The sequence below is a fragment of the Rhizobium sp. YAF28 genome (assembly GCF_052113285.1).
In the GTDB taxonomy this organism is placed as follows: Bacteria; Pseudomonadota; Alphaproteobacteria; order Rhizobiales; family Rhizobiaceae; genus Rhizobium.
Window position 1 is genome coordinate 114,046 of the sequence record NZ_JBFRCX010000014.1, and the last position, 46,248, is coordinate 160,293.

Here is a 46,248-nt window from a genome sequence, read left to right on the forward strand (position 1 = left end):
GGATAATCATGACTGGCGGCTGGTCGTTGCCGCTGTGATCGTCTGCCTCGTTGGCAGCCTGACGACCATGCTCCTTCTTTTCCGTGCCCAGGAATGCGATGTCGGCCAGCGAAAGCTCTGGATCGGCACGTCAGCCTTTGCCTGCGGCGTGGGTGTATGGGCAACGCATTTCATCGCGATGCTCGCTTATGATGGCGGCATGCCGATCAGCTACGATCTGCGCCTTACCTTTCTCTCGGTATTCCTGTCGATTTTCGGCTCCTGGGTGGCCATACTGATCGCGTCGGAGGGCAGGACCGGCTATTCCCTTGCTTTTAGTGGCTTGCTGATGGCGCTTGGCATCACGGCCATGCATATGACTGGCATGCAGGCGATCGAGGCCCCGGCCGTCATCGTCTATGATGCCTTCACGTCGGTCGTTGCTTTCTGCTCCTGCGCGGTTCTGGCGACGGTAGCCTTCCTCGTCTTCTTCCAGTTGAAAGGCATGAAACGCTTCGCCGCCTCCTCCGGCGCCTTTGTGCTGGCGATCTGCACGCTGCATTTCATCTCGATGAGCAGCATTACGCTGGTGCCCGACCCAACGCGCGAGGTGCCGGCGATGGCGCTCCAGCCCGAGGTTCTTGCGGTGATCGTCATGGTTGTCGCAACCGGCCTCATCCTCATGGCCTTCGGCGCAGTCTTCCTCGAAAGCCATCTGACCGATCTTCGCGGCCTTGCCAACGTTTCGCAGGAGGGCCTCGTCATCCTGCGCGAAGGCAGGATCATCGACACCAATGAGCGCTTCCTGACCCTGTCTGGCTGGAAGCTTGCGGAACTCACTGGCAACATTCCCTCTGCCGTCCTGGCTCTCATCCATGTTGGGCAGGAGAGTGATCAGCGGGAAATGCTGCTGATTGCCAAGGACGAGAGGGAGATCCGTGTCGAGGTCGTCACGCGGCGGATCGTCTATCGCGGGCGCCATTGCGATGTTCTCGTCGTTCGTGACCTCACCCAGCACAGGCGCGCCGAAGAGATGAGCGAGCATCTCGCCCATCATGATGTTTCGCCAGGCTCTGCAGGTCGCTGAGCTAGAGTGGGCGCAGATTTTCGGCATGCCGAGGCCAAGGTAATAAAGCTCAAGCGCAACCGCGCCGCCCCAGAGCGATTCAGAGTGCCTTGGCGTTGTTGATGAGGCGCCGGATATATTCGAGCATCAGCTCCCGCTCGAAGACTCGAAAGCCCTTGAAGAGCGCAAGATCGGCCTCGCGTGCCGTATCGATGGCCTCAGCCTCCATCGCCTTGGCTTTCTCGGAGAGGAAGATCAGTTGGGCGCGTTTGTCGGTTGGGTGTGGGCGCCGCTCGATCAGCCCGTCGCGCACCATGCGGGAGAGCGTGTTGGCCATCGTCGCTTGTTCGATATCGACGCGCTCCAGAAGCTGCTTCTGGGTGAGCCCGTCTTCGGCCCAAAGTTCCAGAAGTATGGGGAACTGGCCGGGAGAAAAACCGAGTCCTGCCGCGCGCTGATGTAGCGAGCGGGCAAAACCCTTGGCCAGCTGGCTGGCAAGGTAGGCACCGGAATCCATTCGATTAAATCCCATGATTGTAAATTAGGCTCAAAATCGTGCAGTAGACAATGCAACAAATCGCATACGATCCATCAAAACATATGCGGCAAGCTCTTAAATTTTCGAGAGGTGAAGCGCCTGGCTGAAAAACAAAGCCGCCATGGCCTGGAGGATGGCCATGGCGGCTTGAAAATGGGGACAAAGGCCCGGAGAGGGGGATGAGGCCTTTGTCCAAGCCTGACGCGGCGGGGGACAAGCCGGCTATCAGACCCGCGGCGCGATCAAACGCCGGTAGGTGTGATTTGTGATTGAGAATGTGGTTTTTCAAGGGAAAGAGAAAAAACCGCCTATTACAAATTGGTAACAGTTTGGTGAGGCGGAATCTTTTTGCGCACCCAAGTTTATATGGACCTTGAAAGGCCGCCGCGCTATCCATGCTGCCATGAAAAAAGGCGATCACCTCTTCCTTATCGACGGTTCGGGTTTCATCTTCCGGGCCTTTCACGCTTTGCCCCCGCTGACACGCAAATCCGACGGCCTGCCGGTCGGCGCCGTCTCCGGTTTCTGCAACATGCTTTGGAAGCTGCTGAGAGATGCACGCGGTACCGATGTGGCTGCCACGCCCACCCATCTTGCCGTCATTTTCGACTACTCGTCGAAGACCTTCCGCAAGGATCTCTATGACGCCTATAAGGCGAACCGTTCGGCGCCGCCCGAAGAGCTGGTGCCGCAGTTCGGCCTGATCCGCGAAGCGACGCGCGCTTTCAATCTGCCTTGCATCGAGACGGAAGGTTTCGAGGCCGACGATATTATCGCGACCTATGCCCGCGAGGCCGAAGCTGTCGGCGCCGATGTGACGATCGTCTCCTCCGACAAGGATCTGATGCAGCTCGTCACCTCGAATGTCCACATGTACGACAGCATGAAGGACAAGCAGATCAGCATCCCCGATGTCATCGAGAAATGGGGTGTGCCGCCGGAAAAGATGATCGACCTGCAGGCGATGACCGGCGATTCCGTCGACAATGTTCCCGGCATCCCCGGCATAGGCCCGAAGACGGCCGCCCAGCTTCTCGCTGAATATGGCGATCTCGATACGCTTCTCGAGCGTGCCCATGAGATCAAGCAGGAAAAGCGCCGCCTGACCATTCTCGAAAACATCGACAAGGCAAAGCTCTCCCGCGAGCTGGTGCGGCTTCGCACCGACGTACCGCTGGAACTCGATCTCGACGCGCTCGTCCTGGAACCACAGAATGGCCCCAAGCTGATCGGTTTCCTGAAGACCATGGAGTTCACGACGCTGACGCGTCGTGTCGCGGAATTCTGCAATTGCGATGCCAGTGAGATCGAGCCAGCCTTCGTGAAGATCGAATGGGGTGCGGATGCGCATGGCCCGGATCTCGACGCCGAGGAGCCGAAGCCTGTCGCCGGCGCTGTGCCTGACATAGGTGGGGAAGCCGTCGCCGTTCCGCCGCGCGCGAAAGCGAAGACCGCGGTCGAAGGCACGTTTGCGCCTGCGGATCTTGCCAAGGCACGTGCGGAGGCCTTTGCGAGCCTGCCGTTCGACCATTCCTCCTATGTGACGATCCGCGACCTTGCGACCCTCGACCAATGGATCGCCGATGCCAGGGATACCGGCCTCGTCGCCTTCGATACGGAAACGACCTCGCTCGACGCCATGCAGGCCGAGCTCGTCGGTTTCTCGCTGGCGATTGCCGACAACACCGCCGATCCGACCGGCACGCGGATCCGTGCTGCCTATGTGCCCATCAACCACAAGACGGGTGTCGGTGATCTGCTCGGTGGCGGTCTCGCCGACAACCAGATCCCGATGGGCGATGCGCTGTCGCGGCTGAAGGCGCTGCTGGAGGATGAATCGATCCTCAAGGTGGCGCAGAACCTGAAGTATGACTACCTGCTGATGAAGCGTTACGGCATCGAGACGAAGAGTTTCGACGATACGATGCTGATATCCTACGTGCTCGATGCCGGCACCGGCGCGCATGGCATGGACCCGCTGTCGGAAAAGTTCCTCGGCCACACGCCGATCGCCTACAAGGATGTCGCCGGCTCCGGCAAGTCGAACGTTACCTTCGACCTCGTCGATATCGAGCGCGCGACACACTATGCCGCCGAAGACGCCGAAGTGACGCTGCGTCTCTGGATGGTGCTGAAGCCGCGCCTTGCCGCCACCCAGCTGACGCGCGTCTATGAGCGCCTCGAACGTCCGCTCCTGCCGGTTCTGGCTCGGATGGAAGCGCGCGGCATCACGGTCGACCGACAGATCCTTTCGCGCCTCTCGGGCGAACTGGCCCAGGGTGCAGCCAGATACGAGGATGAAATCTATCAGCTTGCCGGCGAGAGGTTCAATATCGGCTCTCCCAAGCAGCTTGGCGACATCCTGTTCGGCAAGATGGGTCTTGCCGGTGGCACCAAGACCAAGACCGGCCAGTGGTCGACCTCGGCAAGCGTGCTGGAAGACCTGGCGGCAGCCGGCTTCGAGCTGCCCCGCAAGATCGTCGACTGGCGCCAGCTCACCAAGCTGAAGTCTACCTACACGGATGCGCTTCCGGGTTACATCCATCCGGAAACGAAGCGGGTGCACACCTCCTATTCGCTGGCATCGACGACAACAGGCCGTCTTTCTTCCTCGGAGCCGAACCTTCAGAACATTCCGGTGCGCACCGCCGAAGGCCGCAAGATCCGCACCGCCTTCATTTCGTCGCCGGGTCACAAGCTGATCTCGGCCGACTATAGCCAGATCGAGCTGCGCGTGCTTGCCCATGTCGCCGAAATCCCGCAGCTCGTGCGCGCCTTCGAAGACGGCATCGACATCCATGCGATGACCGCTTCCGAAATGTTCGGCGTGCCGGTCGAGGGCATGCCGGGCGAAGTGCGCCGCCGCGCCAAGGCCATCAACTTCGGCATCATCTACGGCATTTCCGCCTTCGGCCTTGCCAACCAGCTTTCCATCGAGCGTTCGGAAGCCGGCGACTACATCAAGAAATATTTCGAACGCTTCCCCGGCATCCGCGATTACATGGAAAGCCGCAAGCAGATGGCCCGTGACAAGGGCTATGTCGAAACGATCTTCGGTCGCCGAATCAATTATCCGGAAATCCGCTCGTCGAATCCTTCCGTCCGCGCCTTCAACGAACGTGCTGCCATCAATGCGCCGATCCAGGGCTCGGCCGCCGATGTCATCCGCCGCGCCATGATCAAGATCGAGCCGGCGCTTGCCGAGGCCGGCCTTGCCGATCGGGCCCGCATGCTCTTGCAGGTGCACGATGAATTGATCTTCGAGGTCGAAGACGAGGATGTCCAACAGGCGATGCCGATCATCGTCTCGGTCATGGAAAACGCCACCTCGCCGGCGCTGGAAATGCGTGTGCCGCTTCGCGTCGACGCACGCGCCGCCACCAATTGGGACGAAGCTCACTAAAGCATGTCGCGCAAAAGTGTGTAACGGTTTTGCGGTAACGACATACGAAAACGAAAGCCTAAAGTGCGGCAAGCGAATCTGAAAGATCGCGACGCGCTTTAGGCGCTTCGTCAGATTACCCCAAAGATTTTTCCTGAAGAGTCAAATCTCTGAAACCAATGAGGTTTCGTCTTTTTGGTCGTCCCGGAACGAGACGGCTGGAAGGAACTTATTAACCTTCATTTCCTATCCGGAAGGATGTCAGAATTTACCAAGCGTGAGTGAGTAACTGTCGCATGCGTTTTCCTAGAACCAATTTGACGGATGCCGGAGATTTCTCTTCCGGACTTGAAGCTGAACATCCCGTGGAAAATGCACCCGTGGAATATGAGGGCGAAAAGCCGGTGCCGCCGCTCTGGCAGAGCAATTTCTCGCTCGCCCCGAACGTCCGCTTCACCCGCACGCCGGAAACGCTGATCAGCAAGCGCCGCGCGCCGGAAGAGCCAGGTCGTGAGGAAATCGTTGTGCCTCCCCCGCAGGCCGTAGCAGCGCCGCAACCCTTAGCAGCACCGCAGATGCGCGCGCCGATCACGGTGAACGTACCCTTCGATATCTATCTGCCCGAAGTGGCCGAACCGATCGCCGCGCCGCAGCCGGAACCTCAGCCGCAGCCCGTTGTCGCAGTTCCCGTCGAAACCACGCTACGCGCAGCAACAGAGCTTTCCTCCATTTCGGATTTCGCCTTCTGGGAAGTCATGGCCTTCGAGGAGGCAGATGTCAGTCCGTCGCGTACCCCGGTCATCGCATTGCAGCAGGCCGAACCCGAATCGATCACCTCGCGCTTCCGCATCATGGAATGGCGCCCGGGCCGGCATAATCCGGCGCCGGTGGCACCGCGCGCAACGCTGCCTGTCACACCCGCGCCAGCCCGCCCCGCACGTCCTCCGGCTGTACGTGCTGCCCAGGCTCCGGTCGCCCCAACTCCGGTCGCTCAGGCTCCGATAGTTCAGGCCTCAGCAGCTCAGGCTCCAGCAGCTCAGGCTCCAGTAGTCCAAGCACCAGTAATTCAGCCGCCTGTGGTTCAGTCGAATCAGGCACCGGCGGATGTCCGGCCCGCGTCGCGTGTCGAAATCGCCGCACCTGCACTGTCCCCGGTTCGTCCGGCCCGCATGATCGTCGAGAAGGTCGATGCATCGGGCTACGAATTCCCGCCGCGCGCCCTGTTGCAGGAGCCGCCGGAGCGGCTCGGCGAGATCATGTCGCAGGAAACGCTCGAGCAGAATGCCGGCCTCTTGGAAAGCGTGCTGGAAGATTTCGGCATCAAGGGCGAGATCATCCATGTCCGCCCCGGCCCGGTCGTCACACTCTATGAATTTGAGCCGGCGCCGGGTGTAAAATCATCCCGCGTCATCGGCCTTGCCGATGATATCGCCCGCTCCATGTCGGCGCTGTCTGCCCGTGTTGCTGTCGTTCCCGGCCGCAACGTCATCGGCATCGAACTACCAAATGCGACACGTGAAACCGTCTATTTCCGCGAGATGATCGAGAGCGACGATTTCGATAAGAGCGGCTACAAGCTGGCGCTCGGCCTCGGCAAGACGATCGGCGGCGAACCCGTGATCGCCGAGCTTGCCAAGATGCCGCATCTGCTCGTCGCAGGTACCACCGGCTCGGGCAAATCCGTTGCCATCAACACGATGATCCTGTCGCTGCTCTACCGCATGACGCCGGAGCAGTGCCGCCTCATCATGGTCGATCCCAAGATGCTGGAACTCTCCGTCTATGACGGCATTCCGCACCTGCTGACGCCCGTCGTTACCGATCCCAAGAAAGCCGTGATGGCGCTGAAATGGGCGGTGCGCGAGATGGAAGAGCGGTATCGCAAAATGTCGCGCCTCGGCGTGCGCAATATCGACGGCTATAATGGCCGCGTCTCCCAGGCCCGCGAAAAGGGCGAGACCATCCATATCATGGTCCAGGTTGGCTTCGACCGGCAGACGGGTGCGCCGATCGAGGAGCAGCAGGAGCTGGATCTCGCGCCGATGCCCTATATCGTCGTCATCGTCGACGAAATGGCCGACCTGATGATGGTCGCCGGCAAGGAGATCGAAGGGGCGATCCAGCGTCTGGCGCAGATGGCGCGTGCCGCCGGCATCCATCTCATCATGGCAACCCAGCGTCCATCGGTCGATGTCATTACCGGCACGATCAAGGCGAACTTCCCGACCCGCATTTCCTTCCAGGTGACCTCGAAGATCGACAGCCGCACGATCCTCGGCGAACAGGGCGCTGAACAGCTGCTCGGCCAGGGCGACATGCTGCATATGCAGGGCGGCGGCCGCATCTCCCGTGTCCACGGCCCCTTCGTTTCCGACGCGGAAGTCGAAAAGGTCGTGGCACACCTGAAGACGCAGGGCCGGCCGGAATATCTCGATACGGTCACGGCCGGCGAGGAAGAAGAAGCCGAGGATGAAGAGGACGGCGCCGTCTTCGACAAGAGCGCCATGGGCGCCGAGGATGGCGACGAGCTCTACCAGCAGGCCGTCAAGGTCGTCATGCGCGACAAGAAGTGCTCGACCTCCTATATCCAGCGCCGCCTCGGCATCGGCTATAACCGCGCTGCCTCGCTCGTCGAGCGCATGGAGAAGGAAGGGCTGGTCGGCCCGGCAAACCATGTCGGCAAGCGTGAAATTGTCTCGGGGCGCGGCGACGGCGAATAATCGGATCGCGGCTGGTTATCCTTCCTCGGAGGCCAGCCGCAGCGTCTCGAGCACGAAGTCACGCTTGCCGCCGGTATAATAATCCCAATCGTCATTTGCCTCGCCCATGAGCTTCATCTTAAGGGCGGCATAGGCCTCTGCTCTTCCCGGATGTGAGCGCAGATAGTCCCGAAAAGCGATCCGGTCTCCCAGCACGGCATTATCCGTCGTGCAGAGATAAAGCCGCGCGCCGTACGAGCCCTTGCCGCTGGTGAATGTCCAGGTCTGCTGCTGGTACTTGTCGCCATGGAAGGTGTAGGTGCCGAGCGATTGCACACGTTCGATCGCCTCGGGAAGCGCATCCGCATGCACAAAAGCGGCATGCAGATCGATCTTCGGCTTGGCCGCCAGTCCTGGGACGGATGTGCTGCCGACGTGATGAAAGACGGGAAAGAGATCGGCAAGAAACGGCTCAAGCTCGCCGACGATCTGACGGAAGAGAGACGGCCATTCCGGGTCATAGTCGACGACACGAATGGCCATTCTCGTTTCCTGTCTCGTTCAGACGATTTCCTTCAGGAAACCATCCAGGATGTCGATCATCTTGCGCTCGGCCTCTTCCAGCGAGTCACTGTTGTCGAGCTCCACGACATCGTAGTCGCCACGCACCGTCAGCGGGCCGCGGGCGAGGCGGGCCATGATGTCCTCATGCGTCTCGCGGCCGCGCGCTTCCAGGCGGCTGGCCAGCACTTCCGGGCGAGCCGTCACATTGATGACCTTCAGCCGCGGAAAGGCGGCTTGGAAACGGTGCAGCGCCGAACGTGAACCATTCGCAACGACAATGTGGCCCTTGGAAAGTGCTACGGAAACCTCCCCCGGGATGGCGTATTTGAGACCATGCGCCTCCCACCAGACGGCAAAGGCGCCGGCCTGCTCCATCGATGCGAATCCGGCATCCGAAACGGCGAGATGCTCTTCTCCGCCGGCAGCGCCGTCACGGGTGATGATGCGGCGGGCAAAATGCACGTCTTCCCGGCGATCGAAATGCCGGGCCGCAAGGTTCATCAGCGTGTCTTTGCCAGCCCCGCTCGGACCGACGACGACGACCATGATGCCGCGCTCGGCACCGGCGCCCGGATGGGGTTCGTGTGACATCATCATGCGACACGGCGTCCTTCACGCCAGACGGAACGGGTCACCGGCACGCCATGCGAGCGGTGGACGCGGACAAGATCGGCACGCAGGCCGGTTTCGATGCGGCCGCGATCGTTGAGGCTGACGGTGCGTGCTGGCGTTGCCGTCACCATTGCAATTGCCTTCGACAACGTAATGCCCTCAACTTCGTCGGCAAGGATGAAAGGCGCATGCAGCAGGCTGAGCGGCACATAGTCGGATGAAAGCACGTCGAGAACACCGAGCTGCGCCAGATCACGCGCGGCGATATTGCCGGAGTGCGATTTGCCGCGCACGATGTTCGGCGCGCCCATCAGAACGCTCATGCCGTTTTCATGCGACAGCCGGGCTGCGTCTATGCTGGTCGGGAATTCGGCCAGGCGAACGCCGTTTTCAATCGCCTCGTCGACATGGGAAGATGTGGCGTCGTCATGGCTCGCAACTGTGATGCCGCGTTCGGCGCAGACCTTGGAGATCGCGTCGCGATTTGGTGTCGAATTGCGATCGGACTCGGCGATGCGTCTGGCGCAGAAGCGGGCGAACTCCTCATCGGAAAGACCGCGCTTCTTCTGATAGTAAAAGATGTACTGGTCCATTGTCTGGAACTGGCGCTGGCCGGGCGCATGGTCCATCAGCGAGACGAGACGAACATAAGGGTCGTTTTCAAAATCGGCGAAGTGCTGCAGCACGTTGTCGGCTGAAACCTCGCAACGCAGATGGATGAGATGCTCGGCACGCAGGCGCCCTTCCTTTTCGGCGGACTGAATGGCATCGGCCATCTCGCGCATTTCGCCGTGCTCGAAGCCGCCGTCTTCGTCAGCACCCATGCGCAGGCAGTCGAAGACCGTGGTGATGCCCGAGGTGACGATCTGCGCATCATGGGCCTGGATGGCCGCCGTCTTGTTCCAGCGGATGCCCGGACGCGGCGAATAGTGGCCTTCCAGATGGTCCGTGTGCAGCTCGACGAGACCGGGAATGATGTAGTCGCCCTCAAAGTCTTCGCCGGCTACCGAATTGCCTTCCGAAATATCGGCGATCTTGCCGTCGCGGATCAGGATAGAGCCCGAAAGAATATCGTCCTCGAGAACGATACGGGCGTTTGAAAGAACGGTTTCTTTGCTCATGTCAGAAAATCTTTCAGCTTTTGGCGCCAGCAAGAGGCAGCCATGTGTGGACTTTGAAAGGCGCGCCGCGCGCCTCCTCGCTAAAGACGGCAAGGCCGGAAATGCGAAGCGGCCTGCCGGTAAAAGCTGCGAAACGCTCCGTCAGGATCGCCCTCATCACTTCCGCGCGCTCTTCCGGCACCTGGCCGGTTAACGTCATGTGGAAGCCGAAGTCATCCATGACATATGGATAGCCCCAGCGCATGAGATTATTGCGCTGGCTCTCAGAGAGCCTTTCCGGTTTGCGCCTGATAATATCGGCCTCGGAAAGTGCCGCCCGGAATGGTTCGAAAGACTTTACCACCTTTGCCGCGAAATCCTGAAGCGGTTGGTGCAGCGAACCTGGCACAAGAGCAAAGAAGCGACCGAGCTGGCCGAGCACCAGCTCCGGGATTTCAAAGGCCGGCGTGTTGGCGGCGAAATCTTCGACGACCGCCATCAGGTCCTTTTCGGTCACGGTGGAGGCAAGCTCGAAGGGCGCCTTGATCGTCGCATGGAAGCCATAGCGGCGCGGATCCGCTGTCAATTCGAATTGTTCGCCAGCCGGCAATGTCTCGTATTCGGGTGCAGGATAGGCCTCGCCGGTAAAGGCATCACGGCCGAGCCAGACGGAGGCCGCATCCGTCAGGGGATCATCCTTGGACGGCGAAAAATAGAGAGCGTAGCGCAAGGCTTTTATCCTGGAGATCGTCCGAACGGGGAGGGCAATGTGCAGTGATTTGGCGGCGAACCGCAAGCACGCTCCGGCTAAAAGATTTCCATGACAGAATGATGATGACGGCAGGGCCGTCATCATCTTTTACTTGGGCTCAATGACCGGCCTGGGTGCCCATCAGGCGATGGCGCAGCGCGTTCGATGCGGCGTCGAACAGGAAGACGACGATCAGGATCAGGATGACCATGTAGGCGACATTTTCCCAGTTGGAGTTGGTGCGCATGGCCTCCCAGAGCTTGAGACCGATACCGCCGGCGCCGACGGCGCCAATGATCGTTGCGCCGCGCACGTTCGATTCCCACTGGTAGAGTGTCTGGCTGACGATAACAGGAACGATCTGCGGCATGATGCCGTACCGATGAACGAGTACGGTCGAGGCGCCTGTCGACTTCACGCCTTCACGCGGCTTGTTGTCGATGTTCTCAAGGCCTTCCGAATAGAGCTTTCCAAGCGTGCCGGTCTCCGTGAGGAAGATGGCGCCGGAACCGGCAAGCGGACCCGGACCGAAGGCGCGCGTCAGGAAGAGCGCCCAGATCAGCATGTCGACCGAGCGCAGGAAATCAAAGGAGCGTTTCAGAGCCTGATTGAGGAACCTGTTCGGCGTGATGTTACGCGCCGCCATGAAGGCGAGCGGGAAGGCCGCGAGCGAGCCGAGCAGCGTGCCGAGGAAGGCCATCACGATGGTCTGGAAGAGCTTGGTCCAGACGTCGCCATGCTGCCATTCGCTGTTGTTCCAGATGCTATCGAAGGCGAGTGACAGGTTCGACTGGTCGGGATGGATGCGCGGGCCGGAAACGATAAGGCTGATGACTTCGCTTGCCGGCTTGTCGAAAAAGGGCGACTGCGTGTCGAAGACAAAGTTCGCCCAGCCGATGAAGCGCTTGCGCACCTTCACGCGATCGACCGAGATGCTGACATCGCCGGCAAAGCCAAGATTGGCGAGCACGTTATCGTCATAGACCGTCATCCAGTTCGGAACCGGACCTACAACCTTCGGCGCGCCACTGGTAACGTCGACCGGCACCGTGACGCCATGGGCTGTGATCACCGTCTGGCTCTTGCTGACGGTCACCGTGCGGCCGCTGCCGCTGACGAGAACCGTGATGCTGCCATCGGCATTGGCCTTCACCCAGTCCGGATGCGGATCGTCGCCAAGCGGCGAAAAGCGCGGGTAACGTGTCTGGATCGTGCCATCATCCTCGAGACGGAATTCCGGCTGCACATCGTAGCTGATCCACTGGCTCATATAGATGCCGAAGCGTTCCCAATGGGCTTCGGCGATGACTTTCGGCAGGTCGAAGAACCAGACGGCGTAGCTGCCGTAGAGGATCGTCGCGAGAACGATCAGCAGGCCACCGAAACGCTGGCGAAAGGACCGGTGGAAATATTCCGGGTAGCGCGTTTCGATCTCATGCATGCGGTTTGCGTCGATTACCGTCATGGCGGCCTCAATGTTGCAGGAGGAAGGCGTGTTCGCCGACGAGCCGGCGGCGCAGCCAGGCGGAGAACTGGTCGACCGCGACGATCGTCACGAAGAGCAACAGCACCAGCGCCACGGTCTTGGCACCGAAGCCGCGGGAAATGGAGAGCTTGAGCTCTTCACCGATACCGCCGCCGCCGACGGCGCCGATGATGGTGGATGCGCGCACGTTGATCTCAAGGCGCAGCAGCGCGTAGGACGCATAGTTCGGCATGACCTGCGGCAGCGCGGCGAAACGCACGCGCTCTATCCAGTTCGCGCCGACGGCCCTCATGCCTTCGTCCGGTTTCATGTCGATATTCTCGGCGACTTCGTAGAAGAGCTTGCCGAGTGCGCCGATCGTATGGAGCGTGATCGCGATGATGGCGGCTACCGGACCGATCGACAGGATTGCCGAAAACAGGCCGGCGATGACGATCTCGGGAAAAGCGCGCAGAAATTCCATGAGGCGCTTGGTAAAGATGCGCAGCGGCCAGTTCTTCGTCAGATTGCGCGCTGCAAAGAAGCTGAGCGGAACCGCGAAGATGAAGGCGATGATGGTCGAGACGAGCGCGATATTGATCGTGATGATCATCAGCTCGAAATATTCGGGAATATAGAAATCGCCCCAGACGTAGACGCGGCCCTTGAAGAAGTTGAATTCTTCGCCGCCCTTGTCGTTCGGGCTCGCTATGTCGAAAAGCGCGCGCCAGACGTCGGCCCAGTCCTTCGGGATCAGCCAGCTCAGGAAGTCGAAAAGGTGCGGAAGGCGGTCGAAGAAGTGACCGGCATTGCTTTCGTCGGCAAAACGCACGGAGCTTACGAAGGCCGCGAACAGGATGACCAGACCGAGGATGGTGTAGAAGCGCCGCCTGGCGATCATCTTGTCCCAAGCGGTGGCGATATCCTTCGTGCTCTGCATCGGCACATGCGGTTGTGTATCGGCAATAGTCATGAGCGCCTCGCCTGGTCACAAGAAAAAGGGCGGCCGTTGCCGGCCGCCCCGTATACGAATGGCGCAATTAGCCGCCGATGGCAGCCTTACGAACTTCTACAACGGCGTTGTAGAAGTCGTGCTTGACCGGGGAGTAGCCCTTGTAGTCGCCGCCTTCGATAGCTGCGAAGCACTTGTGGTCCTTCTCCGGCAGAGCGGTGAAGAAGGTGGTGAGCTTCTTCTGCCATTCTTCGCCGAGAGCGTTGCGAACGACGAGCGGGCCGTTCGGGATCAGCGGCGAACGCCATACTTCAACCAGCTTGTTCGGGTCGACGGCGCCCTTGTCGACTTCCTTGCGGAAGGTACCGGAGGTGTAGCCGTCCTTGAAATCGCCGATGCCCGAAGAGTCGTCAACAGCAACGTCGACCTTGCCATCATAAGCAGCGAGAAGGTTGTTCTCGTGGCCGCCGTTGAACTGCGTGGAAGAGAAGAACTTGTCGTTCGGCATGCCCGTGTCCTTCGGGATCTGCGTCAGCGGAACGAGGTAGCCCGAGGTGGAGTCCGGATCGGCGTAGCCGAGCTTCTTGCCCTTGGCGTCCTTGATCGTCTTGATGCCGGAGGACTTCAGAGCGAGACCGATCGAGTAGTAACCCGTGGAGCCATCCTTCTGCTGCGTCGTCAGGATCGGCGTAACAGCCTTGGCGTCCTTGATGTAAACAGCTGCGTAGCCGGAAGCGCCGAGTTCAGCGAAGTCGAGCGTGCCGCCGAGGAGACCCTGGATAACGCCGTCGTAGTCAGCAGCCGGGAAGAGCGAAACCTTCTCGAAGCCGAATTCCTGTTTCAGGTGGTCTGCAAGGCAGGCGTAGTTGCGCAGGCGGTCGGTTTCGTTTTCGCCGCCGAGAATGCCGATGCGGAATTCCTTGAGGTCAGCGGCATTGGCAGCGCCGGCTGCGAGCGACAGCATCGCCGTCGCAGCAAAAAGTGCTTTCTTCAACATGGGTTCTCTCCTGAATGACCGGGGCTCGGTCGTTTTGTTAAGAAGAAATGTGCCCTTGACGAGGGCATTCGATCGCGGCCGTCCCTCTCACAGACCGGCCAGCGCCAGCGGTTGGTTGCCGGCGGATTGGTTTTCGGCTCCTTCCGGAGCCATGTTGATTGCTGTCGACGTCATCGTTTCGTCGATGCCCGCGCCATCCTTGTCCGTGCCATAGATTTCCTTCACGGCCTCGGTGGTCAGTTCGGAGGGCTTGCCGTCGAAGACGACGCGGCCACCCGCCATGCCGACGATGCGTTCGCAGTAGTTGCGGGCCGTATCGAGCGTATGCAGATTGGTGATCACTGTGATGCCTTCGCGCTCGTTGATGTCACGCAGCGCATCCATGACGATCTTTGCATTCAAGGGGTCGAGCGAAGCGATCGGCTCGTCGGCCAGAACCATCTTCGGATTCTGCATCAGCGCGCGGGCGATCGCCACGCGCTGCTGCTGGCCGCCCGAAAGCGTGCCGGCGGCCTGCAGCGCCGTCTGTTCGATGCCGAGGCGCTCGAGTGCGGCGATCGCCTGGATGCGTTCTTCGCGGCTGAAGACGTTGAGGAGGCTAAGGATCGTCGAGCGGTGGTTCAGGCGGCCAAGCATGACGTTGGTCAGTACGTCGAGACGCGCCACGAGATTGAACTGCTGGAAGATCATCGCGCAGTCGCGCTGCCAGTTGCGCAACGCCTGGCCGCGAAGGCCGGAAACCTCGACACCACCGAAATGGATAGTGCCGGAGGAGGGCTCCTGCAGGCGGTTGATCATGCGCAGGAGCGTGGACTTGCCGGCGCCCGAACGGCCGATGATGCCGACCATCTGGCCCTGTGGAATGTCCAGCGTTACGGAATCAACGGCGAGCTTCTTTCCGAACCGGCGTGTGACATTCTTCAGTTCGAACATCATGCTCTTCCTTCGCATTACAGCCTTGCGTCAGGGATCGCATTAGTCTCGCTTCATGAACCTCGCATGTCAGTTTTGTGTAAGTCCTGTCACAATTCCCCACACCGCAAAATTGGGCTCAACCACCGTAGCGCGAAAGGAAGTCTTCGGCCCCGAGCGCCCGGAAATCCGCCAGTGCTTCGCGCAGCCGGTCGTGTTCCCAGTCCCACCAGGCAAGCCCGTCCATGCGCTCGCCAACCTCTTTCGGAAAGCGCTCGCGGATGAGCTTGGCCGGCACGCCGCCAACGATCGTGTAGGGAGCGACATCCTTCGAGACGACCGCGCCCGCGCCGATCACGGCCCCGTTCCCGACAGTCACACCGGGCAGGATTGTGGCGCCGTGGCCGATCCAGACATCATTGCCGATCACAACGCGGTTGGAGCGGCGCCATTCGAAGAATTCCGTCTCCATGTCGGCATCCGGCCAGTAGTCGACGGCGCGATAGGTGAAGTGGTGCAACGTCGCGCGCCAGGTCGGATGGTTGGTGGCATTGATGCGCACGGCGGCGGCGATGTTGACGAACTTGCCGATCGTCGCGCACCAGACAGAGCCGTCCTGCATGATGTAGGAATAGTCGCCGAACTCCGCCTCGCTGATGCGGCAGCGCTCGGAGACTTCCGTATAGCGGCCGAAGGTCGAATTGGAGACGGAGGCGGTTTCATGGAAATAGGGCTCGATGCCCAGCTTGCGGCTCATGCTGCGATTGCCTTTCGCGGAGAGAATTGCTGAACGTCGAGAATGCGGTCGGCGGCTGCCTCGCGCACTTCCTCATCGTGGAAGATGCCGAGCAGGGCGACACCCGCCTTCTTCTTTTCCTCGATCATGCCGACGACGACGGCCCGGTTCTTCGCGTCGAGCGAGGCGGTCGGCTCATCGAGCAGCAGGATCGTGTGATCGGTGATGAAGCCGCGGGCAATGTTGACGCGCTGCTGCTCGCCGCCGGAGAAGGTGGCGGGCGGCAGCTGCCAGAGCGCTTCCGGCAGGTTGAGTTTTTCCAGCAGGGCGGCGGCCTTTTCCCTGGCGCTGGCGGCATTTTCGCCACGAGCGAGCAGCGGTTCGGCGACGACGTCGATCGCCGCAACGCGTGGCACGGTGCGCAGGAACTGGCTGACATAGCCGAGCGTCTGGCGCCGCACGTCGAGAATGGTGCGCGGGTCGGCGGCGGCGAGGTCGACGATCTTACCCTTGTGGTTGACGAGGATCTGGCCGGTATCGACGGCATAATTGCCGTAGATCATCTTGAGCAGCGAGCTTTTGCCGATGCCCGACGGGCCGCCGAGCACGACACATTCGCCTGACGCCACCGAGAAGGAGACATCCGAGACGACCGGCAGCTTGATGCCGTCGCGCAGGTGCATGATGAAGCTCTTGGCGACTTCTGAAACGACGAGGGGCGTTGCCATGGTTCTTAAACCTGCAGGATCGAGGAAACGAGGAGCTGGGTGTAGGGCTCGCGCGGGTCATCGAGCACGCGGTCGGTCAGACCCTGCTCGATGACGAAGCCGTCCTTCATCACCATCATGCGATGGGAGAGAAGGCGGGCGACGGCGAGATCATGCGTGACGATGATGGCCGACAGGCCGAGATCGTTGACGAGACCGCGCACCAGATCGAGCAGACGTGCCTGCACTGATACGTCGAGACCGCCGGTCGGCTCATCCATGAAGACGAGGCGTGGGCCGGTGACGAGATTGCGGGCGATCTGCAGGCGCTGGCGCATGCCGCCGGAAAAGGCGCGAGGCTGGTCGTCGATGCGGTCGGCGTCGATCTCGACGCGCTCCAGCCAGTCGAGGGCGGTGGAGCGGATCTTGCCGTAGTGCCGGTCGCCGATCGCCATCAGGCGTTCGCCGACATTGGCGCCGGCCGAAACCGTCATGCGCAGCCCGTCAGCCGGGTTCTGATGCACGAAACCCCAGTCGGTACGCATCAGGAAGCGGCGCTCGGCCTCGTTCATGTGGTAGAGGTCGCGGTAGGTGCCGTCACGCATGTGGTACTCGACACTGCCAGTGGTCGGCATCAGCCGGGTGGAAATGCAGTTCAGCAGCGTCGTCTTGCCCGAGCCGGATTCGCCGACAATGGCGAGCACTTCACCAGGCCACAGCTCGAAGGAGACGTTCCGGCAGCCGATGCGGTTGCCGTAGAACTTCGAGAGGTCGTTGACTTTGAGAAGCGGTGTTTCGGTCATTCTGCAGCCTCCCGGGCCAGCATTTCGCCGGCATGTCCGTGCGCGCGGCGGTCTTCGCAATGGTCGGTATCGGAGCAGACGAACATGCGCCCGCCCTTGTCGTCGAGGATCACCTCGTCGAGATAGACGTCCTCTGCGCCGCAGAGCGCGCAGGGCTTGCCGAAGCGCTGGATTTCGAAGGGATGGTCTTCGAAATCAAGGCTGACGACGTCGGTATAGGGCGGCACGGCATAGATGCGCTTTTCGCGGCCGGCGCCGAACAGTTGCAGCGCTTCGGACTTGTGCATCTTCGGATTGTCGAATTTCGGCGTCGGCGAGGGATCCATGACATAGCGGCCGTTGACCTTGACCGGATATGCATAGGTCGTGGCGATACGGCCGTTGCGGGCGATATCCTCGTAGAGCTTCACATGCATGAGGCCGTATTCTTCCAGCGCATGCATTTTGCGTGTCTCGGTCTCGCGCGGTTCGAGGAAGCGCAGCGGTTCCGGGATCGGCACCTGGTAGACGAGAACCTGGCCGGCTCCGAGCTTTTCCTCCGGGATGCGGTGGCGCGTCTGGATGATCGTCGCGTCCTTGGTGTGGGTCGTGACGGCGACATTGGCGACCTTCTGGAAGAAGGCGCGGATGGAGACGGCGTTCGTCGTGTCGTCCGCACCCTGGTCGATGACCTTGAGAACGTCGTCAGGTCCGATGATAGCGGCCGTCACCTGCACACCGCCGGTGCCCCAGCCGTAGGGCATCGGCATTTCGCGGGAAGCAAAGGGCACCTGATAGCCGGGAATGGCGATCGCCTTCAGGATCGCCCGGCGGATCATGCGCTTGGTTTGTTCGTCGAGATAGGCGAAATTGTAGGTGGCGAGATCACTCATTCGGCGGCCTCCTTTTGGGTCTCGCCGCTGTTGCGGGCGGCTTCGAATTCGCGGCGCATGCGGCGGACGAGGTCAAGTTCAGCCTGGAAGTCCACATAGTGCGGAAGCTTCAGGTGCTCGACGAAGCCGGTCGCCTGCACATTGTCGGAATGGGAAATGACGAATTCCTCGTCCTGTGCCGGCGCGGTAATGTCCTCGCCGAGCTCTTCAGCCCGCAATGCGCGATCAACCAGCGACATGGCCATGGCCTTGCGCTCGCTCTGGCCGAAGACGAGGCCGTAGCCGCGGGTGAACTGCGGCGGAGCCTTGGCCGAACCTTTGAACTGGTTGACCATCTGGCATTCGGTGAGCTGGATCGTGCCGAGCGAGACGGTGAAGCCAAGCTCCGGCACGTCGAATTCCACCTCGACCTCGCCGATGCGGATCTCGCCGGTGAAGGGGTGGTTGCGGCCGTAACCGCGCTGCGTCGAATAGCCGAGTGCCAGCAGGAAGCCTTCGTCGCCGCGGGCAAGCGCCTGCAGGCGCAGATCGCGGGTCATCGGAAATTCCATCGGCTCGCGCGTCAGGTCGCCCGTCTCATGGTCCTCGGGAAGCTCGCCATCGTTTTCGATCAGCCCTTCCTGGCCGAGGATTTCGGAAACGCGCATGACGCGGCCGGTTTCGGCCTCGCGCTGTGCCGGCTCTTCCACCGTCTCGTCAGTAAGCAGCGTGGGATCGAGCAGGCGGTGCGTATAGTCGAAGGTCGGGCCGAGCAGCTGGCCGCCCGGGAGATCCTTGTAGGTGGCGGAGATGCGGCGCTCGATCTGCATGCCGGCCGTATTGAGCGGCCTGGAATAGCCGAAGCGCGGCAGCGTCGTGCGGTAGGCGCGCAGCAGGAAGATCGCCTCGATCATGTCGCCGCGCGACTGGCGCACGGCAAGTGCGGCGAGCGTGCGGTCATAGAGCGAGGCTTCGGCCATGACGCGGTCGACGGCGAGCGCCAGCTGTTCGACGATCTGCTCGATGCCGATCGCCGGCACGGAGCGGTCGCCGCGCCGGCGGTCGGCGAGCAGGCGGTGGGCATTGGCGATGGCGGCCTCGCCACCCTTGACGGCAACATACATGAGCTCAGATCTCCGTTGCTGTAATCTTGGTGGTGCGCGGCAGGCAGAGGAAACGCTTGCCCGCCGTCAGCACGATGTCGACGCCGCGCGGAAAGAGCGCGCGGTTTTCCGTCCAGAGGCGCAGGAAAGTCTCCGGCAGGCCGACAGGCGCGATCTCGGTCACGCTCTGAATGCCCGGCCCCATCAGCGCCAGGCGGCGGCCGCCTTCGAGGTCGGCAAGTTCGATCACGACCGTCGTCGAACGATCAGGGTATTCCTGTGTACCGGCGGCAAAGAGGCCGAAGGTGGAAAGCGCCGTGCCTGCTTCGATGAAGGCGAAACGCGCTTCGGCCTTTTCGGCGGTCAGCGGCGCGCCGGTGTGGAAGCTCAGCCATTCGGGAATTGCGGACTTCGCGAGCCCCGCGGAAAGCCAGACGGGGGTATCGTGGTCACAGAGCGTCAGGCCGATTGCGCTGGCGGCGATGCCGAGCAGCGCGGGCGGCGCGACGTCGGGCGCGACAGACTGGATCGTGCCGGGCCGGGCCATGCCGTCCATCAGCATCTTGAACACGCTCTGGGCCTGGAAGACCGGCTCGGTGAAGCCGCCGGTCAGAACATCGGTCTTGAGGCTCATCAGTTGTCTCCCCGCACCATGGTGAAGAAGTCGACGCGGGTCGCGGCCGTTTCCTCAGCCTTGCGATTGATGTCATCGGCGATCCGCTGGGCGATCGGCAAAAGCAGCTTTTCTTCGACGAAGCCCTTGGTGGCTTCCTCCTGCCAGAGCGCATCGAAGATCGCGGAAAGTCGCGCCTTCTCGCGGTCGGTGCCAAGCGCCTGGGCATGGCCGACGGAACCTGAGGCAAGGCGCACCGTTGCGCGCGTCACCGTCACTTCGCCGAGATTGAAGGGCGCCCCGCCGCCGCCAATGCGGCCGCGAACCATGACGAGGCCCGTCTCGGGGCCGCGCACCGGCTGCACCGCCGGCTTTTCGGCAAGCCCATCCCACGCTGCCAGTAATTCCTGTGTCTCGGCCCGGGCGAGCAGATCGACAGTGCGTTTACGCCCGTCATCCGTCCGCGCCGCAGCTTCGGTCTTCTCCGCTGCCGTCATCATCTTTTCCTCGAAATGTCTATTGATATAGACAACCATACAAGCTATACCTATCCCTAAATCGATGACGTGACAAGCGTGTGACACGGCACGCCCGAAAATGAGCTGGCCAGAAAATGATGAGGGCAGGGGTGGAATGGCAGGACTGAAGCAGGTGCAGCGGCAGACCGGAGTGGCGCTCTGGCGGCAGATTGCAGACAGGATCCGCGAGGCGATCAGCAGCGGCGCCTATGACGAAACGGGCATGGTGCCGCCGGAAACCGTTCTGGCGCTGCAGTTCGGCGTCAACAGGCACACGGTCCGCAGCGCGCTGGCTGCATTGGCGCAGGAAGGCATCGTGCGTGCGGTGCAGGGCCGCGGCACGCTGATCGAGCGTAAGGAGCGCCTGAATTTTCCGATCAGCCGCCGTACCCGTTTCACCGACGGTATCAGAGATCAGGCGCGAGAAACCCGCGCTCTCCTGCTTGGCCACGCGGAAGAGGCGGCGAATTCTGAGGTGGCTCGCTGGTTGCAGATCGAACAGGGCATGCCCGTGATCCGGCTGGAAACGGTGCGGGAGGCGGATAAGCGGCCTGTCTCGCGTGGGACGAGCTGGTTCCCGGCCGCACGCTTTGCCGGCATCGGCGAGGCCTACCGGAAGACGGAGTCCATCACCAAGGCTTTTGCGGTGCTCGGCCTGTCGGACTATGTGCGCGCCACGACGGAGATCACCGCCGCTCACGCCGATTCCGGCGATATTGCCGATCTTGAGCTGACGCCGGGCGCCGTCCTGCTGATCACCAAGGCGATGAACACCGATCTGGAGGGCGTGCCGGTGCAATATTCGATCAGCCGTTTTGCTGCCGACCGCGTCCAATTCACCATCGAAAACTGAAAACGGTAAAACTGAAAAGGCCGGGCATGAGCCCGGCCTCCAGCTTTATCCGTGTCTGATTGCGATCAGTGCGCGTTCGACATGTCGCCGAGCACTTCCTTGGAAGCGACGGTGGAATCTGCCTTCAGCTTGTAGACCATCGGCACGCCGGTCGCCAGATTGAGCGACAGAACCTGTTCGCGGCTGAGCTTGTCGAGAACCATGACCAGCGAGCGCAGCGAATTGCCGTGCGCGGCAACCAGCACCTTTTCGCCGCGCAGGACGCGCGGAAGGATTTCCGTCAGATAGTAAGGCCAGACGCGGGCGCCGGTGTCGCGCAGGCTTTCGCCGCCCGGAGGCGGAACGTCGTAGGAGCGGCGCCAGATATGCACCTGCTCCTCGCCCCACTTGGCGCGGGCATCGTCCTTGTTGAGACCGGAGAGATCGCCATAGTCGCGCTCGTTGAGCGCCTGGTCGCGGATCGTCTCGAGGTCCGGCTGGCCGACCTTGTCGAGGATCAGCGTCAGCGTGTGCTGAGCGCGGACCAGCACGGATGTGAAGGCGATGTCGAATTTGATGCCATAGTCGGCAAGTGCCTCACCGCCGGTATTGGCTTCCTGGATGCCGAGTTCGGTCAGATCAGGATCCTTCCAGCCGGTGAAGAGATTTTTGAGATTCCAGTCGCTCTGGCCGTGGCGAACGAGGACGAGGGTACCGCTCATGAAAAATGCCTCCTAGAAATGATCAATGGGAAGAAAGCCCGAGAACATCGAGCATGGAATAGAGCCCCGGTTTCTTGTCGCGCGCCCAGAGTGCTGCCTTGATGGCGCCACGCGCGAAAATCGAACGGTCGGTTGCGCTGTGCGATAGGGTGACGGTTTCGCCTTCGCCGGCAAAGAGCACCGAATGCTCGCCGATGACGGAGCCGCCGCGCAGCGTCGCAAAGCCGATCGCACCCGCCTCCCGCGCGCCCGTATGGCCGTCGCGCACGCGCACCGATTTTGCGGCAAGATCGACAGCGCGGCCCTTTGCCGCTGCCTCGCCCAAGAGCAGCGCCGTGCCCGATGGTGCGTCGACCTTGCGCTTGTGATGCATTTCGAGAACTTCGATATCCCAGTCGGCGGGATCGAGCGCTTGTGCTGCCTGCTGCACGAGAACGCTGAGCAGGTTGACGCCGAGGCTCATATTGCCCGACTTGACCACGCGCGCATGGCGCGCGGCAGCGGCAATCCTGACATTGTCCTCGTCGGAGCAGCCGGTCGTTCCGACCACGTGGACGATGCGTGCCTGCGCGGCAAGACCGGCAAATTCGATGGAGCCGGCGGGCGAGGTGAAGTCCAACACGCCCTCGGCATGCAGGAAGGCCGCCAGCGGATCGTCGCCGATGATGATGCCGTTGGCACCAAGACCGGCGATTTCACCAGCATCCTTGCCGACGAAGGGCGAGCCCGGCCGCGCGACCGCTGCATGCAGTGTTGCGCCGTCGATGGAATGGATGAGACGGATGAGCGTCTGTCCCATGCGCCCTGCCGCTCCGACCACAACCAGTTTCATCGCAGCGTCGCTCATGTCAGTCCGTCATCCCGATCAGTATGAATCAGAAGCCGAAGGCCTCTGCAGATTGTTGAGGCGAGCGTAAAGTCCGTCGCTGACCTTCGCAAGCGTCTCGTGATTGCCTTCTTCGACGACGCGGCCCTGCTGCATCACGATGATCTTGTCGGCGCGCACCACGGTCGAAAGCCGGTGGGCGATAACGACGACGGTGCGGCCGGTCATGGCTTCGTCGAGCGCCTTCTGCACGGCTGCTTCCGATTCCGTATCGAGCGCCGAGGTCGCCTCGTCGAGAAGCAGGATCGGCGCGTTGCGCACCAAAGCGCGGGCGATCGACAGCCGCTGGCGCTGGCCGCCGGACAATGTCACGCCGTTTTCGCCGACGGGCGTATCATAGCCCTGTGACTGCGCGACGATGAAGTCATGCGCATAGGCAAGCCGCGCTGCCTTCTCGATATCCTCGTCCGTGGCTTCCGGACGGCCGTAACGGATATTGTCGCGGATCGTGCCTTCAAAGAGGTAAGGCTGCTGCGAGACATAGGCGAGCTGCTGGCGCAGCGAACGCTTGGTGATATGGGCGATATCCTGTCCGTCGATCAAGATCTCGCCGCCCTTCGGATCGTAGAAGCGCGGAATGAGGCTGATGACGGTGGACTTACCGGCGCCGGACGGACCGACGAGCGCCGTCGTCTTGCCGCCCTCGGCCGTCAGCGTCACGCCGTCAAGCACGCTTTCATTGCCATAGGCAAAGGAGACGTTGCGGAATTCGATCTTTGCTTCGGTGACAACAAGTGGCTTGGCATCCGGCAGGTCGCGCTGGCGCGTTTCCATGTCGAGCAACTCGTAGATCATCCGGGCGTTGACGACGGCGCGCTCCATCTGCACCTGCAGGCGGGCAAGACGTCGGGCCGGATCGTAAGCGAGCAGCAGTGCCGTGACGAAGGAGAAGAAGGCGCCCGGCGGCACGCCCTGATAGATCGAGCGATAGGCGGCATAGGCAAGCACGCTCGCGACGGCAAAGCCCGCAAAGCCCTCCGTCAGCGGCGAGGTGCGCTCGGAAAGCCGCGCGATGCGGTTTGCCCGGCCCTCGGCAGCGCCGATCAGCTTGTTGACCTTCTTCTCCAGTGCCTCTTCCATCGTGAAGGCCTTGACGATGGAAATGCCCTGGATCGTCTCCTGCATGGCGCCGAGAACATGGCTGTTGAGGTCGACGGCCTCGCGAGTGGCCGAGCGCAGCCGCTTGGAAACGTAGCGTAGCGCATAAAGCAGCGGCGGCGCCAGAATGAAGACGGCAAGGCTCAGCAGCGGATCCTGAACGACCATGACGCCGATCAGCGAGACGAAGGTGAGGAGGTCACGCACGGTCGACGTGATTGTGAGGTTCAATACGTCGCGGATACCGGTAACGTTCTGGCTCACCTGGGCCGCGATATGGGCGGAGCGAGACTCGTTGAAGTAGCCGACGGAGAGCGTCATCAGGTGCGAATAGATCCGTCGCTGATAGCGCGCAACGATATCGTTGCCGATCCTTGAAAGGGCAACGCCTTGCCCGTAGCTCGCAAAACCGCGCAGCATGAAAGCGATGAAGATCGAAAGACAGATGATCCAGACGACGTCCGCACGCCTGTTGGCGAAGGCCTCGTCAATGATCGCCCGCATGATCCAGGCCGTGAATGCCGTCGAAAGCGCTATGACGACAAGGCAGGAGATCGCGAAGACATAGCCCCAGAGATGGTCCCGGCCGTTTTCCGCAATGATGCGCTTCAGGATGCCCGTCACGGTATCGCTGTTGACATGTGGCTTTCTGCTGTCGGCGGCTTCCAAAAATAGGCTTCCTGTCTCGGGGCTGCGTGCCACAGGCGCGGCACGCATATGCGCGGGCTCTATAAAGAGTTGACGGGGCTTTGGCTAGAGCGCCGTGCGTCCCATCGGGGCGCACAAAGGACGCTCTAACGCCTTGAAACTATGCTTCAGGCTCAGGCCCGCCAGCGCCGTCCATCCGTCGAAAGGCCGAAGTTTGCAGGCATCCGTGCATAGGAAGAAAGCCCGGCAAGAGCTGCCAGCGGATGCGTCACGACATAGGTCGGGATCGTACGCAGTAGGGCCGAATGCGGCGCCTTGTCTTCGAATGCGGCCCGGAATTCCGGCTTTTTCAGTGCCGGAAGGATCTTCTGAGAGATGCCGCCCGAAAGATAGACGCCGCCGCGGGCCATGAATACCAGCGCCATGTCGCCCGCCACGCGGCCGAGATAGCTGGCAAACAGCGAAACGGTTTCGACCGCGACCTTGTCGCTGCCGACGAGCGCATGCGACGTGATGTCCGCCGGGTCGCTCATGGTTGGCGTGGCACCGTCGGCCGCGCAGATGGCGCGGTAAAGGTTGACGATACCGCGGCCGCAGAGGATCTGCTCGGCCGAAATGCGGCCCTCGATGGTCTCGACATGCGGGAAGATCTCATAGTCGCGTTTGCTGCGCGGCCCGAGGTCGACATGCCCGCCTTCGCCTGGAACCGGAATCCACGTCGACTGGGTATGGACCAGGCCACCGACGCCGAGGCCGGTGCCGGGTCCGAGAACAACGCGGGAGGCCACCATGTCACCCGAAGCGTTGCCGATACGTTCGCGATTGTCGTCGGAAAGTGCCGCGATCGCCAGCGCCTGTGCTTCAAAATCGTTGACAACGAGCACATCGACAAGGCCGAGGCCCTCGATCATCCGCTTCGGCCGCACCACCCAGGGGCAGTTGGTCAGGGGGATTTCATCGGCCTTGATCGGTCCGGCAACGGCAAGGATCGCGGCGCGCGGCTGTACGGAGGTCTTGTCGAGCACACCCTTCTGGATCGCCTCGTCGATCGTCTCGTAATCGGCGGTGCGCACATTGGGAAACTGCTTCGGCTCCGCATAGGCATCCGTCAGGATGGAGAAGCGGGCATTCGTGCCACCGATGTCGCCGATCAGGATCGGAAAGGGCAAGGGAGTAGAGGATGCAGTCATGGCCGGTTCCGTGCTGTAGGCCCGAGGGATCAGGCGTTAAGGGTAGGGAGAAGCTTTTCGGCTGTAGACTCGTTCAGTGCCATCGGAATGTCGTAGACGATCGCAAGCCGCATCAGCGCCTTGACGTCGACATCATGCGGCATCGGCGTCAGCGGGTCCACGAAGAAGATCAGGGCGCTGACCTCGCCGGTGGAAATCAGTGCGCCGATCTGCTGGTCGCCGCCGAGCGGGCCGCTTTTCAGCCGGGTCACGTGAAGGTCGGGAGCAGCGTCGAGCACGCGCCCGCCCGTCGTGCCGGTGGCGACGATTTTCCATTGGGCGAGAAGATCCCTGTTACGGCGGGCAAACGCCGCCATGTCGTCCTTCTTCTGGTCATGCGCAATCAATGCAAGGCATTTGCCGCCGGCCATGAACGGGTTCTCCACGCGAGTAATTCAATCGATTTGACCGCTTCTACACCAGGCGTTTGTGATTTGAAAGACAGCCGCCCGCCAGCCTGTTCAGCCTATTGCACGACCGGCTTGTCGTTCGGAACCGGGCCGACGGAAGGAAGCGCGCTGCCGGTATCGACAGGTGGTGCAGCCGCCGGGGCTGCCGTCAGAGCACTCGCCGCGGAAGGGCCGCCATAGGTCCCGGCTTCCGTAGAGGCGATGGACGGGGCATTGACAACGGCAGAGCAGGCCTTCGGCAGGTCGGAGACCATGACCTCACGCGGCGGCTTCGGCGGCTTTGCACCGGGTTGCGGCGGCTTCGGCGCCGCCCAAGGTTCCTTGGTGAACCACCAGGCAAGCGATTTGTCGCAGCCGTCACCGCCAGCCACCGGCGCCTGCCCTGTACAGCCCTTGGCTCCAACAGGGCATTTGATGCGGATATGGAAATGCGAATCGTGCCCGTATTCGGGCCGCAGTTTGCCGAGATTGGTGCGGTCGCCGGTCCAGGTGTCGCACATCTTCTTCTTGATTGCCGGATTGACGAAGATGCGCTCGACCTGCGGATAGCTTGCCGCCAGCATCAAGAGTTCCGCCCGCTGCTCGCTCCATACTTTCGGGTCGACGGTCAGGAACTTGTCTTTCTGCAGCATGGTGGTGAAGGGCAGGTCTTCCCGCTGTTCGTAGCTCAAGCGCTGCGAAGGCATGGGTGTAAACCAGACATCGGCATCCAGCCCGATCTGGTGCGAGGCATGGCCGTTGAACATCGGCCCGCCGCGCGGCTGGGCAATGTCGCCGACGAGGATGCCCGGCCAGCCGATCCTGGCACGCGCATCCTGCGAGAATTTTTCCAGAAGCGATATCATCACCGGATTGCCCCAGCGCCGGTTGCGCGAAAGGCGCATCGCCTGCCAGGTCGGCCCGTCAGCCGGCAGCGCCTCCGCACCGGTCATGCAGCCCTTGGCGTAGAAACCGATCGGCTGCGCCGGCCCCTGCGTCGGCAATTTCACGGCGCCGAAAATCGCCTTGGCGCTGCCGGGGCTCGGCGTCTTCTGCTGTGCGCCGACATCACCGGCGACAAGGCTTGCGCCCATTGCGCCGGCAAGCGTCAGCTTGCCAAACGCCCTGACATCGAATGTCAGTTTGCCGAAAGTCCTGAAAACCTGAGCCAAGCCGAAAGCCATGCCATTCCCTTGCTGCGCCAAAGTGATTTGCAATCGAATCTATCGTGAAAAGCAATTTTGGTGAATCGATGTTTTGGCAGGCGGGGTGGGGACGGATCGCCGCAGCATCACGCGTTGGCTAAAACCTGGGCCGTTTTGCGCACGCGCGACAGGCGCGGCAGGATGCGCTCGCAGGCAAGCGAATGCATTTCGGCGGTGAAGGTGCTCATCGCATCCTCGACAGCGATGACTGCGTAATTATGGGCAAATGCATCGCGGATCGTCGCCTCGACGCCGAAATTCGTGGCGATGCCGGTCAGGATCACGGTCCTGATGCCGCGGCGGCGAAGCTGGAGGTCCAGCTCCGTGCCGTAGAAGGCGCTCCACTGATGCTTGACGACATGGACGTCGACTGCGAGCGCACCGATTTCCACTGGTGCCGCAAGTGCCGCCGCCGGAAGGCCACCTTCCGGGAAAACCGTCGGCTCGTCCACCGGCTGGTTGACAGCATCGGCATAGTCCGGGGAGAATCCGACGGTAACGAGGATCACCGTCCCGCCTTCGGATTTCAGCCTGGTGGCGATTGCGGCGGTATTCTCGATCACCTGCCGGGCGGGATGGGGCGCAAGCTGCCGGCCGACGATGAAGCCTTGCAGGTCGATGGAAATGAGTGCGGTGGTCTTCGGATCATAAAGGGACATAAGAAATCTCCGGGGGAAGGAAACATGAGGGCATCCTCACAATGACAAATACGAGGATAGCCTCACAAAAATCAAGCCCCGAACCGCAAACCCGTGTGCCGAAACGCCAGCGCGGCCATGAGCGCGTTGCGATCCTGCTGGAAGCGGCAGCCAGGGTCTTTCTCGAAAAAGGCTATGATGCCGCAACCATGACGGAGATTGCCGCTGCCGCAAATTCTTCGATCGGTTCGCTCTATCAGTTCTTCCCGACCAAGCCTCTGCTTGCCGAGGCGCTGCATATCGATCGCCTGCAGCATCTGAACAGCGGGCTCGCCGAACTCGCCGAGAAGACCAGGGGGAAGAGTGCTGCCGAAATCGGCGATGCGATCTTCACGCGGCTCGGCCGGTTCATCGAGGATCATCCGGAATTTCCGGTTCTCGCCGCGCGACGCGACGTGCCGAAGGAGCGAAAGGCGAAGTCGCGTGCGGAGCTTCGTGCCAACATCACCGCACTCCTGAAGAATGCTGAACCGTCGGTCGAGCGCGATGTCGATCTCCTGGGCGCCCTCGTCCTGGAGCTGCTGCGCATCGTCGTCGCGGCCGCCAATGACCCTGATGGTTCGGGCGATCCGCGCCTGGTTGGAGAGCTGCGTCGCATGCTCCGCAAGCGCCTCGAGGAAGTGACGCCCTGACCTCCATTGGTAAGGTCAAAATTTCGCGAGCCCGGTAAAAAACAAACTCTTTCCTGTTTTTCGCCTGCATTTCTCGTATTGTCGGCGAAACTAATAACAGGGGAAGAATGAATAGTGGCTTCGTGGTCGAAAATCGGTGTGCTGGTAGCATTGGCGGGTGCGCTCGCACCTATGACTGTATTGGCTCAGGACCAGCAGTTTAAAATCGGCAGTTCGGTCATCAGCGAGATGAAGTACAAGCCGGGCTTTACCCGTTTCGACTACGTCAATCCCGATGCCCCGAAAGGCGGCGACCTGCGCCTGTCTTCAAGCGGCACTTTCGACACTTTCAATCCTTTGCTGGCAAAAGGCCAGACAGCGGTAGGTTTGTCGCTCGTTTACGACACCCTGCTGAAGCCAGCTGATGACGAACTCCTCGTCTCCTATGGTCTGCTTGCTGAAGGCCTTTCCTATCCGCCCGACGTTTCGAGCGCCACCTTTCGCCTTCGCAAGGAAGCGAAATGGGCTGATGGCCAGCCGGTCACGCCCGAAGACGTCGTTTTCAGCTTCGACAAGACCAAGGAGCTGAACCCGCTTGCCGGAAACTACTACCATCACGTGGTCAAGGCCGAGAAGACGGGCGAGCGGGACGTTACATTCACCTTCGATGAAAAGAACAATCGCGAACTGCCGAATATTCTCGGCCAGTTGATGATCGTGCCGAAACACTGGTGGGAGGCACCGGGACCGGATGGCAAACCGCGAGACATTTCGAAGACGACGCTTGAGCCGGTCATGGGTTCGGGACCATACAAAATTGCCGCCTTCTCGGCTGGTGCGACGATCCGCTACGAGTTGCGGGACGACTATTGGGGCAAGGACCTCAATGTGAACGTTGGTCAGAACAATTTCCGCAACATTCTCTACACCTATTATGGCGATCGGGACGTCGAGTTCGAAGCGTTCCGTGCCGGCAACAGCGATTACTGGCAGGAGACTTTTGCTGCGCGTTGGGCAACAGGATATGATTTCCCCGCCGTGAAGGAAGGGCGCGTCAAGAAGGAAGATGTCACCAATCCCCTGCGTTCCACCGGCATCATGCAGGCGCTGGTGCCGAATATGCGGCGCGACATCTTCAAGGACGAGCGGGTGCGCGAGGCGTTGAATTACGGTTTCGATTTCGAGGAATTGAACCGCACGGTTGCCTACAACAGCTACAAGCGCATCGACAGCTACTTCTGGAACACCGATCTTGCCTCGTCCGGCCTTCCGCAAGGCAGGGAGCTGGAAATTCTTCAGGGCTTGAAGGATCAGGTTCCGGCGGACATCTTTACGACCCCCTACAGCAATCCCGTCGGCGGGGATCCGCAGAAAAGCCGTGACAACCTTCGCAAGGCGATCTCCCTTCTGAAAGAAGCCGGCTGGGAGCTGAAGGGCAACCGGATGGTCAATGCCAAGAGCGGTCAGCCGATGAGCTTCGAGATATTGTTGTCGAGCCCCTTGCTTGAGCGCTGGGCGGTGCCCTATGCCACCAATTTGAAGAAGATCGGTATCGATGCGCGGATCCGCACAGTCGATGCCGCGCAATATACCAACCGTGCGCGCAGCTTCGATTTCGATATGATCTGGAATGTCTGGGCCGAAACCGTGAACCCCGGCAACGAGCAGGCCGATTACTGGGGATCGGGTTCCGCCAATCAGCAAGGGTCGCGCAACTATGCCGGCATCGCCAATCCGGCCGTCGATGCGCTTGTTCGCATGATTATCTTTGCCCCCAACAGAGATGAACAGGTTGCGGCCATCAAGGCTATGGACCGTGTGCTGCTCGCCAATCACTATGTCATTCCGCTGTTCTACCGAGACACCTATTCGATTGCTTATTGGAATACGGTGACGCGTCCGGCAGAGTTTCCGGCATACGGCCTTGGCTTCCCCGATGCCTGGTGGTCCACCTCGGCGAAATGAGCAGACTTGCAATGCGAGGGGGCCTGCGCTCCAAATGGCATCGACGAATCATGAATGCCGGCACAAGCCGGCAAAGGAAGGCTGGCAGATTGAACGGCAATAGACTGGACGGCATGCAGGCGAAGATATTCCCGGAGGCCCGAGACTGATGGGAGCCTATATTCTTCGCCGCCTGCTTCTGATGATCCCGACGATCATCGGCATCATGGCGATTTCCTTCGTCGTCGTTCAATTCGCGCCCGGCGGCCCCGTCGAGCAAGTGATCTCCCAGTTGACCGGCCAGGCCGACAGTGCCGATCAACGCCTCTCCGGCGGCGGTGATCTCATGGTCGGTGGAGGAGACGATGCCGGCTCGAAATATCGCGGTGCGCAGGGCCTCGATCCGGAACTGATCGCCAAGCTCGAAAAGCAGTTCGGCTTCGACAAACCACCGCTGACCCGCTTCGGCGAGATGATGTGGAACTACATCCGCTTCGATTTCGGCGAGAGCTTCTTCCGCAACACGACCGTGCTCAATCTGATTATCGAGAAACTTCCGGTCTCGATCTCGCTCGGCATTTGGATCCTGATCTTTTCCTACGCCATCTCCATTCCGCTCGGCATCCGCAAGGCGGTCAAGGACGGCTCCTCCTTCGATGTCTGGACATCAGGCGTCATCATCGTCGGTTATGCCGTGCCGAGCTTCCTGTTCGGCATCCTGCTGATCGTACTGTTCGCCGGCGGCTCCTTCTATGACTGGTTCCCGCTGCGCGGCCTCGTCTCCGATAATTTCGACCAGCTTGCCTGGTGGCAGAAACCGCTCGATTATTTCTGGCATCTCACGCTGCCGCTGATCTCGCTGTCGCTGGCATCTTTTGCCACGACGACGCTGCTGACCAAGAATTCCTTCATCGACGAGATCAAGAAGCAATATGTCATCACCGCGCGCGCCAAGGGCCTGAACGAGCGGCAGGTGCTCTACGGCCATGTCTTCCGCAATGCCATGCTGATCGTCATCGCAAGCTTCCCCAGCGCCTTCATCTCCGCCTTCTTCACCGGCTCGCTGCTGATCGAGAACATCTTCTCGCTCGACGGCCTTGGCCGCCTCGGCTACCTCTCGGTCGTCAACCGCGATTATCCGATCGTTTTTGCGACGCTCTACATCTTCTCGCTGCTTGGCCTCTTCGTCGGCCTGATTTCCGACCTGCTCTATACCTGGATCGATCCGCGCATCGATTTCGAGCGGAGGGACGTCTGATGGATGCCGCCGCAAATCCGACGACATCAGCGCCCGTCCGCCCGCCCCGCAAAGGCCTGCTGTCGCCGACCAACATCAGGCGTTGGCGGAACTTCAAGGCCAACAAGCGCGGCTACTGGTCGCTCTGGCTGTTCCTCGTCCTCTTCGTGCTCAGCCTCTTTGCCGAATTCATCGCCAATGACAGGCCGATCATCGCCTCCTACAAGGGCGAGATCCTTTTCCCCGTCGTCATCGATTATCCCGAAGAGAAGTTCGGCGGCTTCCTGGCCGAGACGGACTATCGCTCCTCCGTCATCTCAGATGAGATCAACGCCAACGGCTGGATGATCTGGCCGCCGATCCGCTACTCCTATCAGTCGGTCAATTCCAATATCCCGCATTCGGCCCCAACCGCGCCCTTCTGGCTGATGTCGGCGGAGGAGCGTTGCTCGGCCTATCCGCAGGGCGTCGATGATCCCGGCTGCAGGCTCGGCAATCTCAACTGGCTCGGCACGGACGATCAGGCGCGCGATGTATTTGCCCGCGTCATCTATGGCTTCCGCATATCCGTTCTCTTCGGCCTGGTGCTCACCATCTGCTCGGCCGTCATCGGCGTCACGGCCGGCGCCATCCAGGGTTATTTCGGCGGCTGGACCGACCTGTTTTTCCAGCGCTTCATCGAGATATGGTCCTCGATGCCGGTTCTCTACATCCTGCTGATCATCGCCGCCATCCTGCCGCCCGGCTTCTTCGTGCTGCTCGGCATCATGCTGCTCTTCTCCTGGGTGGGCTTCGTCGGCGTCGTGCGTGCCGAGTTCCTGCGCGCCCGCAATTTCGAATATGTGCGGGCCGCTCGCGCCCTCGGCGTCAACAACCGCACCATCATGTGGCGGCATATGCTGCCGAATGCGATGGTCGCGACGCTGACCTTCCTGCCCTTCATCCTCTCGGGTTCGATCACCACGCTGACCTCGCTCGACTTCCTGGGCTTCGGCATGCCGCCAGGCTCTCCCTCGCTTGGGGAACTGATCGCCCAGGGCAAGGCCAATCTTCAGGCGCCATGGCTCGGGCTGACGGCCTTCTTCACCATGTCGATCATGCTGTCGCTGCTGATCTTCATCGGCGAAGCGGTGCGCGATGCCTTCGATCCGAGAAAGACGTTCCAATGAGTGAAACGCTGCTCTCCGTCCGCGATCTCTCGGTCGCCTTCCATCAGGGTGGCGAAACCTCGCTTGCCGTCGATCGCATCTCTTTTGATATCCATAAGGGCGAGGTTGTCGCTCTCGTCGGCGAATCCGGTTCCGGCAAGTCGGTCTCTGCAAATTCGATCCTGCGGCTTCTGCCCTATCCCTCGGCAAGCCATCCGAGCGGCGAGATCTTCTTCAAGGGCAAGGATCTGCTGAAGGCCTCCGACCGCGAATTGCGCGAAGTTCGCGGCAACGACATCACCATGATCTTCCAGGAGCCGATGACATCGCTCAATCCGCTCCATACGATCGAAAAGCAGATTGCCGAAATCCTCGCGCTGCATCAGGGCATGACCGGGCCGGCGGCGCGCACCCGCGTGCTGGAGTTGCTGAACCAGGTCGGCATCCGCGAGCCGGAAAAACGGCTGAAAGCCTATCCGCATGAACTCTCGGGTGGCCAGCGTCAGCGTGTGATGATCGCCATGGCGCTCGCCAATCGGCCCGAATTGTTGATTGCCGACGAGCCGACCACGGCACTCGACGTCACGGTCCAGGCGCAGATCCTCGAACTCCTGCGCAAGCTGAAGGGCGAGCACGGCATGTCCATGCTCTTCATCACCCACGACCTCGGCATCGTGCGCAAATTCGCCGACCGTGTCTGCGTCATGACCAAGGGCAAGATCGTCGAGACCGGACCGGTGGAAGAGGTCTTCACCGATCCGAAGCACGACTACACGCGCCATTTGCTCGCCTCCGAGCCGCGCGGCGAACCGCCGGTGACCGACCCCTCCAAGCCTGTTGTCATGGAAGGCAATGACATCAAGGTCTGGTTTCCGATCAAGGCCGGTTTCATGCGCAAGGTCGTCGATCACGTGAAGGCCGTCGATGGCATCGACCTGACGCTTAGAGCCGGCCAGACGCTCGGGGTCGTTGGCGAATCCGGCTCCGGCAAGACCACGCTGGGGCTGGCGCTCACGCGCCTCATCTCCTCGAAGGGCCGGATTTCCTTCGTCGGAAAAGATATAGCGAGCTATTCATTCACGGACATGCGGCCGCTGCGCAACCAGCTTCAGGTCGTTTTTCAGGATCCCTATGGCTCGCTGAGCCCACGCATGTCCGTCGGCGATATCGTTGCCGAAGGCCTGAAAGTGCACGAGCGCTCGCTCTCGGCCGAAGAGCGCGACCAGCGCGTCTGCTGGGCGCTCGAAGAAGTCGGCCTCGATCCGCTCACCCGCTGGCGCTTCCCGCATGAATTTTCCGGCGGCCAGCGCCAGCGCATCGCGATCGCACGCGCCATGGTTCTGAAGCCCCGTTTCGTCATGCTCGATGAGCCGACCTCGGCGCTCGACATGAGCGTGCAGGCGCAGGTGGTGGATCTCTTGCGCGACCTGCAGAAGAAGCACGAACTTGCCTATCTCTTCATCAGCCACGACCTGAAAGTGGTCAAGGCGCTCGCCAATGACGTCATTGTCATGCGCTTCGGCAAGGTGGTGGAGCAGGGGCCGTCAGCGGATATCTTCCGTGCGCCGAAGGATGACTATACCAGGGCGCTGATGGCCGCCGCCTTCAACATCGAGGCGGTGCCGACGCCGGCAATTCAGCAGTAAAAGACGGGCAGCAGTAAAGAAGATCATGTCAGCAAGACCTCCCATTCTCGTCGACCTCAAGTTCGACCCTGATACCGTTGCCCGCATCCTCAAGACCGCCTTTGCCGATCGCGGCAGCATCAATTCAGCCGATCCCGCGAACAAGGCGCTCGACCTCACCGGCGTCGATTACGCGCTGCTCTGGAAGCCGGATGCCGATATCTTCCAGCGCGCGCCGAACCTGAAGGTGCTCTTCTCCGGCGGCGCCGGCGTCGATAGCATCCTGTCCATTCCCGATCTGCCCGATCTTCCGATCGTCCGCTTCGTCGATAGCAGCCTGACGACGCGCATGAGCGAATGGGTGGTCATGCAATGCCTCATGCATCTGCGCCTGCAGCGCGAGCATGACCGGGACCAGCGCGACCGGGTCTGGGGCAAGCTCGTCCCGCCGGAAGCCGCCGAAATCACCGTCGGCGTCATGGGCCTCGGTATTCTCGGCCAGGATGCCGTCGCCAAGCTCAGGGTCATGGGCTTCAACGTGATCGGCTGGTCGCGGTCGAAGAAAGAGGTTGAAGGCATCGAAACCTTCGACGGTTCGGAGCTCGATACCTTCCTGTCGAAGACCGATATCGTCGTCGGCCTGCTGCCGCTGACGCCTGATACCACGGGCCTGTACAACAAGGCCTTCTTCGCCAGGCTCCGCCAGGGCGGCGCGCTCGGCAAACCTGTTTTCATCAACGCAGGCCGCGGCAAGAGCCAGGTCCAGGCCGATATCGTTGCGGCGATTGAAAGCGGCGTGCTCGGCGGCGCCTCGCTCGATGTCTTCGAGGTCGAACCGCTGCCGGCGGACGATCCGCTCTGGCATCTGGAGACTGTCTTCATCACCCCGCATGATGCCGCGATCTCGGAAGAGAATGCGCTTTTCCGTCATGTCGAGACCCAGATCGCCCGCTTCGAACGCGGCGAGCCGCTGCAATTCGTCGTCGATCGCAAGGCGGGGTACTAGAGCGCCGTGCGTCCGTTTGGATGCACAAAGGACGTTCTAACTCTTTGATCTTACGTATCAGGCTTTCCGAAAATCGATTCCGATTTTCGGGCCGATGCTGTAGCGCGCGTCGCGCAAAAGCGCGGAACTATTGAGCAAGCGCCGCCAATGTCCGTTTCCGGCCCTGAGCGGTCATTCCCGACCCCACGACACAGGCCAGGAAACTGCCACCTGCTATTACATATCTGCGTTGTATAATAGGAAGTATGCGTTTGCCTGAGATGAGATCATAAGGCGCGTAGCTGATGCACATGAGAGTCCTTAATATGGATTGGGTCCCTGTAGTCTTCGTTACGTTTAAGGTTTTCGCTTTAGGAACGGCCATGTTCTTCGCCATCAAGTGGCATTACGATCGAGGAGAGAAGGGAGACAGGCGAGCGGTACTACGCACGGGCGGCAAGATGGCCGCAGTCTTCGCGCTGGCGCTCCTAGGCGTGGGGCTCGTCGCCTTCGCCCTTAGCAGTATGCTCGGTTTGGACTTGAGGCTCCCATGATCGCATCATCAATGGACCTAGGCGGCTTGGACAAATTTTGATCGGCAGCAAGCCCTTTAGACGCGCCATCCCGCGTCCGTAAGGTCGTCCCGGCCCAAACCTGACCAAAAAAAAGCAGCCTTGAATCAACCTCTCTGCCTGCTTTTCGGTCACTTGCGAAAATCTCAATATGATGCTCATTCTTGAAAGATGAGTATTTCTGCAACCAGCGCCGACATCTTTGTCTCCGAGGTACTGCGTCGTGCGCAAGTCTGGGCCATCAGGGATAAGGACGGCTTCCCTACGTCGACAAACGCGTCCGGTGAAACAGCAATGCCTTTTTGGTCGTCGGAAAAGAGGGCGATGTCGACAATCGAGGCCATTCCGGCTTACCGCGATTTCAAGCCGGAGCCGATTCCATTGTCGGCTTTCGTCGAACGGTGGCTACCGGGCTTGAAAAAGGATGGTCTCTTTTGTGGGCTCAACTGGTCCGGTGAGAGGGCAACAGGATACGATTTGGCTCCGACGGCTTTGATGGCTCGATTGGCAGCGCGCCAACAAAGATCCTAATTTCGTCATTCGGTGAATTTGTCTACGCCGCTGAGCATGGCGGGGTCTTGCGATAACGACATGCCCAGATCCCCTTCGGAACCATCCGGCACGGCTCCTCGTTTCTCATCCGAAGTTCCGCGAGCCTCGCCCGCGGATTACCGGAAGGAGACGACCATGACGCACACCGAAACGCGTTGGGAAAAGTCCGATCAGAAGCTCCATGCCGAAGAGCAGATTTCGCCTGTGAAGGCCAGGCAGGGCCGCACGGGTCGTCGCATCCTGACGGTGCTGGTGGCCGCTCTGGTGCTGGCCTTCCTCATCTGGATCCCGGTCGAGATCTGGGGCCAGAGGCAAGCCAATGACGTCGCTCCGCAGCAGCCGGGCCAGGCAATGCAGTCGCAGGTTCCAGCCGCGCCCGCGCAGAACGCCAGCCCGGCGCCGGCCCAGCCCGCAACCCCGGCGCAGTAACGCCATTCGATCGAGCATTTCTGTGACGTCCCGCTGCGATAGCAAAGCGGGACGTTGACTGTTGTTTTTTCTGGACTTTGCTTGTCGATTTTTCGATAAGAAAGCGCACGAGCCGGTTTGTGCGCTGGCCGTTCCAGGGCCGCACCTGACCGGATTGACGGACAGGCAGGAGTTTCATGGCCAGGACCGATATCGCTAGGCGCGTCTACAATCATACCTGGAAACTCGATCCGATCGTTCGCAGTCTGATCGATACGGATTTCTACAAGCTTCTGATGCTGCAGATGATCTGGAAGCTTTATCCTGAGGTCAATGCCTCCTTCACGCTCATCAACCGCACCAAGCGCGTGCGCCTCGCCGAACAGATCGACGAGGGCGAATTGCGCGAGCATCTCGATCATGCGCGCACGCTCAGGCTCGCCAAGAAGGAGATGATCTGGCTCGCCGGTAACAGCTTCTATGGCCGCGCACAGATCTTTGAGCCGGAATTCCTGGCCTGGCTCTCCAATTTCCAGCTGCCGGAATATGAGCTTTCCAAGAAGGACGGGCAGTATGTGCTGGATTTCCATGGGTCGTGGAAGGAAACGACCATGTGGGAAATCCCGGCCCTCGCCATCATCAACGAGCTGCGCTCGCGCGCAGCCATGAAGACGATGGGTCCCTTCACGCTTGACGTGCTCTATGCCCGCGCCAAGGCCAAGATGTGGGCCAAGGTAGAAAAGCTGCGTGAATTGCCGGGCCTGCGCATTTCCGATTTTGGCACCCGCCGCCGCCACAGCTTCCTCTGGCAGCGCTGGTGCGTGGAAGCGCTGAAGGAAGGGATCGGTCCGGCATTTACCGGCACCAGCAATGTATTGCTGGCTATGGATTCCGATCTCGAAGCCGTCGGTACCAATGCGCACGAGCTGCCGATGGTGGCCGCAGCCCTTGCCGAAACCGACGAGCAGCTCAAGAACGCGCCCTACAAGGTGCTGCGCGACTGGAACAAGCTCTATGGCGGCAACCTGCTGATCGTCCTGCCGGACGCCTTCGGAACGGCCGCCTTCCTGCGCGACGCGCCGGAATGGGTGGCCGACTGGACCGGCTTCCGTCCGGACAGCGCGCCGCCGATCGAAGGCGGCGAAAAGATCATCGACTGGTGGAAGAAGATGGGCCGCGACCCGCGCCAGAAGCTCCTGATCTTCTCCGATGGCCTCGATGTCGATGCGATCATCGACACCTACAAGCATTTCGAAGGCCGCGTGCGCATGAGCTTCGGCTGGGGCACAAACCTGACGAATGACTTCGCCGGCTGCGCGCCGAACGACAGTTCCGATTTCCTGCCGATTTCCATCGTCTGCAAGGTGAGTGATGCCAATGGCCGCCCGGCGGTGAAGCTCTCGGACAATCCGCAAAAGGCGACCGGTGAACCGGCCGAAGTCGAGCGCTATCTGAAATTCTTCGGCGCCGAGGATCGGACCGATCAGGCCGTGCTGGTCTAAGAAACGGAACGCGGCGCCGGCCAGTGCCGGCGCGGCTCTTCTGCCATCAGCCTGCTGCCGCGGCCTTTCGGATTGACGATGACACTGTCGTCAGGCGGGTGGGCGACGCCGAGCCTCTCGGCGAGCGATCGAGCGTCGGCTGGCGCCCGAACCTTCACATCGTTGTCGAAATAGACATAGACATCGCGGCCCTTCGCCGAGCGTTTCAGCGGCGACCTGATACGGCTGGCATCATCAGGCTCGATCCCGTGCGTCCAGGCATCGATGCGTCCAGCCCAGCGATCGAGCGCCTCATCGCTATAGCCGCTGACATAAAGCTGTTCCGTTCCGTGCAGCCGGCAATAGATGAAATTAGCCGTCACATCCATCAGCAACGGCCATTCCACGGTATCGGCGACCACCAGCCCGACTTTGTATTCACGCAGCAATTCGATGAAGTCGGGCGTGCAGAAACTGTCGTGGCGAATTTCCAGCGCGTGGCGCATGGGCTGCCTCGTCTCGCTCTTCGTCCAGGCACGGCCATCGAGCCGTTCGTCATGCCGCTTCGCGATCTCGGCCGCAGCATTTGTATCCTTGGGAAGCATTGCCAGAAACCGGGCAAACAGATCGGCATCGAATGTCAGGCTTGGCGGAAATTGCCAGAGGATCGGCCCGAGTTTCGGGCCTAGCCGCAGCAGGCCGGAGGCGAGGAAATTGGCAAGCGGCGTTTCGATATCGCGCAGGCGCTTGAGATGGGTGATGTAGCGCGATCCCTTGACCGAAAAGACGAAGCCTTCGGGCGTCTCGTCACGCCAGCGGGCGAAAACATCCGGCTTCTGTAACCCATAGAACGTGCCGTTGATCTCGATGGAGGGAAATTGCCGGGAGGCATAGGCAAGCTCGCTCTTCCTAGCCAACCTCTTGGGATAGAAGACACCGCGCCAGGGCGCATAGGTCCATCCCGATATGCCGATGCGGATCGTGCCTGTTTTCGCCATGGAAAAGGAACCGTGTCGGCGCGCACTTGTTCCCGCATAAAAAAGGCGCCGCTTTGCCGGCAGCGCCTCGCATCGCGTCGGACAAGATCAGCCGGCCGGCTTCAGCGAGCTGATGATGGCGATCAGCTCGTCGTCATGGGCGTCCTGCTTGCCCTTGGTGCCCCAATAGGTGATCAGCAGCAGCTTGCCTTCAGCAGGCGAAAGCACGGCAACGCCGATATTGACCGGCCCTTCCTTGTCGGTGCCATCCCAATCGAAGGTCTTCATCTTCATGCCGTTGATCTCGGCTTCGGACTCCTTCTGGGTCTTCTCCTCGATGCTCACGCCGTTCTTCTGCAGGAAGGCGAAGGCTTCGTCGATGATCTTGTCGCTGGTCTTCTCATCGGCAACGTCGATCGAAAGATAGATCGCCGAATCGGCCGACGAAGCGTCGATGCCGGTCTCCGTCTCCTTCGGTCCCCAGTTGTCGGGAATGGTGACGGTCGCGACCGGATCGTCGCTCGGAAATTCCAGCGTTTCCGCCTGGGCCATCACAGGCAGGAATGCCGCAAAGGCGGCCGCAATGATGAGTTTCTTCATGGTAGGTCCCCGGATGGTCGCGCCCCGGCGGGCAGCAGCCCTTGCCACCCCTCTCGCTCCGGATCACGCCACGCCCCTTTGTTATCGGCTTTTGCTTTGCCAAGCCTTACCGGGCGCGGGCCTGAAAGCACGCAATGTTTAAAGGCGCGGTCCATTTTTGGTGTCTTCAGGAAGTGGATGATGCAGGCGACGCGCGGAGCCACATCGCCAATGAGGCCATGTCAGGCAGCGAGCGGAGAGGCCCGAAAGCGCAAGGCTGCCTCGAGGCCATCAAGCGCTCCGCGCTATTTCTTTCGCTCAACTTTCCGCCTCTACGAATCCGGTCAGACACAACCTGACCTGGAGAGAAACCGTGGAAGCCAGCCCGAAAATCCTGCTTAGTTTCAAGGAAGTCACCGAGGTCACCGGCCTTAGTCGCCCCACCCTCTACCGGCAGATGAGGGCCGGCCAGCTTGGCTTTGTGAAGGTCGGAAGGCGCACCCTGTTTCGCCCTGCGGATCTGCAGGCTTTCGTCGAGAGCCACATCAAGGCGCCGGCCGAAACCGCCAACCGCACCGTCTGAAACGGGACAATGCCATGCTCCGAATACCTGAATACACGCCGTCGAAGATGGACGTGAACGATATCGCATGTCTGCGCCGTGACGTGTCGCTTGCCTTGACCGTCTCGCAACACGGCTACAAGCTCGATCGCAACGGGCAGGAGCTTGAAACCTGCTGCCCTTTCCATGCGGAAGACACCCCGTCCTTCACGATCTTCACAGGCAATGACGGTATCGAGCGCTTCCATTGCTTCGGCTGCGGCAGGAAGGGCGATGTGCTTGATTTCGTGCGCGAGGTGAAGGGCGTCGATCTGCCCGAAGCCATCCGCATTCTCGGCGGCGGCGTCAGCAGCCAGCCGAACCTTCGGCCGAAAACGGTCAAGGCGCGCGATCCCTATGAGGGCGTAACGCCGATCCGGCCGCCGGCGGATCTGTTGCGGGCCGGCCAGCGCGTGCGGCTCTACAATCCCAAGCGCAAGGGCGAGCGCTTCGAATGGGGCTCATTCGCGCCCTCGATGGTCTTTCCCTATCGCAATGCCGACGGGTCTCTATCAGGCTATGTGTTGCGCCATGATCTCGCCGATGGGGCTAAGGAAACGCCGATGGTGATGTTTGTCCGTCTGCCGGACGGGACCGAAACATGGTGCCGCTTCCCGTTCCCGAAGCTACGGCCGATCTATGGTCTGGAGGCGATCGGCAACCGGCCAGATATCGGCGAGGGAAAAGTGCTTGTTGTCGAGGGCGAGAAGTGCCGCGACAGGCTGCATGAATCGAGCGGGCGGGCGGTCGTTTCCTGGGCGGGCGGGACGCAGGGCGTCAAGCATACGGACTGGTCGCCGCTATCAGACCGCGACGTGCTCATCTGGCCGGATTTCGATCCCCCGGGCATGGCGGCGGCAAATGAAATCGCCGCGCAGCTGACGAGCCTTGGGGCGCGCATCCGGCTTGTCGGCTTTGCCGATATCGGTGCCGCAAGCGAGCTTGAGACCTATCGCGTCGAAGACTGGCGGGCCGGTCTCTATCCCGGTCGCGGCTGGGATTGCGCCGATGCGCTGGACGATGGATGGACACAAGCCGAGATCGATGCCTTCATGCAGGCCACGGTGCGCCCCTTCGCGACGCCGGGTGCACAGGACGAAAAGCCTGTAACGGTCGAGCGCGTCGGCCGCGCATCGCGGCGCAAAGCAGTCGTCCGTGACATGTCGCCACCGGCCAGAGAGGGAGACGACCGGCCGAGGCTCATCTTCCACGAAGCCGACCTTTCGGAAGCGGTGACGAGTGCCTGCCGCCTGGTGGTCGATGCCGGCGCGCGGCTCTACGCCCGCGATACGGCCCTGTTTCAGGCCGTCCGCGTTGCGGGGAAGGAAAAGACGGTGCTGGTTCTTGCCGATGAGAATGCGATCATCGACATCCTGACGAAACACGTGCTTTGGCTGAAGCCCGACGAGAGAAAAAAGCTCGGCTACAGGGATATATCCTGCCCGGCGCTGGTCGCGAGATCCGTCATTGCGCGACACGGCGATTGGCCTTTCCCGCAGATCAGGGCGATCGTTTCCCTGCCGACGATGCGCAGCGATGGCACCATCATCGATGCGCAGGGCTTCGACCAGCAATCGGGCATACTCTTTGAATCGGACAAGACATGGCCCGCAATACCCGAAAGCCCGGACAGGGCTGCGGCACTGGCGGCGCTGGACACCATCAGGAAGCTCATTTCGAGCTTCCCCTTCGTGGGCGGCGTCGATGAATCGGCAGCGCTCGCCATGATCCTGACGGCGGTCATCCGCCCCAGCCTCAAAACCGCACCGCTATTTGGCGTGAATGCGACGGCGCCCGGCACAGGCAAATCCAAGCTGGTGGATGTTGCCGCCATTCTGGCGACCGGCCGGGTCGCCGCGGTCAACTCCTATGCGGGCGACGATAACGAGCTGCGCAAGGTCCTGGAGTCGCGGCTCCTGCAGGGCGACAGTTTCATCAATCTGGACAATCTGTCGGTGGCGCTCCGCTCCGATCACCTTTGCCAGGTCCTGTCCCAGGAGGAGGTCAATATTCGCCCGCTCGGCAAGACCGTCTCGCTGGACTCGGCAACGGCGGTCATGTTCTGCGCCACGGGCAACGGCTTGCGCTTTGCCGGCGACCTGACGCGGCGCGTGGTGCTGATCAACCTCGATGCCGGCGTCGAGCGGCCGGAAGAGCGCGTCTTCGAAAGTGACGTCATCGAGGACGCACGCCGGCAGCGGGTGGAGATCGTCACATCAGCCTTGACGCTCCTGCGGGCATTCGTCGCCAATGAGGCCGACAAGGTCTCGCCGGTGCTCGGCTCCTTCGAGCACTGGTCAAACCTCGTCCGCTCCGCGCTCGTCTGGCTCGGCCTGCCCGATCCGCTCGGCAATGCGGTAAAGATCCGGGACAACGACCCGGAGAAGGAGCGCACGTCGGCGATCATTTCAGCCCTGCCGTCCGGCAAGCCCTGGGTCGCGGCCGATATCGCCAGGATGGTGGACGAGGGAGCCTTCGATCCGATCGGCAACCGCCGGCACGAGAGGCTGATTGATGCCCTGTCAGAGTTCATCGAGCGCGGGCGGCTGAATACCGCGCGTTTCAGCGGCTTCCTGCGCAAACACTGCGGTCGGATCGTCAACGGCCAGATGATCGTCAGTGCGGGGAAAAACCGCGTGAACGCGGCTCTTTGGAAGGTCGAAAACGCGGGGAAAAGCTGAGGCAAGGGCGCTGCCTACGTGACAACGCCAAGCCGCACGGATGCTCTCGTCGAAATGGATGTTCATCGCGGCAGCCAGCCAGAATCCCGCTCTGATGAGGGACTTTCAAATACCTCTCTGCATAGGATGCATAACTTGCATAGGATTTTCCATACGCCGTGTGGGAAATGTCAGACGGTGACATGACAGGCATTGAATCTGACATTTCCTATAGAGCAGTTTAAAACTGCCTATGCATCCTATGCATCCTATGCACCCAGCGAAGATTATCTACTTCGACAGCCAGCTTTCAAAATAGTGGCGCACGGCCGCACCCGCGCCGAAATGATCGGTCGTATCCAGCCTCCCAACCGCGCCGCGCACGACATCCGCCATAACGGCTGCAGGCACGATGCCGGACTTGACCATGCTTTGAAACAGTTCCTCCACCAGGATGATCGTTCCGATCGCTTCGTCTTCAGCCTTGAAATTCGCCATCGCTGGTCTCCCCTCTGCGTCGTTGGCAATGAAGTGGCTTTGAAGTGGCTATGTATCGAAAGGCCGGAGCATCTTGGCGACTTCGCGACAGACTCACAAGGGCTTGGCCTATTGAGACTGCGTGTATTTCGGGCGACTCATTTCCCGTGACCACTGCGATCACGTACACTTCCATTCGCAACAAGCCTTCAGCGAGAGCAACATGGATCAACTCAACAGCGAGACGCTTCCGAAGATAGAAAAGACTGCCGTAGACGCCGAAGCTATGCGCGGCTTTACAAGTGAGTCGGAATTCATGGGCCTGACTGTAGGCCTCGCTGTAGAGACCGGACAGTATGTCTGTATTGCTGCCTCTACCACCGGAGAGGAGCCGTCTTGGAACCGAGATCAGGCTGCGATCGGTGGCAACATGGTCAGGATGTACAAGCTAGTGGATGCGATGCTGGACCAGACCTGTAAGCATCGAGGCGAAATGAGCTTTCTGCTCGCTCGATTGGTTTTCGAAACGATCGTCAACGTACAATATTTAATCAGAAACTTTTCCACTTCGCTCATCAACTCTTACGTTGAACATTCGTTGAGGCATGAAAAGAAGCTGTGGAATGATATCGCCCAGCAGATCGTTGCCCGCGACGGCATCCTGCTTCCTATCGAAGACCGCATGCAGCAGTCCATTGAGCGGGCCTTCAGCGCTTCCGGCGTGAGAATGGATGACGTAGACCCGAAGAACAAGGCTCCTTGGGGCAATCGAAATCTCTATCAGAAGGCGGAAGCTGTTGGGCTCGATGCCCTCTACTTGTCCATGTTTGGCGGAGGGTCACATAGTATTCACGGCAGCTGGGAGGAGATTTACGGCAACCACTTAGATTGGGACGGTTCACGCTTTACGCCGAATCTTGAGTGGCAAAGGCCACGCCCGCAAGTTCTGTTAACGATTTGCCCCGTTATCGTTGAGAGCGTCTTCTCGTACTTCACCTTCATCTCTCACAAGCTGGCAGATGAACTCTTTGCCGATCCCCTTTACGATCTCCTGCAGCGTATCACATCGGTCAGCACCGCGCATGAGGCATATCTCGCCGGAAAGACGTGGCCAGAGATTTAGACGCACCTCTTTGATTGCACGGAGAGGAGTAGTTGCACTTCGTTACGAGATGGGTCCGATCTGCCCCACCCGGGGGGAAGTTGCGCGGCAACTGGCACGTAGATCACCGCTCAGATGCGTGACCCCTAAATCTGCTCCGGCTTGCGCCTTAGTGACAAGAAGGGACCCGGAGGTCCCGTTCAAGTCTTGTGTGTTGGACGGCATCTAGGAGACCACACAGCTGCTGGAACTTCACAGTAAGCTGTCGGCCTGCACCTCCTCATCGGCCCTCCCTGGAGATGATCCTACTCAATTTTGGAAAGCATTTGGAGCGGAGCGGGTAATGCTACCTTATATGCACCGACTCAGGGTAGTAACCGATCAGCGACGTTTTGCACGGGAGATCTTCAATGTCGGCTCCATGCGCCATCTGGACAACACGAACCCATAACAGCGGCAGAATGACTTTGCGCGATGCTGACTTTTACGATTCGCCGCGAGCAGGCGGGAAGTACGACATCACGCGCTCAGCGAAGATCAATCTTCAGTCTCTCTCTCCGCAACATAAAGCGTATCTCACTACGTGGCTTATGGATCAGAGGCGAGCGGGAAACACTTCGCCAACCATTACGTCTGCGGAGGTGGAGAGAGCTGAGGCAGCTAATCCCATGAGTATTACCGAGCGCCGTGATGGTCTCCTTGAAGCTATTGCAGCGCACACCCCGGAGTTAGGGGAACCGATGCGTTACTTTGACTACATCTATGCCGTGATGGGCGATTCTAGGGAAGAGAACTCCTATTGGGCACAACAGGATTACCTTCTGGCGGCTACCGAATCCGTGAAGGTTAGTGAAGTCGAGACCCTTATCAACTTCGCTGAAGATCAAGGCCTCCTCACGTCAAAGAGCGGGAATCTAGCACTCACGTTCGCTGGGTATGCACATCTCGAAGTGCTTCGAGCTGCTTCCCAAGACTCGCATCAAGCGTTCGTCGCTATGTGGTTCGGAGCGGAAGTCGCTGAAGCCTATAATCAAGGTATCGCGCCAGCAGTAAGCGATGCCGGATACAAGCCTATGCGGATCGATCGTAAGCGCGATTTTCGATGCGCATTGACGGCGGTTGACGGATACTCGCGCTTAGCTGGGTAGCAGTACCCAGCCTTATCAGGCCGCGATGGTCTTGGAGTAATTGAACGGCAGCAGGTCGCCAATGTCGGCAGTTTCTTCGCGCTGAG

General features: G+C 60.7%; 42 protein-coding genes and 1 pseudogene (1 of these 43 only partly in view). 17 read left to right on the forward strand and 26 right to left on the reverse strand.

Annotated features, from left to right (window positions below):
• Positions 1–1,042 (forward strand): annotated as a pseudogene (locus AB4Z13_RS27625) (MHYT domain-containing protein) (its annotated part extends 26 nt beyond the left edge of the window); the annotation flags it as partial.
• A 103-nt stretch (positions 1,043–1,145) separates the two neighbouring features.
• Here the strand turns inward: AB4Z13_RS27625 and AB4Z13_RS27630 are convergent.
• Complete coding sequence (locus tag AB4Z13_RS27630; protein ID WP_007813909.1) at positions 1,146–1,562, reverse strand: MarR family winged helix-turn-helix transcriptional regulator; 417 nt, start codon at positions 1,560–1,562, stop codon at positions 1,146–1,148.
• Positions 1,563–1,986: 424 nt separating this feature from the next.
• Here AB4Z13_RS27630 and polA point away from each other — a divergent pair, with 424 nt between their 5' ends.
• Together polA and AB4Z13_RS27640 are read left to right on the forward strand one after the other, a co-directional pair.
• Positions 1,987–4,986, forward strand: coding sequence for a DNA polymerase I (gene polA / locus AB4Z13_RS27635; RefSeq protein ID WP_113320513.1), 3,000 nt, complete (start codon positions 1,987–1,989; stop codon positions 4,984–4,986).
• Positions 4,987–5,261: 275 nt separating this feature from the next.
• A complete protein-coding gene (locus tag AB4Z13_RS27640; protein ID WP_113320514.1) occupies positions 5,262–7,685 on the forward strand; it encodes a DNA translocase FtsK in 2,424 nt (807 codons plus the stop codon).
• A gap of 15 nt (positions 7,686–7,700) precedes the next feature.
• On the opposite strand, the gene AB4Z13_RS27645 is transcribed toward AB4Z13_RS27640, so the two are convergent.
• The 15 genes from AB4Z13_RS27645 to phnG form a co-directional block, all read right to left on the reverse strand.
• Positions 7,701–8,207, reverse strand: coding sequence for a GrpB family protein (locus tag AB4Z13_RS27645; RefSeq protein WP_113320515.1), 507 nt, complete (start codon positions 8,205–8,207; stop codon positions 7,701–7,703).
• Between the two features lie 18 nt (positions 8,208–8,225).
• Complete coding sequence (gene phnN / locus AB4Z13_RS27650) at positions 8,226–8,819, reverse strand: phosphonate metabolism protein/1,5-bisphosphokinase (PRPP-forming) PhnN (RefSeq protein WP_439017293.1); 594 nt, start codon at positions 8,817–8,819, stop codon at positions 8,226–8,228.
• A 2-nt stretch (positions 8,820–8,821) separates the two neighbouring features.
• Positions 8,822–9,961: an alpha-D-ribose 1-methylphosphonate 5-triphosphate diphosphatase gene (locus AB4Z13_RS27655; protein ID WP_113181385.1), complete on the reverse strand. Its 1,140-nt coding sequence runs from the start codon at positions 9,959–9,961 to the stop codon at positions 8,822–8,824.
• A gap of 13 nt (positions 9,962–9,974) precedes the next feature.
• Positions 9,975–10,670 carry a DUF1045 domain-containing protein gene (locus tag AB4Z13_RS27660; RefSeq protein ID WP_113320516.1) on the reverse strand — a complete coding sequence of 232 codons (696 nt, stop codon included), beginning with the start codon at positions 10,668–10,670 and terminating at the stop codon, positions 9,975–9,977.
• A gap of 139 nt (positions 10,671–10,809) precedes the next feature.
• Positions 10,810–12,156 (reverse strand): phosphonate ABC transporter, permease protein PhnE, encoded by a 1,347-nt coding sequence (phnE, locus tag AB4Z13_RS27665; protein ID WP_439017006.1) that lies wholly within the window; start codon positions 12,154–12,156, stop codon positions 10,810–10,812.
• A gap of 7 nt (positions 12,157–12,163) precedes the next feature.
• The gene (gene phnE / locus AB4Z13_RS27670) at positions 12,164–13,129 is read right to left on the reverse strand and encodes a phosphonate ABC transporter, permease protein PhnE (protein ID WP_113320518.1); all 966 of its coding nucleotides are present in this window, start codon (positions 13,127–13,129) and stop codon (positions 12,164–12,166) included.
• Positions 13,130–13,196: 67 nt separating this feature from the next.
• A complete protein-coding gene (phnD, locus tag AB4Z13_RS27675) occupies positions 13,197–14,105 on the reverse strand; it encodes a phosphonate ABC transporter substrate-binding protein (protein ID WP_113320519.1) in 909 nt (302 codons plus the stop codon).
• 87 nt (positions 14,106–14,192) lie between these two features.
• A complete protein-coding gene (gene phnC / locus AB4Z13_RS27680; RefSeq protein ID WP_439017007.1) occupies positions 14,193–15,038 on the reverse strand; it encodes a phosphonate ABC transporter ATP-binding protein in 846 nt (281 codons plus the stop codon).
• 118 nt (positions 15,039–15,156) lie between these two features.
• Entirely contained in the window at positions 15,157–15,774 is a 618-nt protein-coding gene (locus AB4Z13_RS27685; RefSeq protein ID WP_113320521.1) for a DapH/DapD/GlmU-related protein, read from the reverse strand.
• The gene (gene phnL, locus AB4Z13_RS27690) at positions 15,771–16,481 is read right to left on the reverse strand and encodes a phosphonate C-P lyase system protein PhnL (protein ID WP_113320522.1); all 711 of its coding nucleotides are present in this window, start codon (positions 16,479–16,481) and stop codon (positions 15,771–15,773) included. Before phnL ends, AB4Z13_RS27685 begins: the two co-directional genes overlap by 4 nt.
• A 5-nt stretch (positions 16,482–16,486) precedes the next feature.
• Positions 16,487–17,263: a phosphonate C-P lyase system protein PhnK gene (gene phnK, locus AB4Z13_RS27695; RefSeq protein WP_113320523.1), complete on the reverse strand. Its 777-nt coding sequence runs from the start codon at positions 17,261–17,263 to the stop codon at positions 16,487–16,489.
• Positions 17,260–18,135, reverse strand: a complete 876-nt coding sequence (locus AB4Z13_RS27700) for an alpha-D-ribose 1-methylphosphonate 5-phosphate C-P-lyase PhnJ (RefSeq protein ID WP_113320524.1) — start codon at positions 18,133–18,135, stop codon at positions 17,260–17,262. Before AB4Z13_RS27700 ends, phnK begins: the two co-directional genes overlap by 4 nt.
• Positions 18,132–19,238, reverse strand: a complete 1,107-nt coding sequence (locus AB4Z13_RS27705; protein WP_439017008.1) for a carbon-phosphorus lyase complex subunit PhnI — start codon at positions 19,236–19,238, stop codon at positions 18,132–18,134. The genes AB4Z13_RS27700 and AB4Z13_RS27705 overlap by 4 nt, the downstream gene beginning before the upstream one ends.
• Before the next feature lie 4 nt (positions 19,239–19,242).
• The gene (gene phnH / locus AB4Z13_RS27710; protein ID WP_439017009.1) at positions 19,243–19,851 is read right to left on the reverse strand and encodes a phosphonate C-P lyase system protein PhnH; all 609 of its coding nucleotides are present in this window, start codon (positions 19,849–19,851) and stop codon (positions 19,243–19,245) included.
• The gene (gene phnG, locus AB4Z13_RS27715; protein ID WP_439017010.1) at positions 19,851–20,327 is read right to left on the reverse strand and encodes a phosphonate C-P lyase system protein PhnG; all 477 of its coding nucleotides are present in this window, start codon (positions 20,325–20,327) and stop codon (positions 19,851–19,853) included. Before phnG ends, phnH begins: the two co-directional genes overlap by 1 nt.
• A 136-nt stretch (positions 20,328–20,463) precedes the next feature.
• Between phnG and phnF the strand changes: the two genes are divergently transcribed.
• The gene (gene phnF / locus AB4Z13_RS27720) at positions 20,464–21,201 is read left to right on the forward strand and encodes a phosphonate metabolism transcriptional regulator PhnF (protein ID WP_442207338.1); all 738 of its coding nucleotides are present in this window, start codon (positions 20,464–20,466) and stop codon (positions 21,199–21,201) included.
• Between the two features lie 65 nt (positions 21,202–21,266).
• Here the strand turns inward: phnF and AB4Z13_RS27725 are convergent, their stop codons facing one another.
• The 7 genes from AB4Z13_RS27725 to AB4Z13_RS27755 all read right to left on the reverse strand — a co-directional run bounded on the left by AB4Z13_RS27725 (position 21,267) and on the right by AB4Z13_RS27755 (position 28,016).
• On the reverse strand, positions 21,267–21,902 hold the full coding sequence (locus AB4Z13_RS27725; RefSeq protein ID WP_439017012.1) for a 2,3-bisphosphoglycerate-dependent phosphoglycerate mutase: 636 nt from the start codon (positions 21,900–21,902) through the stop codon (positions 21,267–21,269).
• A 22-nt stretch (positions 21,903–21,924) separates the two neighbouring features.
• Positions 21,925–22,749 (reverse strand): 4-hydroxy-tetrahydrodipicolinate reductase, encoded by an 825-nt coding sequence (dapB, locus tag AB4Z13_RS27730; RefSeq protein WP_439017013.1) that lies wholly within the window; start codon positions 22,747–22,749, stop codon positions 21,925–21,927.
• An 18-nt stretch (positions 22,750–22,767) separates the two neighbouring features.
• The gene (locus AB4Z13_RS27735) at positions 22,768–24,555 is read right to left on the reverse strand and encodes an ABC transporter ATP-binding protein (RefSeq protein WP_442207339.1); all 1,788 of its coding nucleotides are present in this window, start codon (positions 24,553–24,555) and stop codon (positions 22,768–22,770) included.
• Between the two features lie 152 nt (positions 24,556–24,707).
• Positions 24,708–25,724, reverse strand: a complete 1,017-nt coding sequence (locus AB4Z13_RS27740) for a glucokinase (protein WP_113320531.1) — start codon at positions 25,722–25,724, stop codon at positions 24,708–24,710.
• A gap of 29 nt (positions 25,725–25,753) precedes the next feature.
• Positions 25,754–26,134 (reverse strand): methylglyoxal synthase, encoded by a 381-nt coding sequence (locus AB4Z13_RS27745; protein ID WP_037100501.1) that lies wholly within the window; start codon positions 26,132–26,134, stop codon positions 25,754–25,756.
• 95 nt (positions 26,135–26,229) lie between these two features.
• Positions 26,230–27,336: a penicillin-insensitive murein endopeptidase gene (gene mepA / locus AB4Z13_RS27750; protein ID WP_439017014.1), complete on the reverse strand. Its 1,107-nt coding sequence runs from the start codon at positions 27,334–27,336 to the stop codon at positions 26,230–26,232.
• 107 nt (positions 27,337–27,443) lie between these two features.
• Positions 27,444–28,016 (reverse strand): hydrolase, encoded by a 573-nt coding sequence (locus AB4Z13_RS27755; protein ID WP_439017015.1) that lies wholly within the window; start codon positions 28,014–28,016, stop codon positions 27,444–27,446.
• Positions 28,017–28,057: 41 nt separating this feature from the next.
• On the opposite strand from AB4Z13_RS27755, the gene AB4Z13_RS27760 reads away from it, so the two are divergent.
• The 9 genes from AB4Z13_RS27760 (at position 28,058) to pncB (ending at position 38,639) form a co-directional block, all read left to right on the forward strand.
• Positions 28,058–28,687 (forward strand): TetR/AcrR family transcriptional regulator, encoded by a 630-nt coding sequence (locus tag AB4Z13_RS27760; RefSeq protein ID WP_439017016.1) that lies wholly within the window; start codon positions 28,058–28,060, stop codon positions 28,685–28,687.
• Positions 28,688–28,798: 111 nt separating this feature from the next.
• Positions 28,799–30,631: an extracellular solute-binding protein gene (locus AB4Z13_RS27765; RefSeq protein WP_310380089.1), complete on the forward strand. Its 1,833-nt coding sequence runs from the start codon at positions 28,799–28,801 to the stop codon at positions 30,629–30,631.
• A 148-nt stretch (positions 30,632–30,779) separates the two neighbouring features.
• The gene (locus AB4Z13_RS27770; protein WP_439017017.1) at positions 30,780–31,868 is read left to right on the forward strand and encodes a microcin C ABC transporter permease YejB; all 1,089 of its coding nucleotides are present in this window, start codon (positions 30,780–30,782) and stop codon (positions 31,866–31,868) included.
• Positions 31,868–33,016, forward strand: a complete 1,149-nt coding sequence (locus AB4Z13_RS27775) for an ABC transporter permease (RefSeq protein WP_439017018.1) — start codon at positions 31,868–31,870, stop codon at positions 33,014–33,016. Before AB4Z13_RS27770 ends, AB4Z13_RS27775 begins: the two co-directional genes overlap by 1 nt.
• Entirely contained in the window at positions 33,013–34,641 is a 1,629-nt protein-coding gene (locus AB4Z13_RS27780) for an ABC transporter ATP-binding protein (protein ID WP_439017019.1), read from the forward strand. Before AB4Z13_RS27775 ends, AB4Z13_RS27780 begins: the two co-directional genes overlap by 4 nt.
• A 25-nt stretch (positions 34,642–34,666) precedes the next feature.
• Positions 34,667–35,626 carry a 2-hydroxyacid dehydrogenase gene (locus AB4Z13_RS27785; RefSeq protein WP_439017020.1) on the forward strand — a complete coding sequence of 320 codons (960 nt, stop codon included), beginning with the start codon at positions 34,667–34,669 and terminating at the stop codon, positions 35,624–35,626.
• Between the two features lie 722 nt (positions 35,627–36,348).
• Complete coding sequence (locus tag AB4Z13_RS27790) at positions 36,349–36,708, forward strand: DUF2750 domain-containing protein (RefSeq protein WP_439017021.1); 360 nt, start codon at positions 36,349–36,351, stop codon at positions 36,706–36,708.
• A 156-nt stretch (positions 36,709–36,864) separates the two neighbouring features.
• Positions 36,865–37,158, forward strand: a complete 294-nt coding sequence (locus AB4Z13_RS27795) for a hypothetical protein (RefSeq protein ID WP_439017022.1) — start codon at positions 36,865–36,867, stop codon at positions 37,156–37,158.
• A 176-nt stretch (positions 37,159–37,334) separates the two neighbouring features.
• Complete coding sequence (pncB, locus tag AB4Z13_RS27800; RefSeq protein ID WP_439017023.1) at positions 37,335–38,639, forward strand: nicotinate phosphoribosyltransferase; 1,305 nt, start codon at positions 37,335–37,337, stop codon at positions 38,637–38,639.
• Here pncB and AB4Z13_RS27805 read toward each other — a convergent pair.
• Both AB4Z13_RS27805 and AB4Z13_RS27810 read right to left on the reverse strand, forming a co-directional pair.
• Positions 38,636–39,616 carry a DUF72 domain-containing protein gene (locus tag AB4Z13_RS27805; protein WP_439017024.1) on the reverse strand — a complete coding sequence of 327 codons (981 nt, stop codon included), beginning with the start codon at positions 39,614–39,616 and terminating at the stop codon, positions 38,636–38,638. The two genes, pncB and AB4Z13_RS27805, sit on opposite strands and share 4 nt — an antisense overlap.
• An 87-nt stretch (positions 39,617–39,703) precedes the next feature.
• Positions 39,704–40,195, reverse strand: coding sequence for a hypothetical protein (locus tag AB4Z13_RS27810; protein ID WP_007827335.1), 492 nt, complete (start codon positions 40,193–40,195; stop codon positions 39,704–39,706).
• Positions 40,196–40,547: 352 nt separating this feature from the next.
• Between AB4Z13_RS27810 and AB4Z13_RS27815 the strand changes: the two genes are divergently transcribed.
• Positions 40,548–40,757, forward strand: a complete 210-nt coding sequence (locus tag AB4Z13_RS27815) for a helix-turn-helix transcriptional regulator (protein WP_439017025.1) — start codon at positions 40,548–40,550, stop codon at positions 40,755–40,757.
• A gap of 14 nt (positions 40,758–40,771) precedes the next feature.
• On the forward strand, positions 40,772–43,456 hold the full coding sequence (locus AB4Z13_RS27820; protein ID WP_439017026.1) for a CHC2 zinc finger domain-containing protein: 2,685 nt from the start codon (positions 40,772–40,774) through the stop codon (positions 43,454–43,456).
• 270 nt (positions 43,457–43,726) lie between these two features.
• On the opposite strand, the gene AB4Z13_RS27825 is transcribed toward AB4Z13_RS27820, so the two are convergent.
• Positions 43,727–43,933 (reverse strand): hypothetical protein, encoded by a 207-nt coding sequence (locus AB4Z13_RS27825; protein ID WP_439017027.1) that lies wholly within the window; start codon positions 43,931–43,933, stop codon positions 43,727–43,729.
• 202 nt (positions 43,934–44,135) lie between these two features.
• On the opposite strand from AB4Z13_RS27825, the gene AB4Z13_RS27830 reads away from it, so the two are divergent.
• Complete coding sequence (locus AB4Z13_RS27830; RefSeq protein WP_439017028.1) at positions 44,136–45,035, forward strand: DUF5677 domain-containing protein; 900 nt, start codon at positions 44,136–44,138, stop codon at positions 45,033–45,035.
• Positions 45,036–45,682: 647 nt separating this feature from the next.
• A complete protein-coding gene (locus AB4Z13_RS27835) occupies positions 45,683–46,162 on the forward strand; it encodes a hypothetical protein (protein WP_442207340.1) in 480 nt (159 codons plus the stop codon).
• Positions 46,163–46,248 lie beyond the last annotated feature (86 nt).

Excerpts from the sequence above, each read along its gene's own strand:
- AB4Z13_RS27630 (WP_007813909.1), bottom strand. The coding sequence starts at position 1,562 with ATGGATTCCGGTGCCTACCTTGCCAGCCAGCTGGCCAAGGGTTTTGCC.
- polA (WP_113320513.1), top strand. The coding sequence starts at position 1,987 with ATGAAAAAAGGCGATCACCTCTTCCTTATCGACGGTTCGGGTTTCATC.
- AB4Z13_RS27640 (WP_113320514.1), top strand. The coding sequence starts at position 5,262 with ATGCGTTTTCCTAGAACCAATTTGACGGATGCCGGAGATTTCTCTTCC.
- AB4Z13_RS27645 (WP_113320515.1), bottom strand. The coding sequence starts at position 8,207 with ATGGCCATTCGTGTCGTCGACTATGACCCGGAATGGCCGTCTCTCTTC.
- phnN (WP_439017293.1), bottom strand. The coding sequence starts at position 8,819 with ATGTCACACGAACCCCATCCGGGCGCCGGTGCCGAGCGCGGCATCATG.
- AB4Z13_RS27655 (WP_113181385.1), bottom strand. The coding sequence starts at position 9,961 with ATGAGCAAAGAAACCGTTCTTTCAAACGCCCGTATCGTTCTCGAGGAC.
- phnE (WP_439017006.1), bottom strand. The coding sequence starts at position 12,156 with ATGACGGTAATCGACGCAAACCGCATGCATGAGATCGAAACGCGCTAC.
- phnE (WP_113320518.1), bottom strand. The coding sequence starts at position 13,129 with ATGACTATTGCCGATACACAACCGCATGTGCCGATGCAGAGCACGAAG.
- phnD (WP_113320519.1), bottom strand. The coding sequence starts at position 14,105 with ATGTTGAAGAAAGCACTTTTTGCTGCGACGGCGATGCTGTCGCTCGCA.
- phnC (WP_439017007.1), bottom strand. The coding sequence starts at position 15,038 with ATGTTCGAACTGAAGAATGTCACACGCCGGTTCGGAAAGAAGCTCGCC.
- AB4Z13_RS27685 (WP_113320521.1), bottom strand. The coding sequence starts at position 15,774 with ATGAGCCGCAAGCTGGGCATCGAGCCCTATTTCCATGAAACCGCCTCC.
- phnL (WP_113320522.1), bottom strand. The coding sequence starts at position 16,481 with ATGGCAACGCCCCTCGTCGTTTCAGAAGTCGCCAAGAGCTTCATCATG.
- phnK (WP_113320523.1), bottom strand. The coding sequence starts at position 17,263 with ATGACCGAAACACCGCTTCTCAAAGTCAACGACCTCTCGAAGTTCTAC.
- AB4Z13_RS27700 (WP_113320524.1), bottom strand. The coding sequence starts at position 18,135 with ATGAGTGATCTCGCCACCTACAATTTCGCCTATCTCGACGAACAAACC.
- AB4Z13_RS27705 (WP_439017008.1), bottom strand. The coding sequence starts at position 19,238 with ATGTATGTTGCCGTCAAGGGTGGCGAGGCCGCCATCGCCAATGCCCAC.
- phnH (WP_439017009.1), bottom strand. The coding sequence starts at position 19,851 with ATGAGCCTCAAGACCGATGTTCTGACCGGCGGCTTCACCGAGCCGGTC.
- phnG (WP_439017010.1), bottom strand. The coding sequence starts at position 20,327 with ATGACGGCAGCGGAGAAGACCGAAGCTGCGGCGCGGACGGATGACGGG.
- phnF (WP_442207338.1), top strand. The coding sequence starts at position 20,464 with ATGGCAGGACTGAAGCAGGTGCAGCGGCAGACCGGAGTGGCGCTCTGG.
- AB4Z13_RS27725 (WP_439017012.1), bottom strand. The coding sequence starts at position 21,902 with ATGAGCGGTACCCTCGTCCTCGTTCGCCACGGCCAGAGCGACTGGAAT.
- dapB (WP_439017013.1), bottom strand. The coding sequence starts at position 22,749 with ATGAGCGACGCTGCGATGAAACTGGTTGTGGTCGGAGCGGCAGGGCGC.
- AB4Z13_RS27740 (WP_113320531.1), bottom strand. The coding sequence starts at position 25,724 with ATGACTGCATCCTCTACTCCCTTGCCCTTTCCGATCCTGATCGGCGAC.
- AB4Z13_RS27745 (WP_037100501.1), bottom strand. The coding sequence starts at position 26,134 with ATGGCCGGCGGCAAATGCCTTGCATTGATTGCGCATGACCAGAAGAAG.
- mepA (WP_439017014.1), bottom strand. The coding sequence starts at position 27,336 with ATGGCTTTCGGCTTGGCTCAGGTTTTCAGGACTTTCGGCAAACTGACA.
- AB4Z13_RS27755 (WP_439017015.1), bottom strand. The coding sequence starts at position 28,016 with ATGTCCCTTTATGATCCGAAGACCACCGCACTCATTTCCATCGACCTG.
- AB4Z13_RS27760 (WP_439017016.1), top strand. The coding sequence starts at position 28,058 with ATGACAAATACGAGGATAGCCTCACAAAAATCAAGCCCCGAACCGCAA.
- AB4Z13_RS27770 (WP_439017017.1), top strand. The coding sequence starts at position 30,780 with ATGGGAGCCTATATTCTTCGCCGCCTGCTTCTGATGATCCCGACGATC.
- AB4Z13_RS27775 (WP_439017018.1), top strand. The coding sequence starts at position 31,868 with ATGGATGCCGCCGCAAATCCGACGACATCAGCGCCCGTCCGCCCGCCC.
- AB4Z13_RS27780 (WP_439017019.1), top strand. The coding sequence starts at position 33,013 with ATGAGTGAAACGCTGCTCTCCGTCCGCGATCTCTCGGTCGCCTTCCAT.
- AB4Z13_RS27785 (WP_439017020.1), top strand. The coding sequence starts at position 34,667 with ATGTCAGCAAGACCTCCCATTCTCGTCGACCTCAAGTTCGACCCTGAT.
- AB4Z13_RS27790 (WP_439017021.1), top strand. The coding sequence starts at position 36,349 with ATGAGTATTTCTGCAACCAGCGCCGACATCTTTGTCTCCGAGGTACTG.
- AB4Z13_RS27795 (WP_439017022.1), top strand. The coding sequence starts at position 36,865 with ATGACGCACACCGAAACGCGTTGGGAAAAGTCCGATCAGAAGCTCCAT.
- pncB (WP_439017023.1), top strand. The coding sequence starts at position 37,335 with ATGGCCAGGACCGATATCGCTAGGCGCGTCTACAATCATACCTGGAAA.
- AB4Z13_RS27805 (WP_439017024.1), bottom strand. The coding sequence starts at position 39,616 with ATGGCGAAAACAGGCACGATCCGCATCGGCATATCGGGATGGACCTAT.
- AB4Z13_RS27810 (WP_007827335.1), bottom strand. The coding sequence starts at position 40,195 with ATGAAGAAACTCATCATTGCGGCCGCCTTTGCGGCATTCCTGCCTGTG.
- AB4Z13_RS27820 (WP_439017026.1), top strand. The coding sequence starts at position 40,772 with ATGCTCCGAATACCTGAATACACGCCGTCGAAGATGGACGTGAACGAT.
- AB4Z13_RS27825 (WP_439017027.1), bottom strand. The coding sequence starts at position 43,933 with ATGGCGAATTTCAAGGCTGAAGACGAAGCGATCGGAACGATCATCCTG.
- AB4Z13_RS27830 (WP_439017028.1), top strand. The coding sequence starts at position 44,136 with ATGGATCAACTCAACAGCGAGACGCTTCCGAAGATAGAAAAGACTGCC.
- AB4Z13_RS27835 (WP_442207340.1), top strand. The coding sequence starts at position 45,683 with ATGAGTATTACCGAGCGCCGTGATGGTCTCCTTGAAGCTATTGCAGCG.